The organism is Mesonia sp. HuA40 (genome assembly GCF_008017835.1).
GTDB lineage: Bacteria > Bacteroidota > Bacteroidia > Flavobacteriales > Flavobacteriaceae > Mesonia.
In genome coordinates this window covers 115,344-173,014 of sequence record NZ_VRLT01000028.1, presented here as the reverse complement: position 1 = coordinate 173,014, position 57,671 = coordinate 115,344, and the positions used below count along the sequence as shown (strand labels likewise).

47 protein-coding genes and 1 tRNA gene (1 of these 48 only partly in view) are annotated in these 57,671 nt (G+C 36.0%); 10 read left to right on the top strand and 38 right to left on the bottom strand.

The annotated features are described in order from the left end of the window. Positions 1–408: 408 nt before the first annotated feature. The 13 genes from FT993_RS06090 to FT993_RS06030 all read right to left on the bottom strand — a co-directional run bounded on the left by FT993_RS06090 (position 409) and on the right by FT993_RS06030 (position 13,170). Entirely contained in the window at positions 409–618 is a 210-nt protein-coding gene (locus FT993_RS06090; RefSeq protein ID WP_147861654.1) for a hypothetical protein, read from the bottom strand. 52 nt (positions 619–670) lie between these two features. Continuing rightward, entirely contained in the window at positions 671–967 is a 297-nt protein-coding gene (locus FT993_RS06085; protein WP_147861653.1) for a Bor family protein, read from the bottom strand. A gap of 692 nt (positions 968–1,659) precedes the next feature. After that, the gene (locus FT993_RS06080) at positions 1,660–2,250 is read right to left on the bottom strand and encodes a hypothetical protein (protein WP_147861652.1); all 591 of its coding nucleotides are present in this window, start codon (positions 2,248–2,250) and stop codon (positions 1,660–1,662) included. A 111-nt stretch (positions 2,251–2,361) separates the two neighbouring features. Continuing rightward, on the bottom strand, positions 2,362–3,009 hold the full coding sequence (locus FT993_RS06075) for a hypothetical protein (RefSeq protein ID WP_147861651.1): 648 nt from the start codon (positions 3,007–3,009) through the stop codon (positions 2,362–2,364). A gap of 285 nt (positions 3,010–3,294) precedes the next feature. Further along, the gene (locus FT993_RS06070; protein ID WP_147861650.1) at positions 3,295–4,212 is read right to left on the bottom strand and encodes a carboxypeptidase-like regulatory domain-containing protein; all 918 of its coding nucleotides are present in this window, start codon (positions 4,210–4,212) and stop codon (positions 3,295–3,297) included. Between the two features lie 162 nt (positions 4,213–4,374). Next, positions 4,375–5,013 (bottom strand): hypothetical protein, encoded by a 639-nt coding sequence (locus FT993_RS06065; RefSeq protein ID WP_147861649.1) that lies wholly within the window; start codon positions 5,011–5,013, stop codon positions 4,375–4,377. A gap of 142 nt (positions 5,014–5,155) precedes the next feature. Then, positions 5,156–6,109 carry a Fic family protein gene (locus FT993_RS06060; protein ID WP_147861648.1) on the bottom strand — a complete coding sequence of 318 codons (954 nt, stop codon included), beginning with the start codon at positions 6,107–6,109 and terminating at the stop codon, positions 5,156–5,158. A gap of 170 nt (positions 6,110–6,279) precedes the next feature. Then, on the bottom strand, positions 6,280–6,798 hold the full coding sequence (locus FT993_RS06055) for a DUF6557 family protein (RefSeq protein ID WP_147861647.1): 519 nt from the start codon (positions 6,796–6,798) through the stop codon (positions 6,280–6,282). Positions 6,799–6,980: 182 nt separating this feature from the next. Next, the gene (locus FT993_RS06050) at positions 6,981–7,337 is read right to left on the bottom strand and encodes a type II toxin-antitoxin system HigA family antitoxin (RefSeq protein WP_147861646.1); all 357 of its coding nucleotides are present in this window, start codon (positions 7,335–7,337) and stop codon (positions 6,981–6,983) included. Between the two features lie 2 nt (positions 7,338–7,339). Further along, on the bottom strand, positions 7,340–7,633 hold the full coding sequence (locus FT993_RS06045; RefSeq protein WP_147861645.1) for a type II toxin-antitoxin system HigB family toxin: 294 nt from the start codon (positions 7,631–7,633) through the stop codon (positions 7,340–7,342). A gap of 389 nt (positions 7,634–8,022) precedes the next feature. Beyond that, complete coding sequence (locus tag FT993_RS06040; protein WP_147861644.1) at positions 8,023–11,973, bottom strand: Eco57I restriction-modification methylase domain-containing protein; 3,951 nt, start codon at positions 11,971–11,973, stop codon at positions 8,023–8,025. Further along, positions 11,963–12,973, bottom strand: a complete 1,011-nt coding sequence (locus FT993_RS06035) for a restriction endonuclease subunit M (RefSeq protein ID WP_147861643.1) — start codon at positions 12,971–12,973, stop codon at positions 11,963–11,965. Before FT993_RS06035 ends, FT993_RS06040 begins: the two co-directional genes overlap by 11 nt. After that, positions 12,970–13,170: a helix-turn-helix domain-containing protein gene (locus FT993_RS06030; protein WP_147861642.1), complete on the bottom strand. Its 201-nt coding sequence runs from the start codon at positions 13,168–13,170 to the stop codon at positions 12,970–12,972. Before FT993_RS06030 ends, FT993_RS06035 begins: the two co-directional genes overlap by 4 nt. A 1,140-nt stretch (positions 13,171–14,310) precedes the next feature. On the opposite strand from FT993_RS06030, the gene FT993_RS06025 reads away from it, so the two are divergent. After that, positions 14,311–14,649 (top strand): single-stranded DNA-binding protein, encoded by a 339-nt coding sequence (locus FT993_RS06025; RefSeq protein WP_147861641.1) that lies wholly within the window; start codon positions 14,311–14,313, stop codon positions 14,647–14,649. A 129-nt stretch (positions 14,650–14,778) separates the two neighbouring features. After that, positions 14,779–15,252, top strand: coding sequence for a CBS domain-containing protein (locus tag FT993_RS06020; protein ID WP_147861640.1), 474 nt, complete (start codon positions 14,779–14,781; stop codon positions 15,250–15,252). A 2-nt stretch (positions 15,253–15,254) separates the two neighbouring features. On the opposite strand, the gene FT993_RS06015 is transcribed toward FT993_RS06020, so the two are convergent. The 4 genes from FT993_RS06015 to FT993_RS06000 form a co-directional block, all read right to left on the bottom strand. Then, entirely contained in the window at positions 15,255–16,157 is a 903-nt protein-coding gene (locus FT993_RS06015; protein ID WP_147861639.1) for a histone deacetylase, read from the bottom strand. Positions 16,158–16,388: 231 nt separating this feature from the next. Continuing rightward, positions 16,389–17,660 (bottom strand): serine--tRNA ligase, encoded by a 1,272-nt coding sequence (gene serS / locus FT993_RS06010; protein ID WP_147861638.1) that lies wholly within the window; start codon positions 17,658–17,660, stop codon positions 16,389–16,391. A gap of 55 nt (positions 17,661–17,715) precedes the next feature. Beyond that, positions 17,716–19,029 (bottom strand): HTTM domain-containing protein, encoded by a 1,314-nt coding sequence (locus FT993_RS06005; protein ID WP_147861637.1) that lies wholly within the window; start codon positions 19,027–19,029, stop codon positions 17,716–17,718. After that, entirely contained in the window at positions 19,010–19,951 is a 942-nt protein-coding gene (locus FT993_RS06000) for a bifunctional riboflavin kinase/FAD synthetase (RefSeq protein WP_147861636.1), read from the bottom strand. The genes FT993_RS06005 and FT993_RS06000 overlap by 20 nt, the downstream gene beginning before the upstream one ends. 68 nt (positions 19,952–20,019) lie before the next feature. Between FT993_RS06000 and FT993_RS05995 the strand changes: the two genes are divergently transcribed. Next, positions 20,020–23,283 carry a zinc-dependent metalloprotease gene (locus tag FT993_RS05995; protein WP_147861635.1) on the top strand — a complete coding sequence of 1,088 codons (3,264 nt, stop codon included), beginning with the start codon at positions 20,020–20,022 and terminating at the stop codon, positions 23,281–23,283. A gap of 84 nt (positions 23,284–23,367) precedes the next feature. On the opposite strand, the gene pth is transcribed toward FT993_RS05995, so the two are convergent. From pth to FT993_RS05980, 3 genes are all read right to left on the bottom strand, one after another. Next, on the bottom strand, positions 23,368–23,997 hold the full coding sequence (gene pth, locus FT993_RS05990; protein WP_147861634.1) for an aminoacyl-tRNA hydrolase: 630 nt from the start codon (positions 23,995–23,997) through the stop codon (positions 23,368–23,370). A gap of 86 nt (positions 23,998–24,083) precedes the next feature. After that, the gene (locus tag FT993_RS05985) at positions 24,084–24,719 is read right to left on the bottom strand and encodes a 50S ribosomal protein L25/general stress protein Ctc (protein WP_147861633.1); all 636 of its coding nucleotides are present in this window, start codon (positions 24,717–24,719) and stop codon (positions 24,084–24,086) included. A gap of 77 nt (positions 24,720–24,796) precedes the next feature. Beyond that, positions 24,797–25,738 carry a ribose-phosphate pyrophosphokinase gene (locus tag FT993_RS05980; RefSeq protein WP_147861632.1) on the bottom strand — a complete coding sequence of 314 codons (942 nt, stop codon included), beginning with the start codon at positions 25,736–25,738 and terminating at the stop codon, positions 24,797–24,799. Between the two features lie 141 nt (positions 25,739–25,879). Here FT993_RS05980 and FT993_RS05975 point away from each other — a divergent pair. The 5 genes from FT993_RS05975 (at position 25,880) to FT993_RS05955 (ending at position 31,639) form a co-directional block, all read left to right on the top strand. Beyond that, a tRNA-Leu gene (locus tag FT993_RS05975) sits at positions 25,880–25,961 on the top strand. A gap of 637 nt (positions 25,962–26,598) precedes the next feature. Further along, complete coding sequence (locus tag FT993_RS05970; RefSeq protein WP_147861631.1) at positions 26,599–27,996, top strand: arginine decarboxylase; 1,398 nt, start codon at positions 26,599–26,601, stop codon at positions 27,994–27,996. Next, positions 27,986–28,861, top strand: coding sequence for an agmatinase (speB, locus tag FT993_RS05965; protein ID WP_147861630.1), 876 nt, complete (start codon positions 27,986–27,988; stop codon positions 28,859–28,861). The genes FT993_RS05970 and speB overlap by 11 nt, the downstream gene beginning before the upstream one ends. A 65-nt stretch (positions 28,862–28,926) precedes the next feature. Next, entirely contained in the window at positions 28,927–29,907 is a 981-nt protein-coding gene (locus FT993_RS05960) for a deoxyhypusine synthase family protein (protein ID WP_147861629.1), read from the top strand. A 199-nt stretch (positions 29,908–30,106) separates the two neighbouring features. Beyond that, entirely contained in the window at positions 30,107–31,639 is a 1,533-nt protein-coding gene (locus tag FT993_RS05955) for a carbon-nitrogen hydrolase family protein (protein WP_147861628.1), read from the top strand. Positions 31,640–31,672: 33 nt separating this feature from the next. Here the strand turns inward: FT993_RS05955 and FT993_RS05950 are convergent, their stop codons facing one another. The 6 genes from FT993_RS05950 to FT993_RS05925 form a co-directional block, all read right to left on the bottom strand. After that, a complete protein-coding gene (locus tag FT993_RS05950) occupies positions 31,673–33,874 on the bottom strand; it encodes a PepSY domain-containing protein (protein WP_147861627.1) in 2,202 nt (733 codons plus the stop codon). 27 nt (positions 33,875–33,901) lie between these two features. Next, positions 33,902–34,381, bottom strand: coding sequence for a DUF2271 domain-containing protein (locus tag FT993_RS05945; protein ID WP_147861626.1), 480 nt, complete (start codon positions 34,379–34,381; stop codon positions 33,902–33,904). Between the two features lie 8 nt (positions 34,382–34,389). After that, complete coding sequence (locus FT993_RS05940) at positions 34,390–35,874, bottom strand: ankyrin repeat domain-containing protein (RefSeq protein ID WP_147861625.1); 1,485 nt, start codon at positions 35,872–35,874, stop codon at positions 34,390–34,392. Between the two features lie 99 nt (positions 35,875–35,973). Next, entirely contained in the window at positions 35,974–37,257 is a 1,284-nt protein-coding gene (locus FT993_RS05935) for a hypothetical protein (RefSeq protein WP_147861624.1), read from the bottom strand. 11 nt (positions 37,258–37,268) lie between these two features. Further along, entirely contained in the window at positions 37,269–39,680 is a 2,412-nt protein-coding gene (locus FT993_RS05930) for a TonB-dependent receptor domain-containing protein (protein WP_147861623.1), read from the bottom strand. Positions 39,681–39,898: 218 nt separating this feature from the next. Then, positions 39,899–40,582, bottom strand: coding sequence for a ComF family protein (locus FT993_RS05925; protein WP_147861622.1), 684 nt, complete (start codon positions 40,580–40,582; stop codon positions 39,899–39,901). A gap of 48 nt (positions 40,583–40,630) precedes the next feature. Here FT993_RS05925 and FT993_RS05920 point away from each other — a divergent pair, with 48 nt between their 5' ends. Both FT993_RS05920 and FT993_RS05915 read left to right on the top strand, forming a co-directional pair. Beyond that, the gene (locus FT993_RS05920) at positions 40,631–41,503 is read left to right on the top strand and encodes a hypothetical protein (RefSeq protein WP_147861621.1); all 873 of its coding nucleotides are present in this window, start codon (positions 40,631–40,633) and stop codon (positions 41,501–41,503) included. A 53-nt stretch (positions 41,504–41,556) separates the two neighbouring features. Further along, positions 41,557–43,098 (top strand): glycine--tRNA ligase, encoded by a 1,542-nt coding sequence (locus tag FT993_RS05915; protein WP_147861620.1) that lies wholly within the window; start codon positions 41,557–41,559, stop codon positions 43,096–43,098. Positions 43,099–43,420: 322 nt separating this feature from the next. On the opposite strand, the gene asnS is transcribed toward FT993_RS05915, so the two are convergent. From asnS to polA, 12 genes are all read right to left on the bottom strand, one after another. After that, on the bottom strand, positions 43,421–44,863 hold the full coding sequence (gene asnS, locus FT993_RS05910) for an asparagine--tRNA ligase (protein ID WP_147861619.1): 1,443 nt from the start codon (positions 44,861–44,863) through the stop codon (positions 43,421–43,423). Positions 44,864–45,151: 288 nt separating this feature from the next. Beyond that, on the bottom strand, positions 45,152–46,651 hold the full coding sequence (locus FT993_RS05905) for a fused MFS/spermidine synthase (protein WP_147861618.1): 1,500 nt from the start codon (positions 46,649–46,651) through the stop codon (positions 45,152–45,154). A gap of 166 nt (positions 46,652–46,817) precedes the next feature. Then, on the bottom strand, positions 46,818–49,214 hold the full coding sequence (locus tag FT993_RS05900; RefSeq protein ID WP_147861617.1) for an RND family transporter: 2,397 nt from the start codon (positions 49,212–49,214) through the stop codon (positions 46,818–46,820). A gap of 60 nt (positions 49,215–49,274) precedes the next feature. Continuing rightward, a complete protein-coding gene (locus tag FT993_RS05895) occupies positions 49,275–51,710 on the bottom strand; it encodes a DUF5686 family protein (protein ID WP_147861616.1) in 2,436 nt (811 codons plus the stop codon). A 74-nt stretch (positions 51,711–51,784) separates the two neighbouring features. Further along, positions 51,785–52,339, bottom strand: a complete 555-nt coding sequence (frr, locus tag FT993_RS05890) for a ribosome recycling factor (protein WP_147861615.1) — start codon at positions 52,337–52,339, stop codon at positions 51,785–51,787. A gap of 45 nt (positions 52,340–52,384) precedes the next feature. Continuing rightward, on the bottom strand, positions 52,385–53,092 hold the full coding sequence (gene pyrH / locus FT993_RS05885; protein WP_147861614.1) for a UMP kinase: 708 nt from the start codon (positions 53,090–53,092) through the stop codon (positions 52,385–52,387). A gap of 268 nt (positions 53,093–53,360) precedes the next feature. Next, on the bottom strand, positions 53,361–54,326 hold the full coding sequence (gene tsf / locus FT993_RS05880; protein WP_147861613.1) for a translation elongation factor Ts: 966 nt from the start codon (positions 54,324–54,326) through the stop codon (positions 53,361–53,363). 97 nt (positions 54,327–54,423) lie between these two features. After that, positions 54,424–55,194, bottom strand: a complete 771-nt coding sequence (gene rpsB / locus FT993_RS05875) for a 30S ribosomal protein S2 (protein WP_147861612.1) — start codon at positions 55,192–55,194, stop codon at positions 54,424–54,426. Positions 55,195–55,354: 160 nt separating this feature from the next. Then, on the bottom strand, positions 55,355–55,741 hold the full coding sequence (rpsI, locus tag FT993_RS05870) for a 30S ribosomal protein S9 (RefSeq protein ID WP_147861611.1): 387 nt from the start codon (positions 55,739–55,741) through the stop codon (positions 55,355–55,357). Beyond that, entirely contained in the window at positions 55,742–56,197 is a 456-nt protein-coding gene (gene rplM, locus FT993_RS05865) for a 50S ribosomal protein L13 (protein ID WP_147861610.1), read from the bottom strand. A 233-nt stretch (positions 56,198–56,430) separates the two neighbouring features. Further along, entirely contained in the window at positions 56,431–57,057 is a 627-nt protein-coding gene (locus FT993_RS05860) for a hypothetical protein (RefSeq protein WP_147861609.1), read from the bottom strand. Positions 57,058–57,115: 58 nt separating this feature from the next. Further along, a protein-coding gene (polA, locus tag FT993_RS05855) for a DNA polymerase I (protein ID WP_147861608.1) crosses the window boundary here: on the bottom strand, positions 57,116–57,671 show its 3' portion. It continues 2,282 nt past the right edge of the window; the window shows 556 of its 2,838 coding nt (coding positions 2,283–2,838); the start codon falls outside the window, past its right edge; the stop codon is at positions 57,116–57,118.

The following is a 57,671-nucleotide window of genomic DNA, read 5'->3' as shown; positions in this document are numbered from 1 at the left end:
TCCTTAATTCAGAATGTTAGTTTGCAATTTTGGCATTTCATACAACTCGTAATCTACACTCAAATATACACTTTTAATAGCATTTTTTATTGGGTAAAGCGCTACCAGTTAATTGCGGTGTAAATAAAAAAGGTTCAGCATTAGCTTGTTTGAGCTAATTTTGGTGATAAGGTAAAGAGAACGCGATGCCATGGTGTAGCAGCGGGGGCAATGAATTATCGTAAAAGAAATATTGTTTTAAAACAAAATATCAAATTTAAATATGCAAACAATAGTAGTACTTGAAATGGCTTGAAAGGAATGTTTGGGGGGTACTATCGAGAAATAGAATTTAGCGCGAATGTAAATAGTGTTTGATACTTACCCATAAGGCTTGTTTAGGAATACAAACACGCGATCATAAATGTACTAAGGATTAGATTCTTTTTTAATGGGAGATTTGGTTTTTCTAGTGCGGTACACCAGTGCGCCAAATAGAATGAATAATACAATTTTTCCCGCCAGATAACCATAGCCATAAGAAGTAAGTCGGCTAAAATCAGTAATAAAAATTTTTAAAATATTAAGTAGCAGCACGAGGCTTATGGCCACTGCGATATAAAAAATTAATTTTCTCATATATGGAGACAAATGGGAGTTTGCTAAAAACGGCAAACTCCCAATTTAAAGATTATTTAGTTACCGTAGTGGTAGTTGGCGTGTAGATTCCAAAGGTAAGCGCAGAAACTAAGCCATTTACAAAAGACTGTCGGGTGTGTACCGTATAATTTTCGGCACCGTCAGCCATTTGCTTAGAATCAGAAACTCCTACTGGCGCAAGACCATAAACTACGTAGTGGTTCCACTTAGTAGTTTGGTTAGATCCTTGAGCTCCTTCGCCTACAACGCTGGTATACGAATAACAAGAAGTAAGTAGCATAGATGCAGCAAATAAAACTGACATCATTTTTAGTGATTTTTTAATCATTTTTTAAAATTTAATGGTTATTTAAAATACTCTTTTTGAGTGGGTTTGGTCTATTTTGGTTTTTAACGTCCAGATTTAGTATTACTTAATATCAAAAAAAAATTTAGCTTTTCATTTTAACCCTTTTACGATTTGATTGTTAAATATTTAAATTGTCCTGGAGTTATCGCAGTTTTCTAAGATTTTCGAGACAAATATATTAAAATATTTAAAAAAGCAAAGCTTTTTAAAGTTTGTTAAAATCATAATTTTATTTAATAGGCTAAAAGCCAGTAGATGGAATTTGGCGTTTTTACTCGTATACGGTTTTGCGTAAAATCTATGTTTCGCAGATTTTAAAATCGGAAACAAACAAAACCCGCTGGTTCCGCTTTTCATCAAAATAAATTTCAGGTATGTTTTCTATTGGCATTTTGTGACTGTTGATGGTGGGTAGATAAATTTAATTGATTTTAGTAAGCAACCATCCCTTTTCTTTTGATGCCCACCACATCACAGGCTATGCAGTCACCATCTTACAACTGTTTAAGGTGTCTTTTGGTTGCTGGTTAGGCTGGCTAATAAAATCCACTATTCCTATTAATCTTATTGGGGTATTTTCATAAAACATAATAGACAAGTCTGTGCTGCTTAGGCTTTGAATGCTGTACTTCCTGAAAATTGCCAGTTCATTTAGACATCACACCTTTTAGTCACATCGTGCGTTCTAGGTTATCGCCCAATATAAGTTGTTGCTTCTCATTGTATCCCATAAATTGGGTAGAAATAATTTCACCCTCCTGCATAGCTACCCATTGATTCTTATCTAGCATATGGGATAGATGAATTAAGCCCAATAACGAACCGTATTGCCAATTAAAGTGAACGCCTAGGTCGGCAAAAACACCATATTTTGACTTTTGTAAAACCACTGCCCGATAGCAGGAATGCAAGGCCAGCGGTGCCGGCTCAAAAGAAGAAGATTTGGCATCGATTAAAATACCAACCGGATTTTCTTTTAGGCTGTGAATACTTCCGCTAAAGCTATGACCCACTAAATGACGGGAGGCATTGTGCCAGAATTTAATATTGGGGTAAGACCAAGCAAAATGACCAAAGCTAACAAAGGCAAACAAGCCGTTCACTTTTATGCTAAAGCCTTTATCCTTGGCTTCTATTATGTTAAAGCTAATAGGTTCTTCTTGTTCAAAAGCCTGCCTTACTCCTTGCAAGGCTTGCTTTAAATAAGCCGGTAGCTTAGCCGCTGCTGTATTTGATGAGTGCTGTGTATTTTCGTTTTTCATCGGGTAAAGCTTTAGACTGTTTCTTTGGCATTTAGCCTTATCACTGTTAGTGGTTGAAATATAGGATTTTTGCTTGACAAATAAAACCGACGGCCCCAGTATAATTCTTTTTTAATCAAGTTTAAAAAAATCTTCGGCCTGCCGCAGCACATGGTCTTTCCCGTATTCCCCTAAATAGTAATAGTAGCGGCCATTGGGTTTTATCAAAATATAATTGCCAAGGGGCACAGTCTGCTTAAAGAATAAAATAAAAAGCGCATCTTTTTCATCGGCTAACCAATTTAAACGATTGGCGTGGTGGTAGTCTAAAGTTTTAATAGTGGGGGCGTGCATCCAAAATTGCTTTATTGGCGCAAGTTGATGCAATTTCTTTAAATAATTCTTATGGTAGATATTCCATTTCGATCGGCTAGAATGATCTGATGGTTGATCATTTTCGGGATATCGACTAAGGTAATTGATGACTATATTTTCATTTTCACGGATTTCTTTTCCGCTTAAAGCGGATAAATACTGTTTCAATTGCAAAAAGGTAGTAGGTGGTAAGGTGCCGGTATTTTCTCTACGAATCAAGCGATACTGCAAAGTTGAATCGGTGGCTGTAATTTGGTTTAAACTATTGGTTTCTTCTTTTAGTTTAAAATAAGCTTGCCAACCTATCTCCTCATCGTCTAGGTTGTAGAAAACTTTTGGTTTATCATTGTTCTGCCCTCTTGCGCCGAGGCTAAGGAAGCTTATAATAAAGAGTATTTTTCTCAAATCGAAACTTGGTTTATAAACAAAAAGTTAATTAGCCCTACTAAATTAAAGGATTGATTAGTAATTTACAATAATAAAGGCAGTTGATTTTATTTTTACTCAACCTATTTCAAGGAAAGTTCGTGCTTTATGTTTTTACCAAGGATCTCGTATATCCTTCTTTTGAAGGAATTTAATACTGAAGATAGTAAAAAGAACTGGCATAGACGCATAAACGCTTGTGCCCGAAGAACACAGAGCCACAGTTGAAGATATATGTTAGATATATGTTGTTGACTTCGTTTTCTAATTTTCTTTTCTTATTAAAAGGTATATTCCATTTTCGGAATTATTTGAATATAAAATTTTCGCAAATTTAGGTTCGAAGTAATAAAAATGAAATTTATCACTTAAATGATTTAATTCTTCAGACTTTAGTTTTTTTAAAAACTCATCTATTGTCATTTCTTTATTTTCAAATAGAAATATCGCTTCATCTTTATCGTAAGAACAAGAAACTCGTCCCAAAATTACGTATGAATTTTTAATTTTAATTTCCTGATTATTTGAAATATTTTTCTTTGATAAGATTAAATCTGTGGTTTCAAACTGGGTATTATTCTGATCGAATGAAACTTTTATAACATTTTGATCTTTTATTAGCGCGTTTGGGATTTTAATAGAAAAATTTCCTTTTTTATCTGAATAGGTAGTTAATATCTTCTCAAGTGTAACAAAACTAATTTTTGCATTGATTATTGGATTTCCATTTTTATCAGATATAACCTTGCCTTTAAATTGGGTTGAGTCATTAGGTTTAAGATTATTTGATTTTTTTGTGGAAGAAATTCTTTTTGATTTCAAAATGGAATCTGTTGACTGTACCAACTCAGTTCTTGGCTTAGCATTTTCTGCATTTAAAGGTTGACCAATAGATAATGAGGTAGCAAGCATTAAACCTATTGCTATATGAGAAGAAGGTAAATTGTAATTTTTTTTTGGCTCAAAGTTCAATAATGGCATATTCAATTGTCGCTGAGCTACTCTTGCACAAATATTACCGTTTGCTTTTTTAATTTTATCAGATATTTCAAATTGGTTCAATTGGGTGAAATCAATTACTTTTTTTGAACATAAATTACAAAAACCACCTTTTTCATTAGGGTTCATATTTTCCCATTTTTCGTTGCAAGGCTTTTTAATTTTTAATGATTTTGTTTTCATATTTAATTTTTTGCAATGATTGGCAAATGTTTGGGCTATGCTGTCTTTACGGAAAAATCAATAAGATTTTTCTGTATAAGACTATCAATTTGTAAATATGTAGGATTTTCCGACAAGGAAAATCCGCCGATATGCAGTACAGCCATTGTTGGCATTAATATTTTAATTATTCAATTTACTAAACAATTCGGATAATTTGCTGTATCCAATGAAATCATTAATAATTTTTCCGTTTTTCATAACTGCAAAATGTGGTTGAGCATTTGAATCCAGAAGCTCCTTTTGTTTTTTAACTAAATAATCAAACTGCTCTTTTTTAAATAAATCATAATAGTACAATTTATTTTTCTTCAGAAATTGAATTCCAATAACAGAATTTAAATCGGTTAGAAATTTATCGCAACTTATTGAAGCCGTGCTACAAAATAGAATAATTCCGTAATCAATTTTATCAATGTTTTCAAGTATCAATAAATCATTAAACTGAATCAATTTGTCTCTTTTGTTAGCATAATCTTTCTTTACAGCTGATTTTACAAAATCACTATTATAAAGTTTATGTTTTAAAATTAAGGGCAAGCAATTTTTAACTGTTAAGGTATCAATATTTTTATTTTCATTTATTCTCTCTGTTAGAATTACCCCCAAAATTCTCAATTCTTTTTCTCCGTACCCAACTTTCTTTAGTTCATCTAAATCTGAATTTAAATCAAACTCTAGAATTCTTTTTTGGCTTATATCCTGTGAATAAATTGGTAAGATTAAAATAAGTAGTAGAAATGTTGTAAGTATCTTTTTCATGTTTTTGGCGACGTGTTTGTAAATGGTTTGTTACGTGAAAATCCGCGAGGGTTTTCCGCCGTAAACCGAAGATAGCAAATTTGCGAGGACATTCCGGTAGGAAAGTCAGAAGCAATGAATCATAGCCAGTTTTTGTGTCCAGTTATTTTAAACGATACACTGTCTTATTTTTTTCTCCTATTTTTTCAAATAAATTTAATTCAACTCCTTTTTTTAAATCTCTACTTGCAGTTGCTGATGAAATGTCTTTAAAAATATTCATATAGTCTTTTCTAGTAAATTCTGTTTTATTTAATGAGAGATAATATTCTAATCTATCTTTTTCATTTAACGTACGATTATTAAAATTTAATAGCTGACTTATTGAAATGTCAATTACATTAAGCATATATTCAATAAACTTAGTTGATTTTCCAGCTTTATCACTTTCAGCCAAAGCTTTATAATATTTTTCTTGGTCATTACTGATTAAAGTTTCAAAAGGCAAAAATTCAAAGATTGGATGTTTTTCCATTAAAATTAAAGTTTGCCATAATCTTCCCATTCTACCATTTCCATCCAAAAATGGATGTATAAATTCCATTTCGTAATGAAAAACACAACTTTTAATTAACTCAATTTCATCAGACTTTTTCAAATATTCAAAAAGGTCTTTCATTAAGTATGACACATTTTCAAATGGTGGTGCTAAATGCTCAACTTTAGAACCTTTTACAATTCCGACACTTTGATTTCTATATTTTCCAGAATTTTCGATTAAACCTTCCATTAAGTTCTGGTGTGCTTGTAAAAAAGATTTTTCATTAGAAGGATTGTAATCATCTAAATTTTCATAAATTTTAATTGCATTTAAAACTTCAATAACATCTTTTTTAGGCCCAATAACTCTTTTGTTTTCAAGAAGTGCAGTTATTTGTTCTTCTGTAAGTGTGTTTCCTTCTATTTTTAACGAAGAATGAATAGTTTTGATTCTATTCTGTTTCCTCAATTTAGGTGAAGGTCTGTTTAATAAATTAGCATTTACTTCTCCTATTTTCTCTGAAATGGAAGTTATTAATTTTAAAATAGAAGATGTTATTTCGTAAGGTGGTTTCATTTTTGATACTATCATTTGATACTATCAAAGATACCATCATTTAATCTGAATTATCTTATGAAACGTGTTTTTTTATTTGGGCGCAAAGGGTTTGTGTATGATACGTTGCAGAAAAATTCACAGGATTCTTTCCGCCGTAAACCGAAGATAGCAATGAACAATTCATGTTTTTAGCTGCTGCCTTTTTCTTTTAGTTGTTTTATTAATTTTTCAAATGAAATAGTCTTGTCTTTTCGCTCTTCTTCTGTTAAGTTTTTGTATTCACTTGCTATTTTTTTTATACTATTGAATTGCTCCTGAATTTCATCTTCCTCATAGTCAACAAAAGTCATTTCGTAGAGGCAATGAGAAATGATTTCCAGTTCAGTAAATTTTTCGACAGTCTCATTGGCAATTTTCATTCCAAGCCATTTTTTCCACTCCGTGAATTCTAGAGCATAACTTTGAGATTCAACTTCGTTCAATTTTCTCCCAGATACGTCAACATAGGTTGTCATTTCTTCATCATAATTATCCTCACATTCAGTTAGGACAATTTCCATTTCACAGGGTTCAGGATACATTAACTTTATTTTTTCAAACACTTTTTTATATTCCTCAATCACATTTTTAATTTCTGGATAGAGTTTCAATATTGTCATTTCTACACTGAACCAATGAGTTGAATTTATTAAGTCATTTAATAGCATTATTTAAGAGAATTTGTCAAGGTTGTAGCCAACGTGTTTGTTTATGGTTTGTTGCGTGTTTCAGCACTAAAGTTAGCAAATAAATCACAGATAGAAAGTCCGCGAGCCCCGAAGTTTCGGGATTCAGAAGCAGGCGAGAATAAGCAATTACTTATAGCCATTGTTGGCAACTGACTTTTTTATTAATAATCTTGAACTAACACTTCAGTCGGAATGTGAAGTGTTGAATTTAGTTTTCTTATCATTCCTAAAGTCAGTTTACGTTTTTTACTTAAAATTTCACTAACTCTACTTTTAAAACCAACAACTTCGGCTAAATCCTTTTGTTTCATTCCCATCTGTTCCATTCTGAATTTGATTGCCTCAATTGGGTCAGGCATTCCAATTGGAAAGTTGTCATTTTCATATCTGTCAATTAAGATTGAAAGGATTTCCAATTCATCTCCTTGTTCAGTTCCTTTTTTTGAATCAAAAATTTCTTCAAGTCTGTTCAGAGCGTTTTGATAGTCTTTTTCGTTTCTTATTGGTGTTATTTTCATAATCAGATGTTATTTGCGTCTATTTTGTCATATTCTGCGTGAGTTCCGATGAATCTTATCCAGCATATTTGAAAATCAAAGTTGAATTTTACAATTAATCGGTAGTTGTTGCCTTTAATATTGTAAACAATTCGATTGTCTTTTAAAATACTTGCACTCGGATAATCGTTTTTTAATTCATTTATATTATTCCATTCAGATTTTTCAGTTTCTCTAAACCAAGACTTTAATTGTTCATCACAGTCAGCGTGTTTCTCCCAAAAGTCGCGTAAAGTTCGTTTCGCTATTACTCTCACAGTATACTTGTTTGTCGCAAATATAATAAAAAAGTTACCAATTTGGTAATAATTTTTCTTTTTTCAGCTTGTTACCAACGGTCTAGTATAAGAATAGTAGCGGATTTTAACGCACTAACTTTTCGGTTAATCACAGACCTTTTTTATATTTACTTACTTTCGGTTTAGCGATTAAACCGCTATTATTTTTATACAATGTTGTACACAGGCTTTCCTTGATTTTCTTGGTTTTCCAATGTTTCTACTTAATTCGAAGTGAGCGTTGGCAAGACATACTCTTTTGCAATTTTTGGCGTAGCGTTGGCTGGTGCGAAACGAAGTTCACGAACTCCAAAAATGATTTATAAAATCGTGAGTAATTGCAAATGTGTATGGCTTTTAGCGTGGGCTTACATTGGTTTAATCATTTTCTCAATAAATTCTATTTCCTCCTCACTTAGTTTATATTTTTCATAAAGTTGTTTGTCAATTTCCGCAATTGATTTACTCCAATCTATATCTGATTCAGATGTGAAATCTTGAAGTGGAACAAACTTGTATGTCTTTGATGTACCGTGTTGGCTTACTTTCGGTAAACTATGCATAAATCTTGCAAATTTAGTAAAGCAATAATTTGTAAGATTATTAGCTGATTCTTTATTTAAGTCTAAATCAGCTCCTATTACAATATATGTTTCAGTGCTAATTGTATTAGGCTCTCCTACGAATGCATTCAAATTATCATCGTTGAGTTCTGTTCCAATATTATTTGCATATGGTGCAAACACTTTGAATTTGTTAATCCATTTAGTGTTTTTTGATATTTCCTCTTTATTCAAATATCCTATTTGTTTTCCTCTACCATAGCAGAGAATAGGTGATTTTAATCCTTTTTTAGTAGGTCTAAAGATGGACTGATTTTTAACAACGTTACCCTCAAGTCCAAAAGGTTTTCTAGATGATATATTTTCTTCAAAAGATTCAAATTTTTCATTTGATTTAACCTTTTGAAGTATTTTAACAGCAATACCGTGTCGAATAAGAATATCTGAATCTTCTGTTTTTAAGCTTCTAGTATTTAGAGTAGGTGATAAATTATCGTCATAAGTAAATACTTTTGTTAAGTTTTCACTATTATCATAATTATTATCTCTCAAGAAAAAGCAAATGCCTCCTCTGTTATTAGTGTGTGGGAAAATTATTTCTGGATTTAAGAAGTCGTGTAATTCCGAAATGTTTTTATCATTTAACATTTGGTCTCTAAACGTGTCTAAACCTTTACCACCAGCATACCATCTTGTTGGCATAATTATACTACTATAATTAGGGTTTAATTGCTTAGCTATGTTTACAAAATGGTGGTAAATTGGCTTAGCACTGGCTTGAGCACCTCCATCACTTTCTTGGTATGGTGGATTACCAACAATCACATTAAATTTCATATCGTTGTTGTTAATTTTTATGGTTTCATCTTGAATCAAATCGTTTTCTTCAATCAAATCATAAGATGTGTAGTTTGATTCTATATTTTCTATATTTAGCTCAAGTAATGAATATACTTTTCTAGTAAATTCATAAGCAATTTTTGATGTTGGTATTGAATAAAAATTGTTTGCTACCTTTTTACCAAACTTTTTATAAACAGAGTAAACAAATTCACCTTGTTTTGAAGCAATGTCTAATATTTTGCTTTCATTTTGGATGGCATTTTCTGGCAACGAATTAATCATCATATCAGTAACTATTTCAGGAGTAACAATCTCAGAAACTGATAAGCGACCAAATTTTTTCATTGCATTCCTTGCTCTTTCTATGGGTGAAATTGTAGAATCGTTTGCCAATGAATTGATATTTTGAATTTTGTAATCTAATTCACTTAGCACAAAACCGTTAATATGTTCTTGAAATAATCGTAGTATATCAATCTCTAAATTTAAATGAGTAGCTATGCGAAGGTTGTTATTATCATCAATTATGACGTTAATAATTTCTTGAAGTGATTTAACAGTTGAATCAGTTGAAAAGGAAAAGAAAAGTATTCTTGCATAATACATTGCAAACTTTCCTTTGTAATCTATTTTATCATCATCTTTTGATGATTTTGAAGTTTTATCTCCTTCTTCTGGCTTTTCTCCATTATCAGGTTGATCACCAGTATCAATATCATCACCTTCGCCTTCTGATGGCTCTATTTCTAATCCTTGTCTCGATTTAATTCCTCCCTGTTTTTCAATCACATCTTTTATTGCTTCTATGTCTAATAAAGAGTAATCGATTGAGATTGATGTAGCTTCATCCAATACACTTCTTTCGCTTGAATATTGACGGACGGCATCTAAAATGTCAGTAGGCTCAACTTCAACCATTTTATTGTTGTTTATTACAACTATTGGCGAAATCTGAAGTTCTCTTTTTATTCTTTCTTCTAATTTAGTATTTCCGTTAGATTCTACATTGACATTATAAATTTGTGATTTTTGTTCCTGCATTTGAAACATTCTATTAGGATTAAAATCAACTAATAACGTTTGAGGCTTCATATTGTATTTTACAGTATCGCCCTCGGGTTCTTTTAATACTTTAATATATTGACTTTGAAGTCTAAAGATTGCTTGATCATATTCTTGTGGTGAGGCTGTATCTTTTAAATAGAGCATAGTATCCCATTCAGGGACTGTACTTCCTGTAAGCATCCTATTTACCGTTAAAGTGATGGTTTTTTTATTCTCGCTTTCACACTCACTTATTTTAGATTTTACCGACTGTGTATCCTTATAAATATTATCATTTTCAACACCAGAAATATTGATAACTTCGTAAGAGCTTAAATTTTTAAATTCATTCGATTTAATTAACTCCTCAAACGCATCACAGGAAGCACGATAGGGTAGTACACAAACAATATGACGGCACATCTTACCATCTTTTAATTTCTCATAATCTAGAAAGCTTAATAAATTGTCATCTGCATCAGTACCATCAATAACATTCAATAAATCAATTATTTCTTGTTCGTAGATAAACTTCTTATGTAGTTGATTTGTATTGTCTTTAAGTATGGATTTAGGTTTTAATAATTCAGAGAAAGCATAAGTAACGCCTAACTTCTTTAACTCTTCCATCTTTTTCCTGGAAGATTTATTAGGATTAAATGCAAAACGTATCATTTGAGGAAAACCATAATAAGGGTTGTCCCACTCTTTTACTTCATCTTTATTAAGATTTTGCTTATCCCATTCTTCTTGGTCTTCTGCTATATTTGTGAATTGATAAAAAGCAATTATATCGTCCTCTTCGAATTCACTGTTCATTAAAATTCTATAAGGTGTGCCAGATAAGTGTATACGAACCTTCGAGTCGATTACTTTAGTGGTTTCATCTAATTCATCAAGTGATTCATCATATTCTTTAAGTTCACTTCTTTTCTCTCCAGCTTTGAAATCTTTTAAAACTTTTCCGTATTCCTGAGCTCTTGCACCAAAATGAGTCTCGTCTATAAGCAACAGGTCAATCTGTTTTTCAAATACTTCCTTGTGTTTGGCTTTTATATCATCTCCTTGTAAGTCTTGAAGTGTAAGAAATAAGGCAATTTTTTCGTTAGCTTCTAGCTTATCTTTTATGATTGTTTCGCTTTCTAAAAGTGAATTACTATCTAAAAAGTTAAATCCATCGAATTTGACGTGACTTTCAACCGTTTTCTTCCATTCATTCTTCACATCAGCTTTTGCAGAAACAATTAGAACAAATTTTGCGTTCATCTCGACCGCACAGCACATAGAAGTAAACGACTTACCAAATCGCATTACTGCGTACATTAAGAGATTATTTCTACCATTGTCAATGGCTTTTCTAAATCTCTTAATGGTCTCTTTTTGATTAGGTCTTGGCTCGTATTCTTGATTTCTAGCGTAGGTATGCGTTTCAGGTAATAAACTACCATCGAATTTGTAAAATTTATACTTAGGCTCATTTTTTTTGTGAGCATCAATAATATCTGTTATCGCGTCATCAATATCACTGATATTAGTATCTTTAAAAAATTCGTTTGAATAATATATAGTGGAATCTAAATCCCCTTGTACTAGTCTTAATTTCTTAAGTTCATATTCTAAATACTGATGAATAGCAAAGTCTCTGAAAAATGTTTCTTCGTTAGCTTTAGCAACTTTTTGATACTTTTTTTCAAGTTGTGGAAAATGTTTTCTCCATTCGTTAAGTCTTTGTTCAACAGGCCTGTAAGTATCACCAACTTTTAAATAATTAGGAACCGTTTCTGTTGTAAAAGCATAGATATGTGGCTCAACTCTTCCGATAATTATATCTTCTAAAAGTTGTATGTCAAGTTGATTCTTATTTGCCATTTATTGATTGATGTTTATTTTGAAGTAGGTCTATAAACTTTATTTTTTTCCCTTTTAATCCTGTGCTTGACCAATCCATAATCAAACAGTAAATTCCATTATGTTCGAAAATATTGTCATTAAGACAACCTTTGCAAAATGAATTATCTGTTTCTTCTTCTCCAAATAGATTAACTGTTTTGGTTTTTATTTCTCCACAAGAAAAAGGAATTACACCTTTTAATCCGTCCATTTGCCAAACATTCCAAGAAATAATCTCAGCTATATCTTGAATTGATTTAATGAGAGGTTCTTTTTCAAATTTATATTGGTAATTCTCTATGTATGTAAATAACATTGATTCCCTAGCTAATAACAAACTATCGCCTTGCCATTCATAAGCGTATATGTTTTTATAAGCTGATTGAGTTGCCTCATTCCATTTGTTTAGGTCATTGACATTTTCATTTATTATTCTTAGTTTTCTATCGAGTAAACCAATTCTATTTTTAATTTCTATAAATTTCCCTGTTGTCGTGTCGTATCGGCTTGTTATGTATGGCGCTTCACCACAAGAAATTTCAAGTCGTTTGTCATTTACATAGTCTTGCCAAGATTTATTTTTAGGAAACTCAACTCTTTCTTGATTCGTTTTCCACTTTTTCTGATTTGGTATTTCCTTATTAAAGACATTTTTTCGTTCAAACCAAGCAGTATCTATCAAGTTGTTTTGAGCATTGCAAATCCAAGATGGCGTAAAGACTTCAGCCATATTCTTAATTCTAGATTGTTGTAATATTTGGTCTTTTTGAACCCTTGGCATTATCACATCACCGTTAACGCCTGTGATGAGTTCAGATTTAATCTGCTTGCTTTCTAAATATGATTCTCCAAAATACTCATAATTATTAGTTGCCCAAATAATGTTTTTTTGAGTGGTTTGGTCACGCAAAAGAATATCCAATACCTCTGGATATTTTTCTAAGATTTCATTTTCTAATATGTCTATTTCTGTCCTCAATTCAATTCCTTTTTTGGCACTAATAATTCTTTTGCTTCTATGTTTAGGATTTCCGCAATTTTGTACAAGTCCTCCAAACTCGGTTGTCGTCTATTTTGGGCGTAAGAGTTCACCATATTGTAACTCTTTCCCATTTGTTCAGCTAACCATTTTTGCTTAATTCCTTTTTTTTCTAAAACCTCTTTAATTCGGTTCATAATTGAATTGTTTAATTCAGGATACTAATGTAATAAGAATTATTAAATATCTCACTAGATGAGTATTAAAATAATCACTCAGTTTGGGTGAGCGTTGGATAGAGGCAAGCTCTTTTTATTTTGTGAGGTACGAACAAAATAAAATGTGCTTGACTGTGCGGTTGGCTTTTCAGAGCTTGTGTACAACTCATTATATCAAGACAAATATACATTTTTAACACCAATTTTTATTAGGTAAAGCGCAATCCGGTAATTGGGGTGTATAGAAGATAGGTTCAGCATTAGCTTGTTGAGATTGACTTGGTTGAAAACGCAAAAAGAACGCGATTTCATCACGTAGGAGTCGGAGTTTTATTCTGTTTCGCCTTTCAATTTGTTTCTGTGGGTTAAAAAAGGAGTCCGAGCTCCGATAAAAACCAAATTATTAAAACTATAACTGCGATATAAAACCTTAAACCTGTAAGAAAATCCCAAAAGTCCGTTTTCTTTTTCTGCCTCTCTTTTTTTATTTCAGACTTTTTTGCATTAAAATTACCTTATATATTTTAATTATTGAAAATCAGACCTAATTTTTGCAATATGATTAAAATCAATATTATCAGCATACCATAAAATGAAAAATTTCGCCAAATCCCTATAAAGTTAAATTTATCCTTGTATGATTTATTTTTAGAGGACTTATTTCCATAGTAATCTGAATTGATTTTTTTATTTTGTTTTTCCATTATACGGTTTTTTATCCTAAGACCACTTTGCGGCCTAGTCGCAACTACCCAGTAAAAATAAAATTACTTCTTATTTTCGGTATTTACAAAAAAACAAGTCCTGCTAAATCGCTTTAATTGAGCATTTATTTTACTTATTTATGCTAATTATTTGATTATTGAATGGTAAATACTGAATTTATTTGCCACTATTCAACTATTTATAAAATGGAGTGTTATAATTTGTAGGTGTAGCTTGAGGTCGGTTAATAGTGACTTAGCCCGTGAATAGAACACCTTAAGCAATTGCTTACAACCGTTTGAAAACGAATGTAAGCACAAGCAATTGGTTACCAACCGATTAAAAATAACCAAGCGTCTCATCTTTGTACCGTTGGCAAACAACACGTTTATTAATCATTTAAAACTTTATAGTATGAACGCTTTTAAAAACAGAATTCAGTTAATGGGAAACTTAGGTAATGATCCCGAAATCGTAAATTTAGAAACCGGTAAAAAGCTAGCCAAATTTTCATTGGCGACCAATGAGACCTACAAAAATGCCAGGGGCGAAAAAGTAACCGATACCCAATGGCATAACGTTGTTGCTTGGGGTGGTGTGGCCGATATTATCGAGAACTATTGCAAAAAAGGAAATGAGTTAATGTTGCAAGGTAAGCTAACCAACCGCTCGTATGAGAATGCGGCAGGAGAGAAGCGGTACATTACCGAGGTGGTGGCACAAGAAGTGTTGCTGATAGGTAAAAAAGCATAAAACTGCCCTGGCCTTCGAGTCCAATAAAAAAAATAAGGATGTTCTTCTTCTATAGGGCATTCTTATTTTTGTTTTTAAAATTCAATTAAAATGCTTATATTCAGTTGTTTAAAATTAAAAAATGATGTTATGGGTATTAAGAGTTTTCAAGGTAAAATGATAGGAGGTACGGGGGTAAATCCCGAAAAGATAGAAGTTCGTGATTTTATGATTCGGGAAGTGATTTATTTTCACGAGCAGGAGCATATTTTTGAGGTGATGCAAAAAATGATTCAATACAATATTTCGGGAGGCCCTGTGGTAGATGATCAGCACCAGTTGGTTGGGGTTATTTCTGAGGGTGATTGTATCAAACAATTATCTGAATCGCGCTATTACAATCAGCCGCTCGAAGGCGTTTTGGTTAGTGATTATATGATTAAAGAGGTTGAAACCGTTGCTCCCGATATGCAATTATTCGATTTAGCGCAAAAGTTTTTAAATTTAAAGTTAAGGCGTTTCCCGGTTTGTGAAAACCAGAAATTAATCGGGTTGGTGAGTCAGCGTAACGTACTCGATACGGCTCTGGCTCTACACGGCCATACCTGGCAACGACCGGCCTAAGCTTAATAATATATTGCTTGAACAAGTTTAAAGGTATTGGCATGTGCATTTACAATATGTTTAATGGCCGGAGAATATCCTCCGCCCATACTAATTTCTACCGGTAAATTACAATCCTTAAATTGTTCTAATACCATTTGGTCACGCATTTTACAGCCGTCTTGGCTAAGGCTTAGTTTTCCTAGCTTATCGGTGGCTAATACGTCTACGCCACTCAGATAAAAAACAAAATCGGGTTGCACTTGATCTAACAATTGAGGTAGCTTTTCTTTTAAAATTTGTAAATAGGCATCATCTCCCGTGTCATTAGGCAAAGCGATATCCAAATCGCTTTTTTCTTTTTTAAACGGATAGTTTTTTTCGCCATGCATAGAGAAAGTAAATACACGCTTTTCATTTTCAAATATTTTAGCGGTTCCGTTGCCTTGGTGTACATCTAAATCGATGATTAAAATTTGTTGTGCTAGTTGGTGGTTGAGTAGGTATTTAGCGGCTATCGCTTGATCGTTGAGCATACAAAAGCCCTCTGCACTATCCGCGTAAGCGTGATGGGTGCCGCCTGCAATATTCATACCTACCCCTTGCTTTAAAGCGTGTAGGCTGGCTTGCAAAGTACCTGCAGCAATTAAAAGCTCTCTGTTAACTAAGCTTCTTGATAAAGGAAAACCGCTTTTGCGGATTTGTTTTTGGGTAAATTTTAAATTTAAGAAGTCATAAAAATACTCGGCATCGTGCACCGCCAAAAAATGCTTATGATTGATGGCTTGAGGCTCAAAAAAATGCTTTTGCTCTACTATACCTTCACGTAGTAGTTGTTGAGGTAATAGTTCATACTTTGCCATAGGGAAACGGTGTTTGGGCGGCAGTTCTTGAACATAACAAGGGGCGAAGGCAATTTGTAACATAGTAGGCCAGGTTATTTTATAGGCTCTAAAATAGGCAATCTGGCGCAAGTTAACACATCACAAACAGCGAACAATGCTTAAAAGTTTCTTTATGAAAATAATCGTGGAGGTAAAAAAACCGTTTAAAAAGAAAAAGAGAACACGTGTTTTAGCTTAACCAAAATTGGTTTAGGCTTTTACAACTTAATTTCTTTTCGCTTTTTAAACGGTTGATAAATGTAGCCGACTTATTTAGTCTATAATATCAAAACCAGTATAAGGCACCAATACTTCTGGTATTTTTATTCCTTCTGGGGTTTGGTAGTTCTCTAAAAGACCCGCCAGTACTCGAGGTAAAGCAAGCGAACTTCCGTTTAGCGTATGCACTAATTCTTTTTCGCCTTGACTGTTTTTATAACGCACTTTTAGTCGGTTGGCCTGAAAATCTTCAAAATTTGATACCGAAGAAATTTCTAACCAGCGGTCTTGAGCGGTAGAAAACAATTCAAAATCATAGGTTAAGGCCGAGGTGAACCCTAAATCGCCTCCGCAAAGTCGTAGTATGCGGTAAGGTAATTTTAATTCTTTTAAGATGCCTTTTACGTGTTCTACCATTTGGTCTAATACGGCATAGGATTCGCTAGGCTTTACTAGATTAACCAACTCTACCTTATCAAATTGATGCAATCTGTTTAAACCGCGCACGTGAGCTCCATAAGATCCAGCTTCGCGTCTAAAGCAAGGAGTGAAGGCTGTACACTGTATGGGTAGGTCTTTATCAGTTAATAAATCACCACGAAACATATTGGTTAAGGGAACTTCAGAAGTAGGAATCAAATACAAATCGTCGTTTTGTACATGGTACATTTGTCCTTCTTTATCGGGCAATTGCCCCGTACCGTAGCCTGAAGCCTCATTTACCACTAAAGGCACTTGGTATTCGGTGTAACCAGCCTCAATATTCTTATCTAGAAAATATGTGATTAGAGCGCGTTGTAAACGTGCACCTTTGCCTTTGTAAATAGGGAAACCCGCGCCGGTAACTTTGTTGCCAAGCTCAAAATCTATCAAGTCATACTTTTTAGCCAGCTCCCAATGGGGTAGCTTGCCTTCGTGCAATTGTGGCACTTCACCGGCTGTAAAGATGCACTCGTTGTCTTCTTCAGACTTCCCTGCGGGCACACTCTCGTGTGGTATATTGGGTATGTTGTATAATTTTTCTTGTAAAGCTTCTTGAGTGCTTTGTAGCAAATCGGTAAGATGTTTAGACTCTTCTTTAAGACCTGCCGTTTGCTCTTTCACCTTGTTGGCTTTTTGGTGCTCACCCGATTTAAAAAACATGCCTATTTCTTTGGATAAACGGTTCGATTCGGCCAGTACTTTATCTAATTGAGTTTGTGTAGATCTTCTGGTTTCATCAAGCTGTAAAACCTCTTCAAAAATAGCGGAAGCATCAAAATTTCTTTTGGCTAAAGCCGCAATAAATTTTTCTTTGTTTTCTCGGATTTGAGCAACAATAAGCATAATCAGAATTTTTATCGATTTATAGAATAAGCAAATGTAGTATAAAAGCCTAAAATTACAGATTTTGCGGTAACAAAATCCAGTTATTGTGTTTAAAATAATTCCAATCCGCGGCAGCTAAATCGACTTCTGGATTAATTAAAGGCGTATACGGCCCTTTATTCACCCTAATGCCACAACGTACAAATACCTGCACATTTTTCCCTTTTTGAGCATATTCACGAGCAATGCGCTGTGCAAACTGCCAAATGATATCGGGCTTGGTAGTGGCTTGGCGCATTTGTTTAGAGCTAAGGTAATTAGCTTTGTTGACGATTGTTTTTTCTCCTGTTTGGGTATCAACTACCGTATAGGTGGCGTGACCGCTTTTGGTACGCAACATCATGCGCCAACTCATACGGTGGCCTTCTTCTGTGTACAAAACATCCCCGGGTATAAACCAATGTCTTAGAGGCAAGCCTATTTGAAAAATAAACCAAACCACTATAAAAAGTTGAAATGCACTGGCGTAATTAGGAACTTGAACGACTTTTTCTTGGTAAAAATCTTTTTTCTTTAAAAACCAGCGATGAACTTTTTCTGCTGGAAAGAAAAATAGACTAAAAGCTAATGAAAGATAAGGGAATATTCCTATTTGAAATACAATGCTGTTGAAAAGATGAAAAAAAACAGAGAAGAAAAAGATATATTTTCGAGTGGGTTTATACAACAGTAAAGGAACTACTAATAGGTCGAATAATATGCCAAAATAGGCAATCACATAATGCGTCCATTTTTGCTGTAAAATATCACCCACAATATAGTAGTGGGATTTTCCTGCCATTAAAATTTCGGGAACTTTGGCTTGTAACCAATCGGGATATATTTTCGCCAAAGCGGCGTAGGTATAAACGATGAATAGTTGCAATATTATAAAGACATTTACCCAATTGGGCATAGCATTACTTCTTAAACTTGGGTTGCGTTTTGCGTCGATAGAAGCATACGTATGGGCAGGGGCTAATAGCATAAAAATGCAAATGAGAATAAGCAGGTAATAATGATTGTTGTAGCTCGATTTTTGCATCAAATAACTCAACGTCCACAACAAGGTATAGCCTCCCATGCTCCAACGATATTTGTAACCCAAACATACCATAAGTCCCAAGCCGCCCATAAGTAAGTAATAGCCATACATAAAGGGACCTACGAATACCTGCAAAAAATCAAAACCAATAAAATTAAAGGTAAATTGAGGTTCTACAAAAACGCGTTTTACCCAACCAGTGGCAATTGCTCCCCAAGCTTCTAAGGTGATGAGTAAGCCAAAAATAATTCTAAAAACAATTAGAGCACTGTTGTCTACTTGTTTAAAAAGGAGCGTCTTCATAATGATGTTCTTTTAAGTAAGCTTGAGTAAAGTGCAGATCGGCTTGCATAGCTTCCTTGAGTTTTACTATAGACTCAAATTGCTTTTCCCCACGAATGCGGCTTAAAAACTCGATTTTTAATTTTTTGCCATAAAGTAATTCCGACCAGTTTATAAAATAGGTTTCGATGGTTTTTTGGTCGCTGCCTACGGTAGGTTTAAAACCTATATTCATCATACCATACACATAATCCTCTTTAATCTTACTGCGAACAATATAAACACCAATTTTAGGGATGAGCTTATAGGTTTCTTCAACGGCTAAATTAGCGGTAGGAAAACCAAAACCTTTACCTTTACCATTGCCACGAACCACTAAGCCTTGTACAGAAAAGGGACGGCCTAGATAAGTATTGGCCTTTTCAATTTGCCCTATTTCAAGTGCTTTACGGATTTTTGTACTGCTCACAGCGACATCATCAATATCTTTTTTAGAAATCTCTTCAACTTCAAAACCATATTCTTTCCCCAATTTGCGCAAATCATGGATATCTGCTGCACGATTGCGCCCAAAATGATGGTCGTACCCGATGATCACTTTTTGAGCTTTCATTTTCTTAACCAAGATTTGTTCAACATATTCTTGGGCGGTTAATCTTGAAAAATCTTTGGTGAACGGGTGTACGATAAAATAATCGATCCCTTTACTTTGAATCACTTCTCGCCGCTCGTTGATAGTTTGAATGAGCTTTATATCCATTTCTTTTTGTAAAACCATTCTAGGATGCGGAAAGAAAGTGAGCACAGCCGAAGCTAATTCTTCCTTTTTGGCAGACTCGATAAGGCGTTTTAGTATTTTCTGATGCCCAACGTGCACACCGTCAAAAGTACCAATAGTAACCACAGTTGGCTGGTTTATTGTTAAATTATTAGCATCTTTCATGATAAAAAAGAATATATGTTTTAATTAACGCTGCTTATCTTGTAAATTAGTCGCAAAATTAAACAACTATGAAAGCAAATTTACGAGATGTTTTGAGCATACTTTGTATTTTTTTTAGTTTTTCTTTGTTTGCCCAAACCAATTACTGGAGCAAGGTAAACCAAGAAGAGCTTAGTCAATTCGAAAAAATCAATCGAAAATCGCAACCCGATGGTTATACTTTATACCAATTAAATTGGGATGCTTTAAAAAACAAATTAAAGAAAGCTCCGAAGCATACGCAACAAGCCGATCCTTTAATTCTAGAATTTCCTATGCCTAGTGGTGAATTGGAGCAATTTAGCGTAGTTGAGTTTTCAATTATGGCCGAAGAGCTTCAAGCAAAATATCCTCAAATAAGAACATATAAAGCTAAGGGAATTGATGATCCTACCGCAAGTATGCGTTTTAGTGTTACCCCGCAGGGTTTTCATGCAATGAGCTTATCGGGAAAACGTATGGCCATGTACATCGATCCATATACCACCGATCTAAAGCATTATATTGTTTTTGCTCGGGAGGCTTTAAGTGGGCAAGTATCTGATTTTTCTTGTTTAATGGATAATGAGCCGTTAATACCCACTTTGGTACGCGGCGAAAACCAACAAACTATGGCCGCCAATGATAGCCAGTTGCGTACTTATAGATTAGCGCTTTCTTGCACAGCCGAATACGGGAATATTTTTGCTACTAGTACGGCTACAGCAAAAGCTGATATTCAAGCCCAAATGGCTGTGAGTATTAACCGTGTAAATGAGATTTATGAGCGAGATCTGGCTATTACTTTACAGTTTATTCCCAATAACGATGCTTTGATTTATTTTGGTTCTACCTCTGCAGACCCTTGGTCTAATGAATTTAATCAAACCACGCAAAATACTATTGATAATACCATAGGGAATGCCAATTATGATATCGGACACAATTTCAATACCACGGGTGGTGGTAACGCGGGTTTTATAGGCGGCGTTTGTGTAAGCGGACAAAAAGGTAGTGCTTACACTGGTAGTAATAATCCGGTAGGTGATGCCTTTTATATCGACTATGTTGCCCACGAAATGGGGCATCAATTCGGTGGGTATCATACTATGAATATATGTAGTCGTAGTGGAGATGGAACCACCGAGGTGGAGCCAGGAAGTGGAAGCTCAATTATGGGTTATGCAGGAATATGTGCGCCTAATGTTCAAAATAACTCTGATGCCCACTTTAATTATGTGAATATTCGTGATATTGCCGATAATATAAAAAACGGTCCGAGTAGCTCTTGTGCGCAAATTACAACTTTGGCCAATACTGCTCCTGTAGCCGATGCAGGTTCAGACTATACCATACCAAAATCTACTGCTTTTGTTTTAGAAGGTAGCGCTACAGATGTAGACGGTACGGCAAGCCTTACTTATAACTGGTCACAAAATGATCCAGAGCCGGCACCCGGTAATGGGCAACCTCAACCTACTTGGGTAGATGGGCCGCTATACCGGTCTATTTTACCTACCTCATCTCCTAAACGTTATATGCCAAGATTGAGCGAGGTAATTGCGGGTAATTTAACCCCAACTTGGGAAGTAACCCCTTCTGTGGGTAGGGAGTTGAACTTTGCTCTTACTGTACGAGATAATGCTAATAACTTTGCCAATGGAATCGGGCAAACCGATACCGATTTGATGAAAGTTACCGTAGCTAATAACGCTGGTCCGTTTGTGGTAACTTCTCAAAATCAATCAGGGATAACCTGGAATATAGGAAGCTCGCAAGCCATCACTTGGGATGTAGCTAATACAGATGTAGCACCGGTTTTGGCAACCGAAGTAGATATTCTATTGAGTATTGATGGCGGGCAAAACTTTAATCAAGTGATTGCACAAAACCAGCCTAATACAGGAAATGCCTTAATAACCGTACCTAACGTAGGAAATGTTGCCAATGCCCGATTAATGGTAAAGGCCAGTAACTCTATTTTTTATGCGGTGAATACCAATAGCTTTGCTATTCAAGAGGTAGATTATGTATTAGCTTTTAATTCATTATTTCAAGAAGTTTGTTTGCCTAATACAGCCAATTACACCTTTACTTATAACACCTTTAATGGTTACAGTCAAAATACTACCTTTAGTGTGAGTAATTTACCAACTGGTGCTACCGCTATTTTTACTCCAAACGCGGCGACCAGCACTGGCACGCAAGTTGATTTAGCATTGAGCAATTTGAGTGGTATAAGCGTGGGAGAATATACTTTTAATGTAAAAGCAACCTCTAATGGGGTAACTCAAGAATACCCTTTGGTTCTAGGAGTATATGACAACAATGCGGTAACACCTACTTTGCTCACTCCTGTACAAGGCGCTACTGATGTAGAAACTCCTAACGTGCTTACTTGGAGTAATGAGAGTAATGCTTCTTCTTATCAATTGCAAATAGCAGAAGATGCTAATTTTACTACCTTATTGGTAGACGAGACTTTAAGCGATAATAATTATACCTTTGCCGGTCAAAACGAAACAACTTACTACTGGCGAGTAAAAGCAACCAATGCTTGTGCAGCATTCTCTTACTCTGCTGCCAATAGCTTTACTACAGAATCTTGTGATATTTGTCCGTCTTCCGGCGACAGCCAATCGCCAGTTGCCATTACCGAGGTAAACTTTAATACCATTAGTAATGTATCGGGTAAATCTGGAGGTTATAGCGACTTTACGAGTCTGACCACTCAAGTTGACAAAGGACAAAGTTACACCCTAAGTGTTCGCGGTGATGCCGGAGGATCAAACTTTATTGCAGGAGTGTATGCTTATATAGATTGGAATCAAAACTGTGTTTTTGATGCGAATGAAAGATATGATCTTGGCGGTGTAGTTGGTGCTAGCCAAAGTACCAATTCGCCAATAAATATTACTGTGCCTAATGACGCCGTAGAAGGATCAACAATTATGCGTGTATCTACAGAATTCTTTGCCTATCCTAATGATTGTGCCGTAGGTTTTACCGGTGAGGTAGAAGATTATACCGTTGTGGTAAATACTTTAGGTTTGAATGAGAATGATTTGGCACGTCAATTCAAAGTATGGCCTAACCCTAATGAGGGAGCATTTAATCTACAATATACTGGTGAAGGATCATTAAAAGTTCAGGTGTATGATGTTGCCGGTAGGCTTATTTATAGAAGAGATTTTAAAGAGAATCCTCAGACAGGTTTTAAGGTAAACCTGCCAACCGCTCAAACCGGAGTGTATTTCTTAAAGGCGAGTACAAGCAATAATCAAACTATAAACAGAAAAATTATTGTGCGTTAATATAGTGAAATTTATAATAAACAAAAATCCGCTAAAGCTTAATGCGCTGCAGCGGATTTTTTTTGTTATACCAGCAAGAAAAAGCTATTTATTGTTAAAAGCATTCATTGTATTGGCTAGCGTGGTAGTGCCAAAAGACTGTATGGCTTTTACGGCTTGGTCTAGGCGTTCGGGTAGATGTTTTTGTTCTTGAGGAGACCACTCGCCCAAGACATAGTCTATTTGTTTACCCTTAGAAAAACTATCGCTTATTCCAAACCTAAAGCGGTTGTATTTACTGGTATTTAGTTTATCTTGAATGTCTTTTAGTCCGTTATGACCGCCATCACTACCTTTGCTTTTAATGCGAATTGTACCAAACTCAAGATTTAAATCATCGGTAACTACCAAAAGGTTCTCGATATCTATTTTTTCTTTTTCCAGCCAATAGCGCACTGCTTTACCGCTTAAATTCATATAGGTATTGGGTTTAAGCAAGACAAAGGGTCGGCCTTTGTACTTGTAGGTGCAAATATCACCTAATTTATCGGTGGTGAAGCTTAAATTTTCTTGTTCTGCCAGGTGATCTAATATTTTAAAACCAATATTATGTCTGGTATTGGCGTATTTTATTCCAGGGTTACCAAGGCCTACGATAAGTGACTTTTTCATTTCCTTTACGGATTTTTTTTTCGTTTTCTTATTGTTAAGTATTCTTCCAAAAAAGGCAAGCATAGGTTTATTTTTATAATAGGAACTATAAAAATAAAAAAAAGCACCTTAGATAAATAAGGTGCTTTCTATTTATTTAAAGAAAGTGCTTAATCGTCGTTAGAAGCAGCTGCAGCACCTACCTTATCGGTTTCTGTAGAAGGTACATCTTCATCTTCATCTTCATCAGCTCCAGCTACCACATTACGAGAAGTTCTCACTTGGCAAATAACCGTGTTATCTGGGTGCATAATGGTGTAATCATCAGAAGTTACCGCGGTAACATATAATTTGTTTCCGATTTTTAATGGGGTAACGTCAGCAACGATATAATCAGGTAAGTTTTTGGCTAAACCTCTTACACGCATTCTACGTAAGTTGAAACGTAAAACACCACCATTTTTAACTCCTTTAGCAACTCCTTCAGAGTGTACAGGAATCTCCATAGTAATTTCTTGATCGTCACCAAACTCATAGAAATCCATATGTAAGATTTCATCGGTTACTGGGTGAAACTGAATGTCTTGTAAAACCGCATTGTGCTTTTGTCCATCTAGTTCTAAAACAACAGTATGAACGTCTGGAGTGTAAACCAAACTGTTAAACGCAATTGTGGGTGCTGAAAAATGTACAGGTTGATCTCCTCCGTATAATACGCAAGGAACCTCTCCAGCATTACGTAGGGCTTTAGTAGCTTTTTTTCCTACGCTTTCTCTTTTAGATCCGTTGATCGTAATTGACTTCATTTGTAAAAAATTTAATTAATTATATTTATTGTTGTTCTAGTTTAGCCATCTTCTTTAAGAAGATTTAGAACAGGCTTTTACATTAAAAATTTTGAGCTGATGGATTTGTTCTCGTGAACGGCTTTCATCACATCGGCAAATAAGCGGGCGCAAGATACAACTTTTATTTTTTTGCATTCTTGTTTTAGAGGAATAGAATCGGTAACAATTAATTCTTCTAATTTAGAGTTGGCGATACGCTCGTATGCATTGCCCGAAAGTATAGGGTGTGTACATATAGCACGAACGCTTATTGCACCGCGTTCAATCATCACATCGGCTGCTTTGGTTAAAGTTCCGGCGGTGTCTACCATATCGTCTACTAATACAACGTTCTTACCTTCAACATCACCAATAAGCTCCATATGAGAAATCACATTGGCTTTTGCTCGTTGTTTATAACAAATTACCACATCGCTTTCTAGGGCTTTTGAATATGCATAAGCCCTTTTAGATCCACCCATATCTGGCGAAGCTACGGTTAGATTTTTCAAATTTAAATCTTGCAAATAAGGTAGAAAAACAGTTGAGGCAAAGAGGTGATCAACAGGTTTTTCGAAAAAACCTTGAATTTGATCGGCGTGAAGATCCATTGTTATCACTCTTGTGGCACCAGCGGTTTCTAACATTTTGGCAACCAGTTTAGCTGCAATTGGTACCCGTGGTTTATCTTTTCGGTCTTGTCTTGCCCAACCAAAATAAGGTAATACCGCCGTAATATGTCTTGCCGAAGCGCGTTTTGCAGCATCGAGCATCAAGAGCATTTCCATAAGATGGTCACTGCCAGGATGAGTAGAGCCGATTATAAAAACACGATCTCCTCGTACAGACTCTTCAAAAGAAGGTTGAAATTCACCGTCACTATAGGTTGAGGTAATGACATTACCAAGTTCAATTCCGTATTCTTCAGCTATTTTTTTGGCTAAGGTTTCGCTTTGTGAGCAAGCAAAAAGTTTTGCATCGGGTAGCGCGTGTGTCATAAGTGCTTATTTTTCTTTAAGTTATCTGCTTGAAGCAGCGAATAATAAGGTTGCAAATTTAAGGATTTTATTTTAGTTGAAAAGAATTCTTTTTGTTTATTTGAAAATGAAAAAAAAGTTTTAAATTTGCGCATCCATTTTGCTCAAGTGGCGGAACTGGTAGACGCGCTGGATTCAAAATCCAGTTTCTTCGGAAGTGCGGGTTCGATTCCCGCCTTGAGTACAAAAGACGAAACCCCTTGTATTTACAGGGGGTTTCAGCGTTTTATACGGGTATAGTTTACCTTGTAAAAAACGTACAAATTGCAAAGTGAACCTAAACGAACCTATTAGAATAGAAATAGTTTTGGCTAAAGTAAGCCGGCGCCACAAAAAGCTACTGCATTGTACTTATTAAAAAGAGATAATTTATTGACTAAATTGGATACCTCTAATTCAAGTCATTTAATTCAAGTCATTCCTCTATACTTGTTTTGTCGCTTTATAATAGTTGTCGACGCTAAATTTTTATGCCTTAGCGGTGATGTGATAATTGGGTTATTTAAATGAGTAAGTTTATAGATATTCAAAAATTGAAATAAGTTTTTGATGTAAAGCAATAGTTTACTTTGCTGAAAAACAGAAATTTATAAGCGTGTTACGTGGTGATTTTGGAGTGTATAAAATTATTTAAATTTTAACATTTACACTGTTTTTTTATTTATAAAAAAGTATTCCATTTGTACTTATAAACGCGTCTGATATAAGGCTCTAATTTCTTACAAGATAAAATTCGTTAAGCGTACTATTTTTTTATTTCTGCAATAGTATTTATATATTTAAATAATTAAAATATTGACGATTTACCCTTTACACATTCAATGAACACAAAATACATCGATTTAATCGAACAAACTTTTGATTTTCCTCAAGATGAATTTCAATTGCAAAATGATCAACTCCGGTTCCACGGAATAGATCTGATGGGTTTAATCAAGGAGTACGGAGCTCCTTTAAAATTCACCTATCTTCCTAAAATTTCAGAAAACATTCAACGAGCTAAAAGCTGGTTCAATGGTGCCATAGAGAAACACGCTTACCCAGCGAGTTATAATTACTGTTATTGTACCAAAAGTTCGCACTTTAAGCACGTTTTGCACGAAGCTTTGCGCAACGATATCCATATTGAGACTTCCTCGGCTTTTGATATCGATATAGTGCAAAACTTGAAAAAGCAAGGTAAAATCAACGAAAAAACCTATGTAATTTGCAATGGTTTTAAACGCGATCAATACATTAAAAACATCGCTCAGTTGATTAATGAAGGACATGAAAATTGTATCCCAGTAATCGATAATTATGAGGAGATAGCATTGTTAACCAATCAAACGCATAAAGATTTTAAAATCGGTATCCGTATCGCTTCAGAAGAAGAACCTAAATTTGAGTTCTATACTTCACGTCTAGGTATTGGTTATAAAAATATTGTTCCGTTTTACGAAGATCAAATCAAGCATAATGACCAAATAGAACTTAAAATGCTTCATTTTTTCATCAACACAGGTATCCGTGACAACGCTTATTATTGGAATGAACTTCAAAAATGTTTGCGTGTGTATACGCGTTTAAAGAAAATATGTCCTACGCTAGATAGCTTAAATATTGGAGGCGGGTTTCCTATTAAAAATTCGCTTGGGTTTGATTATGATTATGCTTATATGGCCGATGAGGTAATAAATCAAATTAAATTATTCTGTGAAGAAGAAAATGTAGCTCCGCCACATATTTTTACCGAGTTTGGCAGTTTTACTGTTGGAGAAAGTGGAGGCGCCATTTATGAGATTTTATATCAAAAACAACAAAACGATCGCGAAAAGTGGAATATGATTAACTCATCATTCATTACCACCTTACCCGATTCTTGGGCCATTAATAAACGTTTTATTATGCTGCCCATCAACCGGTGGAACGATCGCTATGAACGGGTGCTTTTAGGTGGTCTAACTTGTGATTCTGATGATTACTACAACTCAGAACAGCATATGAATGCCATTTATTTACCGCGCTATGATAGAGAAAAACCTTTGTATATTGGGTTTTTTAATACCGGCGCTTATCAAGAAACAATTGGGGGTTTTGGCGGTTTGCAACATTGTTTAATACCGGCGCCCAAACATCTGCTAATACAAAAAAATAAAGACGGCAGTCTTTCTACACAACTCTTTAAAGAACAACAAAAAAGTGAAGACTTACTTAAAATTTTAGGTTATGAGCACTAAAAGAAACTATGCGGGAATTCCCGATAAATATGCACGTATAGATGATGCCAAAGTGGTATTAATACCTGTGCCTTACGATGGTACCAGTACCTGGCAAAAAGGTGCAGATAAAGGTCCAGCTGCATTTTTGGAGGCTTCTGAGAATATGGAGCTATATGATATAGAAACCCAAAGTGAGGTATATAAACAAGGTATTTACTTAGCTCCTGCTGTTTCAGAAAATTCTTCACCAGAAAAAATGGTCGAGAGCGTTTATAAAACGGTAAAAAACTACTTGAAACAAGATAAATTTGTTACGCTTTTTGGCGGGGAACATTCGGTGTCTATTGGTAGTATTCGTGCTTTCAGCGAAAGCTTTGAAGAGCTAAGTGTAGTTCAAATCGACGCTCACGCCGATTTGCGTAAAAGTTATGATGGTTCAAGTTGTAATCACGCTTGTGCATTGCACGAGGCCAGTAAAAACACCAACCTTATTCAAGTAGGAATACGATCGATGGATGTTTCTGAAAAAGAGTTCATGGACGAAACTCGGGTGTATTTTGCTCACGATTTGTACGAAGACTGGATGGATGACGCTATAGGGCAAATGACTCCTAATGTTTTTATCACCATAGATCTAGATGCCTTTGACCCTTCTATATTACCTGCAACAGGAACCCCAGAGCCCGGTGGATTACTATGGTATGAAACCTTAGATTTTTTGAAGATGATTTTTAAAACAAAAAATGTAGTCGGTTTTGATATCGTAGAACTTTGCCCCAATGAAAATCATAAAGCTTCCGACTTTTTAGCGGCAAAATTATATTATAAGATGCTGAGTTATAAATTTAATGCTTCTAAACTGAGAGAAGCCGATGAATATTAAAATGAACTAAATAATTCTGTAAAGCAGTAGCTTTTAAGAAACTTTTTAGTGTAAAAATTACCACCATGAATAAACCTATTTCACAATTTATAGAAAAATATTTCTTGCATTTTAATGCTGCTAGTTTAGTTGATGCCGCCAAAGGTTATGAAAAGCAACTCGAGCAGGGATCAAAGATGTTAGTTTCCTTAGCAGGGGCAATGAGTACGGCAGAACTGGGTAAAATCTTCGCCGAAATGATTCGTCAAAACAAAGTGCATATCATCTCTTGTACCGGCGCTAATTTAGAAGAAGATATCATGAATTTAGTGGCGCATTCACATTACAAACGGGTACCTAATTATCGCGATTTAACCCCGCAAGATGAATGGGATTTACTTGAGAAAGGACTCAATAGAGTTACCGATACTTGTATTCCCGAAGAAGAAGCTTTTAGACGTATTCAAGAGCATATTGTAAAAATTTGGAAGGATGCAGAGGCCAATGGCGAGCGCTACTTTCCGCACGAGTATATGTACAAGCTTTTACTTTCTGGTGTTTTAGAAGAACACTATGAAATTGATATCAAAGATTCTTGGATGTATGCCGCAGCAGAGAAAAATTTACCTATAGTGGTACCCGGTTGGGAAGATAGTACTATGGGAAATATCTTTGCTAGCTACGTAGTTAAAGGTGAATTAAAAGCATCTACCGTAAAATCTGGAATCGAGTATATGACTTTCCTAGCCGATTGGTATACAGAAAACACAAAACCAGAGGCGTCTAATGGTATTGGCTTTTTTCAAATAGGAGGAGGTATTGCTGGTGATTTTCCTATTTGTGTGGTACCAATGCTTTACCAAGATTTAGAACGAACCGATACTCCGTTTTGGAGTTATTTTTGCCAGATTTCAGATTCTACCACTAGCTATGGCTCATACTCTGGTGCTGTGCCTAACGAGAAAATCACTTGGGGTAAACTCGATATTTATACCCCGAAATATATCATCGAGAGCGATGCTACCATCGTAGCTCCCTTAATTTTCGCCTACTTATTGGGCATGTAATTTCTACTTCTATGCAAAAAGAAATTGCTGTGAAGCCCATTGACGATAATTAACCAACAAGCAATTGAAAATAATGTTCAATTGCTTGTTTTAAATGAGATCTACTTTTTTCTTTCAATATAAAGCGCCTTAAACCTATATCTACTATTGTTTCCTTAACACTTTCCGCGAAAAAACATTTGTCTTAAACTGTATATTAATGAATAACCAAGCTCCTCATATAGAATTGCGCTACCTGTCTTTAAACGATTTTGAAGACTTAAAAGAAGTTTTTATCGAAATTTATGGCGATGCACCCGATGCGTATTGGAAAAAAGAAGAGTTAAGAGAATTGCTTAAAACTTTCCCTAAGGGGCAAGTCGTAGTAATGGTTAACGGGAATCTAGCCGGTTGTGCCTTCTCTATTGTTGTCGATTCTAAAAAGCTAGACGAGAAACATACCTATGAAGATGTGGTGGGTGATGCCAAGTTTAAAAATCATACGCTAAATGGCGATATGCTTTACGGAATTGATATCATCATAAAAAAAGAATTTCGAGGTTTGCGTTTAGGAAGACGACTGTATGATTACCGCAAAGAGCTGTGCGAACAACTCAATTTAAAAGCGATTGTCTTTGGTGGTAGATTGCCTAATTATCACAAATACGCCCAAGAACTAACGCCTAAAGTTTATTTAGAAAAAGTACGCAGTTGCGAGATTGAAGATCCTGTGCTTAACTTTCAATTGGCCAATGACTTTAGACCTGTAAGAATTCTGTCTAATTATTTAGAAGGAGACCAGCAGTCAAAAGAGTATGCGGTATGGCTACAATGGGATAATATTTACTACACCAAAGACAGCAGTAGGCCTATGCCTACCAAAACAGAGGTACGTTTAGGCTTGGTACAGTGGCAAATGCGCTCATATAACAGTTTAGAAGAACTGCTGCATCAAGTAGAGTACTTTGTAGAATCTCTTTCGGGCTACCGATCAGATTTTGCGCTGTTCCCCGAGTTTTTTAACGCGCCTTTAATGGCAAAATACAATCATTTATCAGAAGCCGAGGCAATTCGTGAATTAGCGGCCTATACACAGCCTATAAAAGAAAAAATGATGCAGCTTGCCGTGAGTTATAATATTAATATTATTACCGGGAGTATGCCAGAAATTATAGAGGACAAGCTATACAATGTGGGTTATTTGTGTAAAAGAGACGGCCTCGCCGAGCAGTTTAAAAAAATTCATGTGACTCCAGATGAGGCCCAAATTTGGGGTTTGCAAGGCGGACAAGAATTTCAGGTTTTTGATACAGACTGTGGTAAAATAGGAATATTAATCTGTTACGATGTTGAATTCCCAGAGCTTTCGCGGATTTTAGCTCTAGAGGGGATGCAAATTTTATTTATTCCTTTTTTAACCGATACCCAGAACGGATACTCACGCGTAAAACTTTGCGCCCAGGCCCGCGCAGTAGAAAACGAATGCTATGTGGCCATTGCAGGTAGTATAGGTAATTTACCAAAGGTGCATAATATGGATATTCAATATGCACAATCTGCTGTTTTTACCCCTTCAGATTTTAAATTTCCGTATGATGGGATAAAGGCCGAAACCACACCCAATACCGAAATGATTTTGATAGCCGATGTAGATCTTGATGCCTTACGCGATTTGCATAATTTTGGAAGCGTAAAAAACCTAAAAGATAGAAGAGAAGAGCTTTATGTGCTTAAGCGAAAAAAATTAACCTAGCACAATTAAATAAGTTGGCAGGTTTAAGCATATTTAATAACAATCCATTTTAAGCTGTTTTCTGCTCTCATAATAGCAAAGTGCTTTTTGGTTATGCGTGAGCGCAATTTTGTTGAGACACGCTAAAACCGCCTCCTGCATTACTACTGAGCCGCAAATCATAAAAACAGCCTTGTTTTTTAGCGCTTCGGCAATAAATGAGGCATCCCTCATCAACAGGTCTTGAACATAACATTTCTCTTGATTAGTTTCACGCGAGAAAGCCAAATTTAAAGTAGATAAGCTACCCTCTTTTTGGGCACGTTCTAGATGCTCTCGATAAGGAGAAAATTGCTTTTGATTGCGGCCACCCCAATATAAGCATACCTGTTGTTTGGACTGCTGAAGCATACCTAAAAAAGGGCCAACACCAGTACCCGTGGCTAGCATTATAACTTGTTTTGCGCGTTTTGGTAAATGAAAGTTTTTGTTTTTCACCAAACCAGCGCTTAGCTCGTTGTTTATATTTAATTGATACAGCCAGTTAGAGACTACACCAAATTCATGTCGTTTTACCGCAATTAACATTTCATTGTCTTTAGATTTTCCAATAGAATACAAACGTTCGCGTTCATCTTCTGGTGGAACTATCGATAACAAATCTCCCGATTTAAATTTTAACCTCCCTTTGGGCTTTAAACTAAGTAAAAAGCTAGCGTCTAAGCCTAGTCCTTCTTTTATGTTTTGCGTGCAAATTAATTGTTGTTGCTTTATTTTTCTTGGTTTGACGATGTTTTTGGGTATTCTAGCAGGAATATTTAACCTATTGCACCAATCTATCATCCAAGTTTTAAAAGCTTCGGTAGATTGGTTGTTTATGCTAGTGTAAGGCATTTCTTCCTTAAAGTAATTTGTTTCGCTTAAAGCGGATTGCACTTCTTTAGCAAATGCACAAAAATGTGGGTAGCTTCTCGAACCAAAACCCAAAACAGTAAAACCAATTTTATTTAATGTATGCTGTTTTTGTAACTGTTTTAGAAATTTTTGAGCGTTGCTAGGTGCTTCACCATTTCCGTAGGTGGCGGTCATAACTATTAAATGCTTAAGTTTAGGGTTTAGTTGCACTTGGTTCATCTCTGCCAAGTAAACTTTCTCTCCCAGCCGGATCAATTCCGCGTAAAGCGCTTTTGCAAAATTGAAAGTAGTACCACCTTCAGACCCAACTAAAATAAGGTGGGAACAATCTTTAAGCGCATAATGATTCTTAATTTTTCCCGATTGCCTAGACCACATAATTTTAAAGCCAGAATAAATAAAAAACAAGATTCCTATACTAGCCAGAATGAGTAGTAAAGACCAGACCAGACTACCTTGGCCTGTATGCAGTACCAAACTATAATGTGCTAAAACGTGGCTTATAGGGTAGGTGTGCGCACTGATGATTTCCCCGTTAAACTGATTGACTATAAAGTGTTGTGTGCGGGTTTGTAAACTGAAATAATCTTCGGGAAAAGGCGAGAAAGGAAATTCTAAGCGTTTTAAATCGCCTAATACGGTCTCATTAAAGATTGCAAACTCAGTTATTTTTTGTGGTTGGCTATCTTGCCATTTGTGCTCATCTAATTGATGTTGTGCGTCGCTGGTGGTGATGAGGTTAAATTGAATTAAGCTAAGATAGGCTCCGCTTAGAGCGATAATTAAAATGGGTAGCAATAACCAACGTCCTAAGAGGGCATGCCATAACGGATAAAATTTGTCTTTAATTATGGGTTTAAACCATTTTTTAAATCCGCCTTGGCGTTTACTAACGAGAAAAATTCCGCTTAAAGCGATAAAAAACAACACAAAAGCAGTTAAACCGATAAGAAAACGCCCCGTAGATTTTAAGAATAAAGAGCGGTGTAGGGTTTTTGCCCATAAATAGATAGGTTTTTCGGGCTCTTTAACCGCTAAAACCTCCCCGGTGAGCGGATTGATAAAAACCTCTTGGTTTTCACCCTCGGCATTCACCACCGATGCCAATACGCCACCGTTGTTGTCTACCTCTAACCAAAGTATTTCTTCTTGAGATTGGTTGAGCTTATCAAGCGTGCTAGCTAGGCTAATATCTTCTAGGGAGAAGCGGTTGTGTTGTTGCAGCTTTTGATCTATAGGCGCTAGCCCGAGTATGATTCCGGTTAAACTGGCCAATGCCAGAAACAGAAAACTTACCCAGGCTAAGGCCAAGTGAATTAATCTCCAAGGGGATATGCTCATACAAGCGCTCGTCTAACTTTTGTTGCTTTATTTTTGTTCGAGTAGGCGTACGTACCGTATGTAGCCTTTACCTTCTTGTTTTTGTTTTAGGTTTTCTTTGGTGAGCTCAAACTCCAAGTCTGTTGCAAAATAATCTTGATCTTCTACAGCGGTTTCAAATCTTAGCTTGTAACCTGCATCAATGTTGTGTGTGGGTATTTCAAGTATTTTTATGGCACGCTCCCCACCGCTTATGGTGGCTCCCGTTATAGCGTCTATACTTTCGGTCTTTTTTTGCCAATGAGCATACCATTGAGGAAGGTCTTTGTACCACTCTGAGTCATCGCCTAAAACTTGTAAGGTTTTTTGGTATTCGTTGGCTTGGTTTACCACCGATACTACCACATAAGCTCCTTCTCCTTCATAATTCTTTAACTGAATGAGACATTTGTATGAGGAGCTAGTGTTGGTGTTAAAAGCCATTAAGGCTAATAGAAATATACTAAGTATTGCAGATTTGATTCGCATAACTTGATTTATGATTTTAAAAATTGGATGTTTTCATTCTTTAGCAGCTCGTTTTCACGTGCCATGTCATAGGCGGTTTCTTCAAAAAGCGTTTTAATGCTTGGGTTGGCACCGCGTTTCACTAATTCTTTCAACATTTTGCTGTCTTTTGCCGTTAAGCTTATTTTATGAAGTAAGGTTACTCCCTCGTCATTTTGGGCGTTGATATCAACCCCCTCTTGCAACAATGCGTCGATCAAGTTGAGGTCTTCTTTTTCGGCAGCTAAATGCAATAGGGTATTCCCTTTACCTTGTTTTGCTTTAAAGTCAAGATTTTTAGCTTTAAGCAATTCCCATTTTTTATAAAAATCTTCTTTTGACCGCGCTGAGTATCCTGAAATCAAATGACCCAGTAGGGTTCTTTGGTCTTGACTAACGGTATTGGTATGCGCTCCGTTTTCTAATAATAGCGCTACTATCTCTGCGCCATTGTTTCGCACGGCTAAAGTCAATGCACTTTCACCTGCTTTATTGGTGTGGTTAATGCTTTTACTGTGGTCTAGCACAAAATTAACCACTGGTAAATTATTTTGAGAAGCAGCATATAGTAAAACGGTATTCCCATGATTATCTATAGCGTCTATATCAACTTTTCTAGAGAAAAAGTAATCGAGGTTTTCTGGGTGTGAATTATTTTTTGCCAGGTAATGGAGTATGTTTTTGTTTTCCTGATCTTTTTGATGCGGGTCAAGCTCTAGAGTATTCAAGTATTTAAAAAACTCAAGTTTATTATCGCCTGCACGGCTACTGCTTGCTGCTTGATGAAACAAATTGGTATTATCTTTATTAATGTCTTTATAAGCTACTCCTTTACGGATTAGTTCGGTCATTATTTTTTTATTACCGGTTACCGCTGCATAATCGACAGCATTTTTTCCAGTGTTGTCGGTATGATTTAACATTAATCCTTTTTTGATGAAGTAGTCTAAAATTGACCAGTCTTTTGCCGTCCCTGCCAAAACTAAAAGAGCGTTTATTCCTTTGGGATTTGCATAGGCTGGATCAACTCCATTTTTAATTAAGATATCATAAACCGCCGTGTTTTCAAGTCCAGCCCGTGCCGCAAACATAATTGGGCTATACAGGCGGTTATCAAAAACTTTTGGGTTTGCTCCCTTTTTAAATAAATAATCGAGCAGGGCCACATTGCCTTTATTGGCTGCCCAAAAAATATAGGTGCGTTTGTCGTGGGTAAGTTTATTTACTTCGTTTCCTGGTAGCTCTAAAAGGTATTTAATACTAGCATTAGAAACTTTATTAAGAATGGCGTAGCTTACGGCATCAAAACCGCGAGAGTTTAAAGCAGTTGGACTGTTACCTTCCTTTATTTTTGCTTCAATGGTGGTGATATCGGGATTTTGTTTCCAGAAATCGGCAGACCAAAAAATATTATCTTGTGCATTTGCCGATAAACTCAGAAAAAGTATCAGGCTTATTTGAAGTAAATGTTTCATAATGTGTTATGTCTAATTTTGATAATTGTAAAAGTCGGACTTTTATAAAAACCTGCTCCATTTTTAGAGCAGGTTTTTGTTTTTAGTTTTGGGTATTTTTTAATAAACCCCTAAGTAAAATGAATCTGCTCCGTTTTCTAGCTGTGCACCAACTTCAAAAGCATCTGGCGAAGTGCTATTAGGATCAAACTTATAGATGTTTCCCTTTTGCCCTAATGGGGTAATGGCCATATAAAATTTACCATCTCTACCTACCACACCCGATTGGTAGTACCACATCCATAGGTTATTAGGAAGGTTTAATTTGGTAGCTGTTTGGTTATAAATATCAATACGTGCTACTCCCCAAGCGGCTTCTTCTTTTCCTCGACCTTTGCTAGCATCGTAAAAAGGAACGTAACCGATTCCGTTACCTACATAGAACCAACCGTTTGCACCCACTTTGGCCATTCCTAAGGCATTAGCTAAATCAAATGAGTAGGTGTTGTCGTAGGTTTCGTTACTTATTTTTAAAAGCTTAGCAGGGTTGCTAGTTAAATGGTAAATATCACCTTGCTCGTCACCGTGATAGACAGGAGTTCTGTATCCATAAGTAGAACCTTGAGCATTTTCAGATTGTAAAAATTGTAAATTGGTCAATTCAGGATAATCTACCACCATAGTAGTTGCTTTATAGGTTTCTGGGTTTACGTTTTCACCCGTAGCAGGATCAAACTGGCGCATTGCCACCCCATAGTAAGCCTTTCCGTTTTTGATAGTCGGGTTATCTATTCTCCAGATATGGTAGTTATCCTCAAAACTTGGTATTTCCAATACGCTTTTTTCTTCTAAACTCATATTCTCTAAACCAATATTCTGTAATACCGCCTCAGACTTAGTGTAGGTATAGTTCTCGTTCTCATCGTATTGGTTTTCGGTGTTAATTGTATGCACCAAGGCATTGTCTTTGCTTACCACTGTCCAACGCGGGTAGGCGGTACCCATTGCTACCTGAACGTTAGTTTCGGCTAATTGGGTATAATTAGACCCGCCATTTACTTGGTATTTATAAATCATACCGCCACCATAGCTAAGGTTATATAAAAATTCACCTGACGGAGATCCGTAGATTCTAGCTGTTCTTACCGAAGGAACTTCAAAACCTTTACCATTAAAACTGATGTTACCCTCAGAGATGTTTTCAAGTGCCTGTGCGTAGGTTCCCGAGTTACCTTCAGAACTTACACCAAAAACCACATTGTAATAGGATTGGTTCCCAACAGGCGGAGTGGTTTTGCTGCCGTTATCATCATCAGAATCACAGCTAAACAAGCTAAGCGAAATGCCAATAGCGGCAAGCAAATTAATTTTACTTTTACTAAAAAAGGTGTTTTTAAAAATCATATTATTTAGGTTTATATTGCGTTATAGGTTATTTTAAAATAAAAGGCTCTACCTGGTTTTTGCAGGGCCCAATTGTCGAATAAATGCTCGTTGGTAATGTTTTTGGCATCAAAGCCAAGTACAACCTTGTTTCCGGGAAAACGGTAATTCACCCCTGCACTGTGCACGGCTTGTGTGGGTATATAAGCTTTACCTTGACTGGCTAGGCTTTCCCAGTTTCTAAAAAACCGATGCGTATAGCCAAAATTGTAGTGTAAATTGAGCCCGTGGTTTTGCTTAAATAAATTTTTAAACTCATAATTGGCATATAAATTACCCGTTAGAAATGGAGCATTACGCAAGCGGTCGCCATAATAAATGTATTCTGAGCCATACTCATCGTACTTTAAATTATAGCGGGCATTAAAATTAGAAAGGTTGGCGGTAAGTGTAAAGCGCTGGTCATAGTTATAATTCATTTCAAGGTCTACCCCTGTACTGCGTACTTTACCTAGATTTTCAAATCCGTATTGATCGGTGATATTACTTGCAATTCCCCGTACAATCATATCGCTAATATCTCTTAAGAAAAAATTTATATCCGCTTTAAGCTGATGTTTATTAAAACTAAAGCTGCCTAAACTTGCGCCTAGATTTACATTGGTGCTGTTCTCTGGTCTTAAGTTGTAGGTAGGTAAAATATTCTCTGAAGTATTACCTAAGAGTTCAAATATCCCTGGCATACGTATGGCTTTTTCTACCGAGCTGGTAATCAAAATTTCATCGGTCAAAGCATAGGAGAATGCTGCACCATAGCCGTTGAAGCTTATTTTTTTATCGTACGCAGTGGCGGTAAGTTTGTCTTGTCTTTTGGTGTAGTCTGTAAGTTTTACTTTTTGGTGATAATTTTTGAAAAATAAGGTTGAGGTGAGTTTCTCATTCAACCATTTGGCTTCATAAGAGAAGCTGAGAATGGTTTTGCTTAAAAAGCGCGTGTCGAGCAGTTCATTTTCGGCCTTAGGTAATTTTGGGTCGTCTATATCCCGAGTAAATTGATTATAAAAAAAGTTAGCATTAAGACTCTGGGTATCAGAAAAAGCATAGCTTAATCCGGTTCTATTGGCAAAGTTCTTCTCGTTATTATTGGCTAACGTAGCGGGACCTGCCTCTCCTCCTGAGTTTCTCCAATTAATCGGGTTGCCATTTTGATCTCGAACAATCTCGCCCAACCAATTATACATATAAGGGATAGTGTCTATAACTTTACGGTTGGTTTGAGAATAAGATACAAAGGTTTTTGCGCTTAGATTGGGTAAGATTAAGTTGTCTTTTTCGTATTTTAAGTTAATCATACGGGTGTCGCGCTCAGACCTTCTATTGCCATAAACCACATCCATGGTAGCCCCGGTTTGTATGTCATTATCCATATCAGAAAATAACAAACCTAGACTCAACTCATCTGCGAAAGATTTGTCGCGTATACTTAAATTGGCTTGAATACCCTTAGATTCATAACTATCGTGAAAACGCTCTGCCTTAACATACTTAACTTTACCCGTTTGCGGATTAATAACATAAACGTTGTCTCCGTAAACCTCATAATTATTATCGGTGTAAGCATAAAAGGCGCCTATTTGAGCATTAAGTCCGGTTTTACTATCAAATAAATTAGCGTTCACATCGGCCTGGTGGGTATTAAAAGAGCCATAACTATAAGCAACCGAAAGCTTGTTCTTTTTTTCTTTCTTTAGAATTATATTAATGCCGCCACCTAAAGCGTCTTCGGTAAGGTGTCCCGGTAACACTCCTTTATATACTTCAATTCGTTCAATCATACTGGGGGGTATGTTGTTTAAAGAAAAGGCCTTTCCGTAATTGCGCAGTGGGATTCCATCTATAAAAATACGGACAGAGTTTCCTGTAAGACCATTTAAGTTAAAATCGATATGAGAGCCCAATCCTGCAGATTGTCTTATTTTTACTCCCGCCGATCGATCTAATAGCTCACTGGCGACTACATTTTGAACAGTATAGGCTTGGGTGTTCACCACCTCTATATTATAGCCCTTTTCTTTGCTCTCGCGGATTTTAGATTTGCTTTTTATTACAACGTCTTCTAAAGCGAAATTGGTTTCTTGTTGGAGCGCTATATAAAGATTGTCGGAATGCTCGCTTAAATCGACTGTGAGGCGTATCTCTTTTTGTCCAAAAGGCTGAATGATGACTTCGTATTCTTGTGAGGCTATGCCTGAAATACTAAAATAGCCTTGCTCATCAGAATACGACGATTTAGCATTTGCAGGAATATAAATGAGTGCCGATACCACTGGGCTACCATCTTTAAAGACTACCTGTCCTGTTAGGTTTCTTAAATTGGTCAACTCTTGCGCCTGCAAGCTTAAAAAACTAAGTCCCGTGATAAAAAGTACAAGGAAAACCCTCATTTGTTACTTAAATTTATTCTAAATAAATGCAAATGTATGACTTTATCTAGATTAATTATAAATAAAAATTAAGAATATTAGCGATGGGTGCTAGAGCCGATTAAAAAAAATGTGAAGAAATTGTCTTGTACTTTTTTACTAATTTTTTTTTGTGTTAAAAAATTAGTTATTTGAAATAAATGAACCTATTGCTTGATAAAATGAATAAAGTGTTAAAATTAAATAGTTAATGCCATGCTGGCAATGCTAATTTTGAGTCCGGGTATATCGAGTAATTTTTTAGCGCAAGTTTCTAAGGTTGCACCAGTAGTGATAATATCATCTACCAGTAAAATATGTTTGTTTTTGAGCAGGTCTGCATCATTTAAAGCAAACAAATGATGCTGTAACTGGGCACGGGCAAATCTATCTTTAAAAACTTGTGTTTGAGACGGATTGTTTTTTATGAGTACTTGGTGCGTATAATTTGTACCAAGCGCTTTTGCTATTTCTTGCCCAAATCCGGCTACTTGGTTATAGCCTCGCTTTGCCAATTTGCGCTTATGTAATGGTATGGGAATTACATAATCAATATGCTGGTAAGCGGGCAATTGACTTAGAATGACGCCCAACCATTTTCCCAAATAAAAACTAATTTCAACCCGGCCTTTGTACTTTAACTCATGCATTAAATGTTGTACCAACGAGTTTTTCTCAAAAATAAACAAGCTACAGGCATTCTCTACAGGTATTCTTCCTGAAAATACTTTTTTTACTGTATTTTCGTTGGTTAATTGTGCACTGGCCATCGGTAATAAATAATGACAAGCCAAACAAACTACCTGTTCTCTGTAAAGAAGGTACTGTGAACAGCAGGCGCAGGTTTTTGGAAATAGAAAATTTAATAACAAGATTGAATGCATTTCATTAGGCTTGTTTAATTTACGCAAAATTCTTGAAAAGAGAGGGTTATGAATATTCAGAATAATAAAAACATACTCAAGGTACTCATGCTAATGCTTGCTGGGATCTTGATAATCTCTGTGTTTTTTACTCTAAATTTTTATCAAGAAAACAAAAAGAACTTGGCTATTATAGCACAGGAAAAAGAACGCTTGCGCAGCGAATTAGATGCTTTGCGCGAACAATATGCGCAGGTAATTCAAGAGAATAAAGAGCTAAAGAATCAGGTGCAAAAAGACGCCGACCGAATCAAGGGTTTGTTAGATAGTTTAGATGTACAACAAATTGATTTGCAACAACTCTCGAAAGTCGAATTAATAGCCATTAAATACAAACAAAAAACCAACAAGTTGCAAAAGCAAGTTGATAGTCTCCAGGCTATGAAGCGCAATTTAGAAGACGATGTGGTATTGGCACAAGCAGCCCAGTTGCGCGAGCAAAAAAAGAGCGATTCACTTTTTAAAGAAAACCAATTGCTCAGTCGGCAATTAGAAGATGCTTCACAACTGCATTTTGGGCAATATAAAGTGCAGGCGAAGGCATCAGCCAGGCCAGGGAGTAAATCAATTCGCGAAGCAAAAAAAACCCGGGTTTTAGAAATTTGCACCCAAATTCAAGCCAATAACTTGGCAAGCGCAAGAGAGTATCAAATGTATGTTCAGATTATCAATCCTAAAAACAATCTTCTCGGGAGTAAGGCGAGTATTAAAATGGGGACTCAAAAGTTGGTTTACTCTTTAAAGCATAAATTTAGTTATGAGCAAAAGGCACTTGATATTTGTATGCATTTTGAACAAGAAAATTTTATAGCGGGCCGCTATGTAATCAACTTATTTTTTGGTGGCCGTAAAGTAGGCGCTCAAGAGTTGAATCTAGAATAAAAACCTTATAAAATACAAGATAAACATTGGTATAATATTACTATTTTTGTGCTATGGCAAAACAACAAGATACATTTAAACAAGTAATAGCCCATGCTAAGGAGTATGGCTATATTTTTTCATCTAGCGAAATCTATGATGGATTAAGTGCCGTTTATGATTACGGTCAAAACGGAGCAGAACTCAAAAAAAATATAAAAGATTATTGGTGGAAAAGCATGGTGCAAATGCATCAAAATATTGTTGGCTTAGATGCCGCGATTCTTATGCATCCTACCACTTGGAAAGCCTCGGGTCACGTTGATGCTTTTAACGATCCTTTGATTGATAATAAAGACTCCAAAAAGCGTTATCGCGCCGATGTTTTGGTAGAAGATTATGCAGAGAAGCTTAACCAAAAGGCCGAGAAAGAAATTGCCAAGGCTAAGAAACGATTTGGAGATGCTTTTAATGAAAATGAGTTTGTAAGCACCAATCCGCGTGTATTGCGTTACCGTAAAGAGCAAAAAGAAGTGTTGGAGCGTTTAGCTAAATCACTTACCGAAGAAAATCTCGCCGATGTTAAAGCTTTAATCGAAGAACTTGGGATTGCTTGCCCCGAAACTGGTTCAAAAAACTGGACCGATGTCAAACAATTCAACTTGATGTTTGGTACTAAATTAGGTGCTTCGGCAGATTCAGCTACCGATTTATACCTGCGACCTGAAACGGCTCAAGGTATATTTGTAAATTTTGCCAACGTGCAAAAAACGGGGCGTATGAAAATACCATTTGGTATTGCTCAAATAGGTAAGGCTTTTAGAAATGAAATTGTTGCAAGACAGTTTATTTTTCGCCAGCGCGAGTTTGAACAAATGGAAATGCAGTTTTTTGTTCGGCCAGGAGAAGAACTCAAGTGGTTTGAGTATTGGAAAGAAACCAGACAAAATTGGCATCAATCTTTGGGCTTAGGCAAAGATAATTATCGTTTCCATGACCATGAAAAAATGGCTCATTATGCCAATGCCGCTACCGATATAGAGTTTAAATTTCCCTTTGGTTTTAAAGAATTGGAGGGCATACATTCTAGAACCGACTTTGATTTGAAAGCCCACGAGGAGCACTCTGGTAAAAAATTACAGTTTTTTGATCCTGAATTGAATAAGAATTATACTCCTTATGTGATAGAGACTTCTATAGGGCTTGACCGTATGTTTTTGGCGGTTTTCTCTAGTGCTTTGCAGCAGGAAGAACTAGAAGGAGGCACCACACGAACCGTCCTTAAATTACCGGCTATATTGGCACCTTATAAAGCAGCCATCTTGCCTTTAGTGAAGAAAGACGGTTTACCCGAAATAGCCGAAAAAATAGTAGCAGATTTACAGTGGGATTTCAATGTGACTTACGACGAGAAAGATGCCGTTGGCAGGAGGTATAGAAGGCAAGATGCTGCTGGGACTCCTTTTTGTATTACGATAGATCACGATACTTTAGAAGACAACCAAGTGACTATTAGACACCGTGATAGTATGGAACAGCAGCGCGTACCTATTGCGCAATTGCGTGAAATAATAGGAAAAGCAGTAGATTTTAGAACTTGGATGCAACCCCAATAAGTTTTTTATGTTAGAGCAATTTCTAAAATATACGCGCTATGTAGCTTTAGGAGCCTTTTTTATTTGCTTTTTACTGTTACGATTTGAGTGGGGGAAAGCTTTAATAACAACAGATTTGCAAAATTTTTTTGTATTGCTTTATCTGATTGCGGAGTTGTTTTATTTAAGACGCCAGGTGAAGAGTCAAAAAGAAGAAATAAGAAATCTTAAAAATTTGAATAAGAAGGTATAAATAAAAAACCCAGTGAGAACTGGGTTTTTTATGTTTAAATCCGCCTTGAGCGTAATAATAAAATTAATTCTTAGACCTGTTATAGCGTTATTAAAACTCTGCGTTTTGGGGTGTTCTTGGAAAAGGAATTACGTCTCTAATATTACTCATCCCGGTTGCGAAAAGCACCAAACGTTCAAAGCCCAGTCCAAAACCACTGTGAACACAAGAGCCAAAACGTCGGGTATCCAGGTACCACCACAACTCTTCTTCGTCTATATTAAACTCTTTCATTTTTGCTTGTAGTACCTCTAAACGTTCTTCACGTTGCGAACCACCTACCATTTCGCCAATACCAGGGAAAAGAACATCCATGGCTCTAACGGTCTTGCCGTCTTCGTTTAAACGCATATAAAAGGCTTTAATTTGCGCAGGATAATCAAATAAAATTACTGGGCACTTAAAGTGTTTTTCTACCAAATAACGTTCGTGCTCACTCTGCAAATCGGCACCCCACTCTTCAATTAAGTAATCAAACTTCTTTTTCTTATTGGGTTTAGAATTTCTAAGAATTTCTATGGCCTCTGTATAGCTTACTCGTTTGAAATTATTTTCTGTAATAAACTTTAACTTTTCTCGTAAAGGCATGGGCGCTCTATCTTTTTCGGGCTTTGCCTTATCTTCTTGAATTAATCGGTTTTCTAAGAATGCGAGATCATCATCACAATGAGTAAGTACGTAGTCTAAAACATATTTAATAAAATCTTCGGCTAAATCCATATTGCCATCTAAATCACAGAAGGCAACCTCTGGCTCAATCATCCAAAATTCAGCTAAGTGTCTTGAGGTGTTTGAGTTTTCTGCTCTAAATGTAGGTCCAAAGGTATAAACTTGGCCAAGGCCCATTGCATAAGTTTCGGCTTCTAACTGTCCGCTAACGGTAAGATTGGTTTCTTTGCCAAAGAAATCTTCTTTAAAATTTACTTTACCATTCTCATCTTTGGCAGGATTGTTTAGGTCAAAGTTAGTAACGCGAAACATTTCGCCTGCACCTTCGGCATCACTACCCGTAATAATAGGCGTGTTTACGTAATAAAATCCATTTTCATTAAAGTATTGGTGCACCGCAAAAGATAATTTGGCACGTACGCGCATAATGGCACCAAAGGTATTGGTACGTACGCGTAAGTGAGCTTGCTCTCTAAGTTTTTCTAGACTGTGACGCTTAGGAGAAAGGATGGTCTTTTTTACATCATCAGAGTTGGCTTTGCCTAAAATAGTAATCTCTTTGGCAGCAATTTCTACCTTTTGCCCTTTACCCTCACTTTCTTTTAAAGTTCCAGTAATATGTAGCGCAGCGCCAATATTAATTTCATCTAAGATTTCTTGTGGTGTGTTTTCAAAGTCAACTACAGCTTGTATATTATTTATCGTAGAACCATCATTAAGAGCAATAAAGCGGTTACTTCTAAAGGCACGTACCCATCCTTGCACGCTGATTTCTTGCAGTACAGGATCGGTTTTTAATACTTCTACAATTTTTGTGTTTTTCATGTCGTTTGCATTTGTAAGGCAAAGATAATTTTTTCGACATAGCTTTTAAAGCCCTAAGCAGGGAATTTTGGTTGCTTACAACTAATTCAATCTAGGTTGACTCAAAAAAAGGGTTTAAGGCTTAATAACTAAATTTACGATTACCCCGAATTTTTTAAAAGCAGAATTTGTGATTTGTACAGCACACTGAGCAATAGGTGCAGCATCTTGTGGATGTTCTAAAGATTGACCCATTTTTAGGGTGAAGCATTTTCAATTAATTGAAGGCTTGTAGTGTTTGGTTTTAGCTTAATTTCGCTTTTCGCGGATATGTAAGTAGTGGCCTCTAAGTAATAAGTCGGTTTTGTTTTTATCATCGGTGAGTAATTCCGCTGGGACGGAAGTATCAAAATCATTTAAAAAAACTTCGTATTGCCTGATGGGGCCTGCCGAAAGGAGCATGTCTTCAGCAACGAAAATATTATTTTTATCGATGGGTTTATTTTTGGTGGCAACAAACAAAACATCGCCATACCGGTTATTGGGCGCCTTTACCGGATTAAACATGCTTACCTCAAATCCGGCTTGACCTAGGGTTTTATGCAGGCTAGGTACAAATTTGTTTTTAGAAAAATCTTGAATACCGCCATGTTCAATTATTAAAGTGCCTTGATTGGGTAATAGCTCATACATTTTTTTAAAACTTTCTAAGGTTACCAATTGCTTGGCTACATTCTCGCCAACAATAACATCGAGTACAATGATGTCGTATTGTTTTTGTGCGGTATTAATAAAGTAGCGCCCGTCGGTAATGTGGCTTTTTTCTGGGTGTGGTTTCATTTTAAAATACTTTACCCCATAATCATAAATGCGCTGGTCAATCTCTACGGTTTCTACATCTATATTGTACAACTGCATGTCTGAGTATATATTACCTGCACCCAGACCTACAATAAGTGCCGATTCTTTTTTAGGCAATTGTCCTACCAAATTACGAATAAAGTTTACATAATAAACCAAACTGGCTTTGGGGTAGTTGAGTACGGCTTGATTTTGCATCACGTTATTTACCTTGAGCATTCTAGCTTTAAAGGGACGACCGTCTGGACTTTTTAAATTTTGATTACTGATACTGATTTCGCCTAATAAACCTTCTGAATATTCTACTAAACTTTCACCCTTAGCGTGAATGGGAGAGTATTCTTGATAGCTTACATAAGCTTGCCTAAATTGGGCTAAAATTATCAATGCTAAAACCAAGCCCATCGGTACAGAAATTTTTTGACGCAATAATAGTACAGAAGAAAACAATATTACGAAAGCACCTAATAGAATTACCGGTAAGCTAATACCGTACTCAGGAATAATTAAAAAACCGAAAAGCAGCGTGAATAAAATACCGCCAAAAGTAGAAATGGCATAGATGTTACCAGCAGATTTACCTGCCCGCTGTACCGTTTGATTGATTTGCGCAATGATCATTGGGCTCATCATACCCATTAGGAATACCGGAGGAAATAAAAAGATTAGTTGCGAAATAATAATCCCAGTGAAGAATGGGAGTTGAATGGTCTCTTGCATAACGGTTCTGCCTAAGCTAGGTTGTAGCATCACCATTAAACCACTTATGAGAAAAACTAAAAAAATTGCTTTTGGCGTGCTGGTTTTTCTTTTGGTGGTGGCATAACCGCCAGTATAGTAACCTGTCATTAAGGCTAACAAAGTAATTGACAAGGTCGAGGCCCAACTGTAAAGAGACGAGCCAAAAAAGGGAGCTAAAATACGAGCACCAGCGAGCTCGGTTACCATAACTACTCCACCTTCTAAAAAAGAGATGAGATAAAATAGATTACCCCCCCTTTTTTTTAATCTTTGAAAGATTGGGTTTAATTTTTAAATTAAGCATAATTTTTATGTAAAAGTGTTGGGGTAAATATAAAAATTATAACAATTAGACCCAACTGGATAATTGGTTTTATTCCTTATCCTCCATTTCTTCTGGTAGAATTTCTAAGTTTGGTTCTTTAAAATCTTCTTTATTAGCAATGCTTCTTGCTAAAGAAAGCAATAAAGAAGGGAGCAGAAGTAAATTAGAAAGCATCGCAAATAGCAAGGTTGCAGAAACCAGTCCGCCTAATGCTTTAGTACCTCCAAAACTACTAATCATAAAAACAGAAAAACCAAAGAAAAGCACGATTGAGGTATAAAACATACTCACGGTAGTTTCGCGCAAAGCGGGGTACACCGATTTGCTAATTTTCCAATTTCTGGCCTTGAGTTCTTGCCTGTATTTAGCTAAGAAGTGAATGGTATCATCTACCGATATACCAAAAGCAATACTAAATACCAAAATTGTAGACGGTTTGATGGGAATGCCTAAAAAGCCCATCATCCCTGCCGTTATTAAAAGCGGTAATAAATTGGGAATTAGTGAAATGATAATCATTTTGAATGACCTAAACATCCAAGCCATAAAAATAGCGATAAGTAGAATGGCTAAAGACAATGACATTACAAGGTTTTTAACCAAATAATTGGTTCCTTTTTGAAAAACCAGAGCCTTACCCGTCATTGTAATTTCATAGCGATCTTCTGGAAAGAGCTTGTTGATTTTTGGCCATATTTGATCTTCAATAGCCTCCATTTCTTCGGTGCCAATGTCTTTCATAAAAACCGTCATTCGGGCAAATTGAGCAGTAGAATCTATATAAGCATTCAGCTGATTGCTGCCTGCGGTATTTACACCCTTTAAGTACGGGAAAATAAAATTTTTCTCTTGTGAAGTAGGTAATTGGTAGTATTCTGGGTTGCCGTTGTAATAGGCTTGTTTGCTATATTTTACCAGTTCTACCATCGATACAGGTTTAGATAGTTCGGGGTATTCGGCGAGCAAATCTTGTAGATCGCGCATGCGTTTAAGCGTGCTTAATTTGGTGACCCCTTGAGGCCTTTTAGTATCAATCAATAGTTCGAGTGGCATAATGCCATCAAATTCTTCTTCGAAGAATTCGATGTCTTTAAAAAAGGCCGCCTCTTTAGGCATATCTTCGAGTAAGCTACCCGAAACCCTAATGGTATAAATACCAATAATACTTATTACCAAAGCACAAATAGAAACAATATAAATGGTAATGCGCCTATGTTTTACCATGCGCACAATCCAATTTTCAAAGCCTTCTATCCAGGTTTTTCCTAAATGCCTCAAATGCCGTTCTTTGGGCAAAGCCAAATAGCTGTAAATTATAGGTATAATCAAAAGGCTAAGAATAAAGATAGCAACAATATTTATTGAAGCTACAATACCAAATTCTTTGAGCAAGGTGCTTTCTGTAATAATAAATGTAGCAAAACCAGAGGCGGTAGTTACATTGGTCATCAAAGTTGCATTTCCAACCTTAGCTATAACCCGTTGCAATGATTTTGCTTGATTACCATGCTTTTTTATTTCTTGCTGGTATTTGTTAATCAAGAAAATACAATTGGGAATTCCAATTACAATTATAAGAGGTGGAATAATAGCGGTTAAAACGGTAATTTCATAATGCAGTAAACCTAAAACTCCAAAAGCCCACATTACTCCAATAATAACCGTAAGCATAGAGATTAAAGTGGCGCGCACAGATCTAAAAAAGAAAAAGAAAATCAGTGAGGTTACCAACAAAGCACCCCCTACAAACCATTGAATTTCATCGATGATATTTTGGGAGTTAAGCGTGCGGATGTAAGGCATACCCGAAACGTGAATTTTAATATCATTTTCTTCTTTAAATTCATCTAAGACCGGTTGTAGTTTTTCGAGTATAAAATTTTTTCTTTCTTTGCTATTTACAATGGCCTTATCTATATAAACTGCGGTTTGTACCGTATTTGATTTTTTACTGTAAACCAAACCTTCATAAAAAGGCAATTTTTCAAATAAATGGGTTTTGAGTTTTTGGGCTGCAGCCGAATTGATACTAGCACTGCTATCAATTACAGGAACCAACTCAAACCGAGCTGGGTTTTCAAATTTTTTTAATTGTTTTAAATTATGTAAACCTAGTGTATGTTCAACCTCTTGAAAAGTACTTAACTTTTTAGCAAGTTGATTCCAAGCATTTAGTTTTTCTTGCGTAAATAAAAGCGAATCATTGGTTGCGATGAGTAAAACATTTCCTTCTTCACCAAATGTGTTTACAAATTTTTGATACTCTTGGTTAACTGGATGGTGATCGGGTAGTAAGTTGGCTTCGGTGTATGAAAACCGCATGTTTTTCCATTGCATTGCCAAAAAAGTGGTCATGGCCACAATTCCTATAATAATAAGGATTCTATTTCTTAAGATAATACGTGCTATCGTATTCCAAAAACCAAAACTAAACAGCTTAGACATGAGTATGAATTAAGGCTGCAAAGGTATAAAATGATACCTAATAATGTGATGATTTTAAAATTAAAGCTTAAAGTAAAAAGTGAATTTTAAACTGATATTATCTTCTAATTGAGGCAGGTGATAGGCACCGTAGCGGTAAGCAAAGTTTAATCCGAAACCAAAAAGTATATTGTTTAATTCTATACCCGCTTCGTGATAACCTTTGTTTAGCGTATTAAAACGCACCCCCAGGTGCCTGTCTTTTGCTTCAAAATCGCCAATAGCGTGGCGCGAAATAAATACCAGTTGAGGCTGAATACGCTGTGATATAGTAAAGGGGCGTAATTTATGTTTTATTTGCAAACTGGCCTGCTTGTCACTAAAAAACTCACTAAAATACATGGTTTCAAAGGTTCGTCTACCCGCCACAGAAAACCGATTCATAACGGTTTCTTTATTGGGGCTATTGGGAAAAGCATGAAAAGTATGGGTAAGCGGTAGATCGCCAAAACCAGCATTGGCTTCGGCAATGAATTCAGTGTTTACTTGAGTAATGCGCTCTATGGTATATTGCATTTTAAGTCCTAATTTGGTATAGTTGTAATCGCCGTTTAGTACTCCTTTTATAGCTCGCTCTACTTGTAAACTGAATTGAGGATAGCCCACCTCAACTTCTATATTTTTGTTGGGCGCTTGTAAAAATGTACTTTTAGGACTGTACCTAAAACTTGCTGTAAATGCGGTAATATCATAGGCTTTTCTGGCGAGCTGATTGTCGATGTAGCGGTAACCACCAGTCTGATTGATATTGGTTTTGGCTAGCTTAAATTCGCTTAAAAGCGAAGGGGCAATTTGGTGTTGCAGGCTAGCTTGATAAGATTCGTATTTGTAGTAAAAGTTGATGTTTACCAGACGAGGCTCAAATAGTGAATAAACGCGAGCATCTGTGAGGTATTTAAAAGTTCCTATTTCTTCAATATCATTTATATAACTCAGGTTTAACCAGGTATTTTTATTGGGGTTTAACTGGTAGCCTGCACCAATTTTATATTTAAAAGCTCGGTCTTTAAATCCATAAACGCTGTATCCATCAATTCTAAAACGTTTAGCAAAATTATGATTGGTTACTCCGCCAGCGCCCAGCCTAAATCCTTCGTAATCGTTATATTTAACAAGTGTACGTAAATCGAGATTAAAAAAGCCAATGGGTAAATAACCAATGTTGAAATTTTGAAGTAGATTAATCTTTCGGTCAATATGTTGTTGCTCTATTAGCCGCTCCACATTTTTAAATGTTCGCTGATCTCTGGACGAGTACGGGATACTCCTATTTTTTTGCCAAAACTCAGCTTTACGATCTGTTGCCTTGGCGGCTAAGCTAATGGCCGCTTTCTGGTTTAATAGTGGCTTTTCACTATTAAACTTCCAGTTTGAGTTGGTGCTAATAGCTTGTAAATATTGTGCTTGCTCATTAGACTTATTTGAAGTTAAACTTCCTAAACTTATGCTTCCGCCAAAAATAGATACTTTTTTACCACCGGTTCCCGGTTTTAAAAGAATCTCATTTCTTACAGGAAACCAAATATCTTGTTCTGGAAGATAGGTGAAATTTTGCGTGGCCTCTATTTCTAACTCCCCTTTCAATTGCCCTACTGCTTTCTGGAGCCCATAGTTTAAAGTGTCGATGTATAGTAGTCCTTCTAGTGAGGCTACGGTTTTTTGACGTTTGGGTTGAAAGTAAATCACGTACGCAGGGCGAGTACTTTGGGTAGTGTCTAATACTTTATAACGATAGTTTCTAAAAGGATTCTTTGCCAAGGGGCCGGCATAGTCATTTCCAAAAACCGTATACTTTTCTTTATACCAAGAAGGTGATTGAATGTTTAACGATAGCATCTCAAAAACCGGTTGTTTAAAGCCAGCTGTTCGGGTGCCTAAAATTTTTTCTTGTAAGCCTTTGTCGTTTGTATATTCAAAATTGCTAAATTCCTCGGTTAAATAAGCGCGGCCTTGATTTAAAATGGTTGAAACACTTGTATTGGTGGTGTCTAGCTCAACTTTAAAATCTGCTTTTTGGTTATCAATAATTAATTTGAGGTAGTTATTATAGCTGTAATTTTTAAATTTAAGAACAGGGTCGTTGTACTCTTTTTGCTGAATACTTTTATTTATAATACGTTGAGCAAGTTGTTGGGTAGAGGTTATAAAAACTTCCTCTAGTTTTTCTGGATCTGGTTCAAGTTGGATAAGGTAATAGGGGTTTGAACTAATCTTTATCTTTTTATTGATGTAGCCTAAGTAACTCACTTTTAAATATCCTTGCTTTTGGCTAACATTCAGCTTAAAACTTCCGTCAATATTGGAGAGTTCGGTTTGATCTTGGTTCACCCATTCAATTCTAGCATAGGGTATAGGAGTTTGATCCTCTTGTGATACTATCTTACCTCTAAGAAGGTTTTGGGAATGCGCAAGGCCTCCAACCAACAACAAAAGATAAAGAAATGTAAACCTATGCATGAATAATTTTATAAGATGCAAGTAAATAAAAAAAGCGACAAGATTGTCGCTTTTAAAAGATTTTAGCAAAAGAATTAAACCGTCATAATTTCTTTTTCCTTTACTTTTAGAATGTCATCTATTTTTGTGACGTGTTTATCGGTAAGCTCTTGCACATCAGCTTCAGCTCCTTTAAGCATATCTTCAGATAGATCTAATTTTTTCAATTCGTTATTGGCATTTTTTCGATCATTACGTACACCCACTTTGGCATCTTCGGCTACAGCTTTTGCTTGTTTAGCTAATTCTCTACGACGCTCTTCGGTTAAGGGAGGAACATTGATGATTACACTTTCTCCATTATTCATAGGGTTAAAGCCTAGGTTGGCATTCATAATCCCTTTTTCAATTTCGGGAATCAATGATTTTTCAAATGGCTGAATAGAAATGGTACGTGCATCTGGGGTGTTGATATTTCCCACCTGGTTAAGCGGTGTTTTGCTTCCGTAATACTCTACCAAAACCGAACTTACCATATTAGGACTAGCTTTACCGGCTCTAATTTTAATTAATTCTTTTTCTAAATGCTTAATAGCATTTTGCATGGCCTCCTCGGTGCTGTCTATAATTAATTCTATCTCTTCGTTCATGGTTTTACAATTTATAAACTGGTTGTCAAATATACGATAAGTCTTTTACAAGTTTACTTTAGTACCAATGTTTTCGCCGTGTACTACTTTTAATAAATTACCGGGCTTGTTCATATCAAATACAATTATTGGCAATTGGTTTTCTTGGCTCAAGGTAAAAGCGGTAGTATCCATAACTTTTAGTCCTTTGCGGAGTACATCATCAAAAGTAATAAAATCAAATTTTGTTGCTTCGGTGTTCTTTTCGGGATCTGCTGTGTAAATTCCATCTACTCGTGTGCCTTTTAAAATCACATCGGCATTGATCTCTATGGCACGTAGTACAGCTGCAGAGTCTGTAGTGAAATAAGGATTACCTGTACCACCGCCAAAAATTACCACACGGCCTTTATCTAAATGTCTCATAGCCTTTCGGCGGATAAAAGGTTCGGCAACTTCATTAATTTTTACTGCTGATTGCAGGCGAGTAGGAATTCCGGCATCTTCACAAGCACTTTGTAGGGCTAAGCCGTTGATAACTGTGGCTAGCATCCCCATGTGGTCACCTTGAACGCGATCCATACCCTTGCTGGCTCCGGCTACTCCTCTAAAAATGTTACCACCACCAATTACGATAGCTACTTGTACGCCTTTATCGGTAACCGATTTAATTTCTGCAGCATATTCGGCAAGTCTTTCTGGGTCAATCCCATACTGGCGATTGCCCATTAAAGCTTCTCCAGATAGTTTTAATAAAATTCTTTTGTATTGCATAAGTTGTGTCGTAAAGTTGCGCAAATATACGCATATTCTAAAGTTTGAAAAACGGCATGTAAAAAAACCATTCATTTGACTAGACCTTTTTGGGTAGCAAGAATGTTTTAGGCTTTAAATTTTGTTATTGAGGATAGAGTAGCATAGCATTAATTGAGTGTTAATCTTGGATTTAACTTTTTTTAGCTTAGACACAATCAAATTAAGGTAAAAAAAAGCCTACAACTTTTTAAGTTGTAGGCTGTGTTTATAAGTGTTTGAATTTTAATTATCCTAAAGAAACACGCTTAAATTCAGTAATGCTAACCTCTCCATAAGAAGCTACATACTCGGCTACGTTTTTCTTATCATCTTTGATAAAAGTTTGGTCTAATAAGCACATCTCTTTATCAAGAGTAGTGTTATCAGATAAGAAACGATCCATTTTACCTGGTAAGATTCTATCCCAAATTTTCTCTGGTTTTCCTTCAGCTTTAAGTTCTGCTTTCGCATCTTCTTCGGCTTTAGCCATTACTTCGGGAGTAATTTGTGACATAGAGATAAACTGTGGTACGTTTTTCTTGGTTTTACCTAAACGCTCAAGTTCTATATTTCCTTTTTCGATTTCGGCAATTCTAGCTTCGGTTTCAGAAGCTACGAATGCAGGGTCAAGATCTTTGTAAGACAATGCCGTTGCGCCCATTGAGGCAATTTGCATGGCAACATCTTTACCTAAGGTTTCTGCGTTATCTACTTTAGCAGAGAATCCAACTACGGCAGCAATTTTGTTAATGTGCACGTAAGACGCTACAAAAGGAGCTTTAACTACCTCAAAAGCATTAATATCTAATTTTTCACCAATAACTCCAGTTTGCTCAACAAGTTTATCGGCTACACTCATCCCGTTAAAGTCTGCAGCTAAAAACTCTTCTTTAGTTTCATAGTTTAAGGCCAATTCGCCCAACTCACTTGCTAATTGCAAGAAATTCTCGTTTTTACCTACGAAGTCAGTTTCGCAACCTAAAACAATAGCTACACCTTTGTTTTCTTCGGCGTTTACTTTGGCTACAGCAGCACCTTCAGAAGACTCTCTGTCTGCTCTTTTTGCCGCTACTTTTTGCCCTTTTTTACGTAATACTTCAATAGCCTTGTCAAAGTCACCTTCGGCTTCTACTAAAGCTTTTTTACAATCCATCATACCGGCACCGGTAGATTTTCTTAATTTATTTACTTCTGCAGCAGTTATTTTTGCCATTTTTTTCAGATTTTAATTTTAAAAAGCAAAGTCGTTTGCAACTCTATTTTACAATAAAATTACTAAACGACTTAGCATAGATTATAAAACGATTATTTTATTTATCTTCTTGAGTTGCCTCTTTAGTTTCGGCTTGTTTTTTGGCCGCTTTCACTTCTTTTTTAGCGTCTTTGTCTGCTTTTCTTTCTTGCAAACCGTCAACTATCGCATCTGAAACGTAAGAGATTACTTTCTTAATTGATTTAGAAGCGTCATCGTTTGATGGGATTACGTAATCTACCTCACGTGGATCAGAGTTGGTATCAACCATCGCAAAAATAGGAATGTTTAATTTTTGAGCTTCTTTAATCGCGATATGTTCACGAGTGATGTCTACTACAAATAGTGCTCCAGGTAAGCGTGTCATATCAGAGATAGAACCTAAGTTCTTTTCTAATTTTGCACGTAAACGGTCTACTTGTAAACGTTCTTTTTTAGAAAGTGAGTTGAAAGTACCATCTTTTTTCATTCTATCGATAGAAGCCATTTTCTTTACGGCTTTTCTAATCGTAACAAAGTTGGTAAGCATACCTCCAGGCCAACGCTCTGTAATGTATGGCATATTTGCTCTTTCAGCTTCTTCTGCAACAATTTCTTTTGCTTGTTTTTTGGTAGCTACAAATAAAATTTTTCTACCGCTGGCAGCGATTTTGCTAAGGGCGTTTGCCGCCTCTTCCATTTTAGCTGCACTTTTATATAAGTTGATGATGTGAATCCCGTTGCGCTCCATATAAATGTAAGGCGCCATGTTGGGGTTCCATCTTCTTGTTAGGTGACCAAAGTGTACACCTGCATCAAGTAATTCTTTAACTTCTACTTTGTTTGCCATTTTTGTAATAGTTTACGTTCTGTTGAGATAGCAATAAACAAGTGGCTTACTTGTGTAATGGCCTTGCCTATTTAGATGCTAAACTAACTTCCGCTTTAAGCGAAATAACAACAAATACTTTAAATTTAAAATTGATTTTTTAATTCGTTCCAGAAATCGATTAACGTTTCGAGAATTGGAATTTCTTACGAGCTTTCTTCTGACCAAACTTCTTACGCTCAACCATTCTTGGGTCTCTTGTAAGTAAGCCTTCTGGTTTTAAAGCCGTTCTGTTTTCTTCGTCGATTGCGCACATAGCTCTTGCAATAGCTAAACGTACAGCTTCTGCTTGACCAGTAATACCGCCTCCTTTAACGGTAACATTTAAGTCGAAAGCTTCTTCGTTACCAGTTAACATTAAAGGTTGGTTTACTTTGTATTGTAATGTACCAGTTGTGAAATAATCGTTAACCTTTTTCTTGTTTACTGTAATTTCACCTTTACCTGCTTGTACGAATACACGTGCTACGGCAGTTTTTCTACGACCTATTTTGTGAATTGTCTCCATTTACACCAGTTCGTTTAAATTAATATTCTTAGGTTTTTGTGCTTCGTGATCGTGCTCAGAACCAACATAAACCTTTAAGTTTTTGAATAAGGCCGAACCTAATTTGTTTTTAGGTAACATCCCTTTTACAGCTTTTTCAATAACTCTTCTAGGGTCTTTTTCAAATAAGCCAGCTGCATTCAAGCTTCTTTGTCCGCCTGGGTATCCAGTGTAACGGATATACTCCTTAGCTTCCCATTTTTTCCCTGTAAGGTTGATTTTTTCTGCGTTTATAACGATTACGTTATCACCACAATCAACATGCGGGGTGAAATTAGGCTTGTGCTTTCCTCTGATCAACTTTGCCGCGATCGAAGAAAGACGACCTAACGATTGTCCTTCTGCATCTAACACAACCCACTCCTTATTCACGGTGCTTTTGTTGGCCGATACGGTTTTGTAACTTAATGTATTCACACTAAATAAATTTATAAATTAAACATTCCTTTCCCATTCCCGATTGAGGGAAATGGGTTGCAAAAGTACGATTTTTAATTTATTGAACAAGCCTGTCTTGCTAATTTTTATGTGAAGAGACTCAATTTCAATTGTTTGATTTGTAAACAAGGCTTTAAAGTCAAATGTTTCGCTGCTCTATAGGCTATTAAAAATGAGAAGCTGTGTGTTTTTTGGAAAAAAAAAGCATACCTTTAAAGAAAGCCGGCTTGTTTTAGTTCTTTTTGAATGCCAACGATATCTTCGGGTATATGATGAACGTTTAGCCAATTAAAGTCTAGACCGTGGTGGATGCACATTTTTGTCAATAATTCATTTTTGACTAAATGATCTGTCAATTCTTCTAATAAAGGTTGAAATTCTAGGTGTAGGTCTTCATGCATCTTTTTAATTTGAACCAAGCATTTAAAGATGCGTTTAATGATGTAAATATAAAATTTTTGACTAGCAAAATGATTACTATTTTCAAATAGTGAGGTGCCATACTTCAACAAGGTGTTGAGCATTAAAAGATTTAAATATACTTCGCCAAATTGGTCTTTGGTAGTGCGACTATGATCGCTGATTTCTGAACTGAGTCGGCTGGTGAATACCTTCAATTGGTTGAGTGAAACCGATTCTTGTGCAATTTTTTTACTGATTTTTAAAATATGTTGTTCTAAGATAGCTCTGCGTTCATCTACATTTTTATCGTCAATTAATCTAAAATGCAATTGCTTGATTAGGTTTTTGTCTTTTTTGAGCAGGCGCAATAAGAGTTGGTCTTTTTCTTTTTGCGATAAGGCTAAAACCGCTTCTTTAAAATCGTTTGAAAATTTCATGAGCTATATTTTTTAATTAATAGTACTGCGAAGACTTAACTTGGTTTTTGATAATATATTAATGGGCTTCAAGCCAGTTATTGCCAACACCAACCTCTACATCAAGCGGAACACTTAATTTAAATGCGTTTTCCATTTCATATTGTACCATTTGTTTTAAGTCTTTCAACTCGGATTTAGGTACGTCAAAAATCAGTTCATCGTGAACCTGAAGCAGCATCTTAGTTTTTAAATTCTTAGCTTCTAACTGGTTTTGGATATTGATCATAGCTACTTTAATAATATCGGCTGCGCTACCTTGTATGGGTGCATTTACAGCATTGCGCTCTGCGGCACTGCGCACCACATTGTTTCTTGCATTGATGTCTTTAAGGTATCGGCGTCTTCCTAATACGGTTTCTACATAGCCGTTTTCTCGTGCAAATTCAATTTGTTTGTCAATATAGTCGCGTAATTTAGGATAGGTTTTGTAATAGGTTTTAATCAAATCGCCAGCTTCACTCCGGCTCATATCGGTTTGATTGCTTAAGCCGAAAGCCGATACGCCATAAATTATCCCAAAGTTTACGGTTTTTGCGTTGCTTCTTTGTTCCCGGGTCACATCGGCTAAGGGT

Coding starts and splice junctions, on each gene's coding strand:
- FT993_RS06090 (WP_147861654.1), bottom strand. CDS start 618: ATGAGAAAATTAATTTTTTATATCGCAGTGGCCATAAGCCTCGTGCTG.
- FT993_RS06085 (WP_147861653.1), bottom strand. CDS start 967: ATGATTAAAAAATCACTAAAAATGATGTCAGTTTTATTTGCTGCATCT.
- FT993_RS06080 (WP_147861652.1), bottom strand. CDS start 2,250: ATGAAAAACGAAAATACACAGCACTCATCAAATACAGCAGCGGCTAAG.
- FT993_RS06070 (WP_147861650.1), bottom strand. CDS start 4,212: ATGAAAACAAAATCATTAAAAATTAAAAAGCCTTGCAACGAAAAATGG.
- FT993_RS06065 (WP_147861649.1), bottom strand. CDS start 5,013: ATGAAAAAGATACTTACAACATTTCTACTACTTATTTTAATCTTACCA.
- FT993_RS06060 (WP_147861648.1), bottom strand. CDS start 6,109: ATGAAACCACCTTACGAAATAACATCTTCTATTTTAAAATTAATAACT.
- FT993_RS06055 (WP_147861647.1), bottom strand. CDS start 6,798: ATGCTATTAAATGACTTAATAAATTCAACTCATTGGTTCAGTGTAGAA.
- FT993_RS06050 (WP_147861646.1), bottom strand. CDS start 7,337: ATGAAAATAACACCAATAAGAAACGAAAAAGACTATCAAAACGCTCTG.
- FT993_RS06040 (WP_147861644.1), bottom strand. CDS start 11,973: ATGGCAAATAAGAATCAACTTGACATACAACTTTTAGAAGATATAATT.
- FT993_RS06030 (WP_147861642.1), bottom strand. CDS start 13,170: ATGAACCGAATTAAAGAGGTTTTAGAAAAAAAAGGAATTAAGCAAAAA.
- FT993_RS06025 (WP_147861641.1), top strand. CDS start 14,311: ATGAACGCTTTTAAAAACAGAATTCAGTTAATGGGAAACTTAGGTAAT.
- FT993_RS06020 (WP_147861640.1), top strand. CDS start 14,779: ATGGGTATTAAGAGTTTTCAAGGTAAAATGATAGGAGGTACGGGGGTA.
- FT993_RS06015 (WP_147861639.1), bottom strand. CDS start 16,157: ATGTTACAAATTGCCTTCGCCCCTTGTTATGTTCAAGAACTGCCGCCC.
- serS (WP_147861638.1), bottom strand. CDS start 17,660: ATGCTTATTGTTGCTCAAATCCGAGAAAACAAAGAAAAATTTATTGCG.
- FT993_RS06005 (WP_147861637.1), bottom strand. CDS start 19,029: ATGAAGACGCTCCTTTTTAAACAAGTAGACAACAGTGCTCTAATTGTT.
- FT993_RS06000 (WP_147861636.1), bottom strand. CDS start 19,951: ATGAAAGATGCTAATAATTTAACAATAAACCAGCCAACTGTGGTTACT.
- FT993_RS05995 (WP_147861635.1), top strand. CDS start 20,020: ATGAAAGCAAATTTACGAGATGTTTTGAGCATACTTTGTATTTTTTTT.
- pth (WP_147861634.1), bottom strand. CDS start 23,997: ATGCTTGCCTTTTTTGGAAGAATACTTAACAATAAGAAAACGAAAAAA.
- FT993_RS05985 (WP_147861633.1), bottom strand. CDS start 24,719: ATGAAGTCAATTACGATCAACGGATCTAAAAGAGAAAGCGTAGGAAAA.
- FT993_RS05980 (WP_147861632.1), bottom strand. CDS start 25,738: ATGACACACGCGCTACCCGATGCAAAACTTTTTGCTTGCTCACAAAGC.
- FT993_RS05970 (WP_147861631.1), top strand. CDS start 26,599: ATGAACACAAAATACATCGATTTAATCGAACAAACTTTTGATTTTCCT.
- speB (WP_147861630.1), top strand. CDS start 27,986: ATGAGCACTAAAAGAAACTATGCGGGAATTCCCGATAAATATGCACGT.
- FT993_RS05960 (WP_147861629.1), top strand. CDS start 28,927: ATGAATAAACCTATTTCACAATTTATAGAAAAATATTTCTTGCATTTT.
- FT993_RS05955 (WP_147861628.1), top strand. CDS start 30,107: ATGAATAACCAAGCTCCTCATATAGAATTGCGCTACCTGTCTTTAAAC.
- FT993_RS05950 (WP_147861627.1), bottom strand. CDS start 33,874: ATGAGCATATCCCCTTGGAGATTAATTCACTTGGCCTTAGCCTGGGTA.
- FT993_RS05945 (WP_147861626.1), bottom strand. CDS start 34,381: ATGCGAATCAAATCTGCAATACTTAGTATATTTCTATTAGCCTTAATG.
- FT993_RS05940 (WP_147861625.1), bottom strand. CDS start 35,874: ATGAAACATTTACTTCAAATAAGCCTGATACTTTTTCTGAGTTTATCG.
- FT993_RS05935 (WP_147861624.1), bottom strand. CDS start 37,257: ATGATTTTTAAAAACACCTTTTTTAGTAAAAGTAAAATTAATTTGCTT.
- FT993_RS05930 (WP_147861623.1), bottom strand. CDS start 39,680: ATGAGGGTTTTCCTTGTACTTTTTATCACGGGACTTAGTTTTTTAAGC.
- FT993_RS05925 (WP_147861622.1), bottom strand. CDS start 40,582: ATGCATTCAATCTTGTTATTAAATTTTCTATTTCCAAAAACCTGCGCC.
- FT993_RS05920 (WP_147861621.1), top strand. CDS start 40,631: ATGAATATTCAGAATAATAAAAACATACTCAAGGTACTCATGCTAATG.
- FT993_RS05915 (WP_147861620.1), top strand. CDS start 41,557: ATGGCAAAACAACAAGATACATTTAAACAAGTAATAGCCCATGCTAAG.
- asnS (WP_147861619.1), bottom strand. CDS start 44,863: ATGAAAAACACAAAAATTGTAGAAGTATTAAAAACCGATCCTGTACTG.
- FT993_RS05905 (WP_147861618.1), bottom strand. CDS start 46,651: ATGGTAACCGAGCTCGCTGGTGCTCGTATTTTAGCTCCCTTTTTTGGC.
- FT993_RS05900 (WP_147861617.1), bottom strand. CDS start 49,214: ATGTCTAAGCTGTTTAGTTTTGGTTTTTGGAATACGATAGCACGTATT.
- FT993_RS05895 (WP_147861616.1), bottom strand. CDS start 51,710: ATGCATAGGTTTACATTTCTTTATCTTTTGTTGTTGGTTGGAGGCCTT.
- frr (WP_147861615.1), bottom strand. CDS start 52,339: ATGAACGAAGAGATAGAATTAATTATAGACAGCACCGAGGAGGCCATG.
- pyrH (WP_147861614.1), bottom strand. CDS start 53,092: ATGCAATACAAAAGAATTTTATTAAAACTATCTGGAGAAGCTTTAATG.
- tsf (WP_147861613.1), bottom strand. CDS start 54,326: ATGGCAAAAATAACTGCTGCAGAAGTAAATAAATTAAGAAAATCTACC.
- rpsB (WP_147861612.1), bottom strand. CDS start 55,194: ATGGCAAACAAAGTAGAAGTTAAAGAATTACTTGATGCAGGTGTACAC.
- rpsI (WP_147861611.1), bottom strand. CDS start 55,741: ATGGAGACAATTCACAAAATAGGTCGTAGAAAAACTGCCGTAGCACGT.
- FT993_RS05860 (WP_147861609.1), bottom strand. CDS start 57,057: ATGAAATTTTCAAACGATTTTAAAGAAGCGGTTTTAGCCTTATCGCAA.